The sequence below is a fragment of the Paenibacillus glycinis genome, assembly GCF_009909185.1.
Lineage (GTDB): Bacteria > Bacillota > Bacilli > Paenibacillales > Paenibacillaceae > Paenibacillus_Z > Paenibacillus_Z glycinis.
In genome coordinates, this window is record NZ_JAAAMV010000027.1 from 1 (window position 1) to 57,671 (window position 57,671).

The 57,671-nt window shown below is 58.0% G+C and carries 37 protein-coding genes (1 of these 37 running past the window's edge); 28 read left to right on the plus strand and 9 right to left on the minus strand.

Features of this window, described 5'->3' with window-relative positions:
* Positions 1–297 precede the first annotated feature (297 nt).
* From GT019_RS26065 to GT019_RS26085, 5 genes are all read left to right on the plus strand, one after another.
* Entirely contained in the window at positions 298–1,056 is a 759-nt protein-coding gene (locus GT019_RS26065) for an IclR family transcriptional regulator (protein WP_161746378.1), read from the plus strand.
* A gap of 96 nt (positions 1,057–1,152) precedes the next feature.
* Positions 1,153–2,058: a fumarylacetoacetate hydrolase family protein gene (locus GT019_RS26070; protein ID WP_161746379.1), complete on the plus strand. Its 906-nt coding sequence runs from the start codon at positions 1,153–1,155 to the stop codon at positions 2,056–2,058.
* A 21-nt stretch (positions 2,059–2,079) separates the two neighbouring features.
* The gene (gene gucD / locus GT019_RS26075; protein ID WP_235949415.1) at positions 2,080–3,561 is read left to right on the plus strand and encodes an alpha-ketoglutaric semialdehyde dehydrogenase GucD; all 1,482 of its coding nucleotides are present in this window, start codon (positions 2,080–2,082) and stop codon (positions 3,559–3,561) included.
* A gap of 17 nt (positions 3,562–3,578) precedes the next feature.
* Positions 3,579–5,561, plus strand: a complete 1,983-nt coding sequence (locus GT019_RS26080; RefSeq protein ID WP_161746380.1) for a YjhG/YagF family D-xylonate dehydratase — start codon at positions 3,579–3,581, stop codon at positions 5,559–5,561.
* A 56-nt stretch (positions 5,562–5,617) separates the two neighbouring features.
* A complete protein-coding gene (locus GT019_RS26085; RefSeq protein ID WP_161746381.1) occupies positions 5,618–6,598 on the plus strand; it encodes a glycoside hydrolase family 43 protein in 981 nt (326 codons plus the stop codon).
* A gap of 193 nt (positions 6,599–6,791) precedes the next feature.
* Here GT019_RS26085 and GT019_RS32550 read toward each other — a convergent pair whose 3' ends face one another.
* Positions 6,792–9,575 (minus strand): carbohydrate binding domain-containing protein, encoded by a 2,784-nt coding sequence (locus tag GT019_RS32550; RefSeq protein ID WP_161746382.1) that lies wholly within the window; start codon positions 9,573–9,575, stop codon positions 6,792–6,794.
* Between the two features lie 278 nt (positions 9,576–9,853).
* On the opposite strand from GT019_RS32550, the gene GT019_RS26095 reads away from it, so the two are divergent.
* The 9 genes from GT019_RS26095 to GT019_RS26135 all read left to right on the plus strand — a co-directional run bounded on the left by GT019_RS26095 (position 9,854) and on the right by GT019_RS26135 (position 25,692).
* Positions 9,854–11,644: a cache domain-containing sensor histidine kinase gene (locus GT019_RS26095; RefSeq protein WP_161746383.1), complete on the plus strand. Its 1,791-nt coding sequence runs from the start codon at positions 9,854–9,856 to the stop codon at positions 11,642–11,644.
* A 3-nt stretch (positions 11,645–11,647) separates the two neighbouring features.
* Complete coding sequence (locus GT019_RS26100; RefSeq protein WP_161746384.1) at positions 11,648–13,210, plus strand: response regulator; 1,563 nt, start codon at positions 11,648–11,650, stop codon at positions 13,208–13,210.
* 150 nt (positions 13,211–13,360) lie between these two features.
* Complete coding sequence (locus GT019_RS26105; RefSeq protein WP_161746385.1) at positions 13,361–14,731, plus strand: ABC transporter substrate-binding protein; 1,371 nt, start codon at positions 13,361–13,363, stop codon at positions 14,729–14,731.
* Between the two features lie 95 nt (positions 14,732–14,826).
* Positions 14,827–15,711 (plus strand): carbohydrate ABC transporter permease, encoded by an 885-nt coding sequence (locus GT019_RS26110; protein WP_161746386.1) that lies wholly within the window; start codon positions 14,827–14,829, stop codon positions 15,709–15,711.
* Positions 15,712–15,714: 3 nt separating this feature from the next.
* Positions 15,715–16,599 carry a carbohydrate ABC transporter permease gene (locus GT019_RS26115; protein WP_161746387.1) on the plus strand — a complete coding sequence of 295 codons (885 nt, stop codon included), beginning with the start codon at positions 15,715–15,717 and terminating at the stop codon, positions 16,597–16,599.
* A 34-nt stretch (positions 16,600–16,633) separates the two neighbouring features.
* Positions 16,634–22,336, plus strand: coding sequence for an S-layer homology domain-containing protein (locus GT019_RS26120; RefSeq protein ID WP_161746388.1), 5,703 nt, complete (start codon positions 16,634–16,636; stop codon positions 22,334–22,336).
* Positions 22,337–22,407: 71 nt separating this feature from the next.
* On the plus strand, positions 22,408–22,824 hold the full coding sequence (locus tag GT019_RS26125) for a VOC family protein (protein ID WP_161746389.1): 417 nt from the start codon (positions 22,408–22,410) through the stop codon (positions 22,822–22,824).
* Between the two features lie 664 nt (positions 22,825–23,488).
* On the plus strand, positions 23,489–24,115 hold the full coding sequence (locus GT019_RS26130; RefSeq protein ID WP_161746390.1) for a hypothetical protein: 627 nt from the start codon (positions 23,489–23,491) through the stop codon (positions 24,113–24,115).
* 368 nt (positions 24,116–24,483) lie between these two features.
* Positions 24,484–25,692 (plus strand): sensor histidine kinase, encoded by a 1,209-nt coding sequence (locus GT019_RS26135; protein WP_235949460.1) that lies wholly within the window; start codon positions 24,484–24,486, stop codon positions 25,690–25,692.
* Positions 25,693–25,840: 148 nt separating this feature from the next.
* Here GT019_RS26135 and GT019_RS26140 read toward each other — a convergent pair whose 3' ends face one another.
* Genes GT019_RS26140 through GT019_RS26150 form a run of 3 tightly spaced genes read right to left on the minus strand, consistent with a single transcriptional unit; the run spans position 25,841 to position 27,828 of the window.
* Complete coding sequence (locus GT019_RS26140) at positions 25,841–26,479, minus strand: methyl-accepting chemotaxis protein (RefSeq protein ID WP_161746392.1); 639 nt, start codon at positions 26,477–26,479, stop codon at positions 25,841–25,843.
* Positions 26,479–27,075 (minus strand): HAMP domain-containing protein, encoded by a 597-nt coding sequence (locus tag GT019_RS32555; RefSeq protein ID WP_161746393.1) that lies wholly within the window; start codon positions 27,073–27,075, stop codon positions 26,479–26,481. The genes GT019_RS26140 and GT019_RS32555 overlap by 1 nt, the downstream gene beginning before the upstream one ends.
* Before the next feature lie 42 nt (positions 27,076–27,117).
* On the minus strand, positions 27,118–27,828 hold the full coding sequence (locus GT019_RS26150) for a hypothetical protein (protein WP_161746394.1): 711 nt from the start codon (positions 27,826–27,828) through the stop codon (positions 27,118–27,120).
* Between the two features lie 787 nt (positions 27,829–28,615).
* Between GT019_RS26150 and GT019_RS26155 the strand changes: the two genes are divergently transcribed.
* Together GT019_RS26155 and GT019_RS26160 are read left to right on the plus strand one after the other, a co-directional pair.
* On the plus strand, positions 28,616–32,146 hold the full coding sequence (locus tag GT019_RS26155) for a glucuronyl esterase domain-containing protein (RefSeq protein WP_161746395.1): 3,531 nt from the start codon (positions 28,616–28,618) through the stop codon (positions 32,144–32,146).
* Positions 32,147–32,283: 137 nt separating this feature from the next.
* Positions 32,284–34,170, plus strand: coding sequence for an S-layer homology domain-containing protein (locus tag GT019_RS26160; RefSeq protein ID WP_161746396.1), 1,887 nt, complete (start codon positions 32,284–32,286; stop codon positions 34,168–34,170).
* Positions 34,171–34,318: 148 nt separating this feature from the next.
* Here GT019_RS26160 and GT019_RS26165 read toward each other — a convergent pair whose 3' ends face one another.
* Positions 34,319–36,487, minus strand: a complete 2,169-nt coding sequence (locus GT019_RS26165) for an MMPL family transporter (RefSeq protein WP_161746397.1) — start codon at positions 36,485–36,487, stop codon at positions 34,319–34,321.
* A 1,158-nt stretch (positions 36,488–37,645) separates the two neighbouring features.
* Between GT019_RS26165 and GT019_RS26170 the strand changes: the two genes are divergently transcribed.
* Positions 37,646–38,164: a GrpB family protein gene (locus GT019_RS26170; protein ID WP_161746398.1), complete on the plus strand. Its 519-nt coding sequence runs from the start codon at positions 37,646–37,648 to the stop codon at positions 38,162–38,164.
* A gap of 72 nt (positions 38,165–38,236) precedes the next feature.
* Here GT019_RS26170 and GT019_RS26175 read toward each other — a convergent pair whose 3' ends face one another.
* From GT019_RS26175 to GT019_RS26185, 3 genes are all read right to left on the minus strand, one after another.
* Entirely contained in the window at positions 38,237–39,181 is a 945-nt protein-coding gene (locus GT019_RS26175) for a DMT family transporter (RefSeq protein ID WP_161746399.1), read from the minus strand.
* A 21-nt stretch (positions 39,182–39,202) separates the two neighbouring features.
* Positions 39,203–39,622, minus strand: coding sequence for a VOC family protein (locus tag GT019_RS26180; protein WP_161746400.1), 420 nt, complete (start codon positions 39,620–39,622; stop codon positions 39,203–39,205).
* Positions 39,623–39,982: 360 nt separating this feature from the next.
* Entirely contained in the window at positions 39,983–40,570 is a 588-nt protein-coding gene (locus GT019_RS26185; protein ID WP_161746401.1) for a YjgB family protein, read from the minus strand.
* Positions 40,571–40,996: 426 nt separating this feature from the next.
* On the opposite strand from GT019_RS26185, the gene GT019_RS26190 reads away from it, so the two are divergent.
* The 10 genes from GT019_RS26190 (at position 40,997) to GT019_RS26235 (ending at position 54,770) form a co-directional block, all read left to right on the plus strand.
* Entirely contained in the window at positions 40,997–41,626 is a 630-nt protein-coding gene (locus tag GT019_RS26190; protein WP_161746402.1) for a class I SAM-dependent methyltransferase, read from the plus strand.
* Between the two features lie 84 nt (positions 41,627–41,710).
* The gene (locus tag GT019_RS26195) at positions 41,711–42,082 is read left to right on the plus strand and encodes an iron chaperone (RefSeq protein WP_161746403.1); all 372 of its coding nucleotides are present in this window, start codon (positions 41,711–41,713) and stop codon (positions 42,080–42,082) included.
* A gap of 188 nt (positions 42,083–42,270) precedes the next feature.
* On the plus strand, positions 42,271–43,305 hold the full coding sequence (locus tag GT019_RS26200; protein WP_328804035.1) for an enolase C-terminal domain-like protein: 1,035 nt from the start codon (positions 42,271–42,273) through the stop codon (positions 43,303–43,305).
* Positions 43,306–43,398: 93 nt separating this feature from the next.
* Positions 43,399–46,101 carry a UxaA family hydrolase gene (locus GT019_RS26205; protein ID WP_161746404.1) on the plus strand — a complete coding sequence of 901 codons (2,703 nt, stop codon included), beginning with the start codon at positions 43,399–43,401 and terminating at the stop codon, positions 46,099–46,101.
* Positions 46,102–46,377: 276 nt separating this feature from the next.
* The gene (locus tag GT019_RS26210; protein WP_161746405.1) at positions 46,378–47,349 is read left to right on the plus strand and encodes an ABC transporter permease; all 972 of its coding nucleotides are present in this window, start codon (positions 46,378–46,380) and stop codon (positions 47,347–47,349) included.
* Between the two features lie 20 nt (positions 47,350–47,369).
* A complete protein-coding gene (locus GT019_RS26215; RefSeq protein ID WP_161746406.1) occupies positions 47,370–48,257 on the plus strand; it encodes a carbohydrate ABC transporter permease in 888 nt (295 codons plus the stop codon).
* 69 nt (positions 48,258–48,326) lie between these two features.
* Entirely contained in the window at positions 48,327–50,051 is a 1,725-nt protein-coding gene (locus GT019_RS26220; RefSeq protein ID WP_235949418.1) for a type 2 periplasmic-binding domain-containing protein, read from the plus strand.
* Positions 50,052–50,314: 263 nt separating this feature from the next.
* Entirely contained in the window at positions 50,315–52,216 is a 1,902-nt protein-coding gene (locus tag GT019_RS26225) for a cache domain-containing sensor histidine kinase (protein ID WP_161746407.1), read from the plus strand.
* A gap of 6 nt (positions 52,217–52,222) precedes the next feature.
* Entirely contained in the window at positions 52,223–53,941 is a 1,719-nt protein-coding gene (locus GT019_RS26230) for a response regulator (protein ID WP_161746408.1), read from the plus strand.
* Positions 53,942–53,972: 31 nt separating this feature from the next.
* Positions 53,973–54,770: a class I SAM-dependent methyltransferase gene (locus GT019_RS26235; RefSeq protein WP_161746409.1), complete on the plus strand. Its 798-nt coding sequence runs from the start codon at positions 53,973–53,975 to the stop codon at positions 54,768–54,770.
* Positions 54,771–54,995: 225 nt separating this feature from the next.
* Here the strand turns inward: GT019_RS26235 and GT019_RS26240 are convergent, their stop codons facing one another.
* Positions 54,996–56,159, minus strand: a complete 1,164-nt coding sequence (locus GT019_RS26240) for a hypothetical protein (RefSeq protein ID WP_161746410.1) — start codon at positions 56,157–56,159, stop codon at positions 54,996–54,998.
* 456 nt (positions 56,160–56,615) lie between these two features.
* On the opposite strand from GT019_RS26240, the gene GT019_RS26245 reads away from it, so the two are divergent.
* A protein-coding gene (locus tag GT019_RS26245; RefSeq protein WP_161746411.1) for a sensor histidine kinase crosses the window boundary here: on the plus strand, positions 56,616–57,671 show its 5' portion. The gene runs 720 nt beyond the window's last position; the window shows 1,056 of its 1,776 coding nt (coding positions 1–1,056); it begins with the start codon at positions 56,616–56,618; its stop codon lies off the right edge, out of view.

The following is a 57,671-nucleotide window of genomic DNA, read 5'->3' on the forward strand; positions in this document are numbered from 1 at the left end:
ATGGAGGCGATCTCCTCAGGAGCCATCGACGTGAGCAGTTACGTGACCCATCGCGTACCGTTCGCGGACATGATCGAACATTTTGAGAGCTGGCTAAACCCCGAAACAAAAGTCATCAAAGCGATGCTGGAGCTGTAAGGCAAGCAGGTCGGGCAAGAGCCGCTGAATAGGGCAAGCTTGCTCCTTCCGATAGAGAGTCTGCACGGGATCAAAAGGCTTGGCATTCTTTGAAAGCGTGTTATAATAGTATAGAACAGTGTTTTATATTATAAAACAAAAGGACGTGCCAAGCCTTACATGCCAATCATCCAAGCCGTCGACCGCGCGCTGGCGATTCTGGATCTCTTCGACGAGAACGACCGGGAGCTTAAGATAACGGAGATCAGCGCGCGCGTCGGTCTGCACAAGAGTACCGTGCATTCCCTGTTGAAAACGCTTCAAAAGCACCGCTATATCGAGCAGGACGAGCAAGGATTGTATCGCCTCGGCATGCGACTGCTGGAGAAGGGACAGCTCCTGTTGCAAGGCTTCGATCTGCGCGGCATTGCCGCAGGACCGCTGCGGCAATTGTCCGGCGAGACCGGGCAGACCGTTCATCTTGTCATACGGGATGGGGCGGAGGGCGTATATATCGATAAGGTCGAGGGCAGCAAGGCCGCCATCCGGTACTCCCGCATCGGACGCCGCGTCCCGCTTCACAGCAGCGCGGTCGGGAAAGTGCTGGCGGCGTTTATACCGGCGTCCGAGGCGGAGCCGCTCTTGAAGGGGTACGCGTACTCCATTCACACGCCGCGTACGATCGCCGGCGAAGAAGCCTTCCGCCAAGAACTGAAGAACGTGCGGGAAACGGGCGTCGCCTTCGACCGCGAAGAGAACGAACCCGGTGTCCGGTGCGCGGCGGCTCCGGTATACGACCATGCGGGGCATCTCGCCGCCGCGATCAGCATATCGACGATGGCCGCGACGGTCGGCGACACGCAGTTGGCGGAATATGCCGATATGCTCGGCGCCACGGCGGCGCGCATATCGCAAGGGCTCGGGTACAGGCCGCGGTGATCGGATGAGATCCGCGGACCCGCTCTTCTCGGCATTTCCGTCCGTATGAATGAGAACGACGTTTTATAATATCAAACACGAGTGGAGGCGAATCGAATGCGCATTTTTCGTTACCGGGATCATTCGCGCACCTATTTGGGCGCTTTGACGGAGGACGGAACGGCTTACCGGTTGGAGGAGCCGGATCTTATGACGCTTGTCGGGAACGCGCGGAAGGCCGGCTCGTCGACCGCGGAGTATGTAGGCGGGTTGCTGCCAAGCCGGCCGTTGCTTGAATCGCCGCCGGAAACGCTTGACCTGGCGACGCCGCTGGAAGCGCCTGAGGTATGGGCGGCGGGCGTGACCTATCAACGCAGCCGGGAAGCGCGCAATTACGAAGCGACGGCGGGTCGGCAGGATGCCGATACGTTTTATGACAAGGTGTACGATGCCGAGCGGCCGGAGCTGTTCATGAAATCGACCGCTGCGCGTACGGTCGGGCCCGGCGAGTTCGTCTGCATACGCAGCGATTCGTCGTGGCAGGTGCCGGAAGCGGAGCTGGGGCTAGTGCTGGACCGGAGCGGCGCGATCGTCGGCTACACGGCGGGCAACGACATGAGCTGCCGCGACATCGAGGGCGAGAATCCGCTCTACCTGCCTCAAGCGAAGATCTGGAAGCGTTCTTGCGCGATCGGTCCCTTCGTCCGGTTGGCGGAGACGGTGAAGGATCCGTATGCGCTCGCCATCGCGTGCCGTATCTATCGCGGCGGCGAGAAGGTCGTCGACGAAACGGCCAATACCGGGCAATTGAAACGCAGGCTGGAGGAGCTCGTCGGGTTCTTGAAGCGGGACAACGAGCTGTACGACGGCACCGTGCTGCTGACCGGCACATGCCTTGTACCGCCGAACCAGTTCACGCTTGCGTCCGGCGATCGGATCGAGATCGAAATCGAAGGCATCGGCACGCTTATCAATACGGCGATATATACCCACGAGCTGGACGCTGCGCTCATTGAGGGATAATACGTAAGGAGGAAGAGACAGATGGCAGTTCGCGACGAAATGACGATTCGAGGCACGGTCACCATCGACAATTACGTGGGCGGCGAATGGAAGAAGCCGGCCGCCGGGCAGCGGATCCCGAGTATCAACCCTGCCCATAGAAACGAGATCGTCGGGGAGGTTCCCGCTTCGGACTTGAACGATCTGAACGAAGCGGTAGCTTCGGCCGAAGCGGCCAGGAAAGCTTGGCGCAAGCTGAGCGGCGCCCAGCGCGGCGCGCTGCTGTACAAGGCGGCGGACCTGCTGGAAAGCCGCGTGGACGAAATCGGGCGGACGATGACCCGCGAGATGGGCAAGACGCTCCCCGAGGCGAAGGGCGAGACGGCACGGGGAGCGGCTATCCTGCGCTATTACGCGGGAGAAGGCATGCGGCCGGTCGGCGACGTCATTCCGTCCACGGACGCGGAAGCGCTGATGTTCACGACGCGCGTGCCGCTCGGCGTCGTCGGCGTCATCTCGCCTTGGAATTTCCCGGTGGCGATCCCGGTGTGGAAGATGGCCCCGGCGCTGATCTACGGCAACGCCGTGGTCTGGAAGCCGGCGGCCGAGACGGCCGTAACCGCGGCGCTGATCATGGCATGCTTCCACGACGCGGGCTTCCCGGCGGGCGTCGTCAACATGGTGATCGGCGACGGTGCCGTCATCGGGCAGGGCATCGCCGAGCATCCGGGCATTCATGGCATCACGTTCACCGGCTCCAATGCCGTCGGCAAGCGCGTCGGTCAAATCGCGCTGGCGCGAGGCGCGAAATACCAGCTTGAGATGGGCGGCAAGAATCCGATCCTCGTAGCCGCAGACGCCGACCTCGACCTCGCCGTCGACGCCACGATCAGCGGCGGGCTGCGTTCCACGGGGCAGAAGTGCACGGCGACAAGCCGCGTCATCGTCGTGCGCGACGTCTACGAGACGTTCAGGGCGAAGCTGCTCGAGAAAGTCGAGGGGCTGCGCGTGGGCGACGGCCTGGCGGCGGATACGTGGCTCGGTCCCTGCGCGAGCGAGAAACAGTACGAGACCGTCAAGCGGTATATCCGCACGGGGATCGACGAAGGCGCCGTGCTGCTGACCGGCGGGGAGACGCCGGCTAGTCCGGAGCTGGCGAACGGTTTCTACGTGACGCCTGCCGTATTCGACCGGGTGACGCCATCGATGACGATCGCGCGGGAGGAGATTTTCGGCCCCGTGCTGGCCTTGATCGAAGCAAAGGACATGAATGAGGCGATCGAACTCGCGAACGACACGGAATACGGGCTCAGCGCTTCGCTGTACACCCGCGATCTCGGCAGCGTGTTGACGTTCGTGCAGGAGATGGAAGCGGGACTGGTCCGCGTCAACGCCGAGACGGCGGGCGTGGAACTGCAGGCGCCGTTCGGCGGGATGAAGGGCTCGAGCTCGCATTCGCGGGAGCAAGGGCAGGCGGCCATCGAGTTCTATACCGCCGTCAAAACCGTGTTCGTGAAGTCTTGACCGGGAGGAAGCGCGCGATGAACGAACAGCTGCTTACGATTATGGGACCGGAAGACGACACGTATTTCGAGGTGGCGACTCACGCGGCGGGACCGGCCGGTTCGCTGCCGTTGACGCCGGAGCTGCTGCTGAACGCGCCGAGCGGCGACTTGTTCGGCTGGAGCCAGAACGTAGGCATGGGCTGGCAGGCGGAACGCCTGCGGGGCCGGGAGGTGCTGATTCTCGGTACGATGGGCGGGATCCGCAACGAGGACGGCACGCCGGCGGCGCTCGGCTACCACACCGGCCATTGGGAGATCGGCTTGCTGATGAAGGCCGCGGCAGATGAAGTTGCGGGGGCAGGCGGCATTCCGTTCGCCGGTTACGTCAGCGACCCGTGCGACGGGCGCTCGCAGGGAACGACCGGCATGTTCGATTCGCTCCCGTACCGCAACGACGCGGCCATGGTGATGCGGCGGCTCGTCCGCTCGCTGCCGACGCGCTCGGCGGTGATCGGCGTCGCTACGTGCGACAAAGGGCTGCCCGCCATGATGGTGGCGCTTGCCGGCATGAAGAAGCTGCCCGGCGTCATCGTGCCCGGGGGAGTGACGCTGCCTCCGACGCGCGGCGAGGATGCCGGCAAAATACAAACGATCGGAGCCCGGTATGCGACCGGCGAGTTGTCGTTGGAGGAAGCCGCCGATCTCGGCTGCCGCGCCTGCGCGACGCCTGGAGGGGGATGCCAGTTTCTCGGCACGGCCGGCACCGCCCAAGTCGTGGCGGAAGCAATAGGGCTCACGGTGCCGCATGCCGCGCTTGCTCCCTCGGGGCAGCCGGTCTGGACCGCGATGGCCCGGCAGTCCGCCCGCGCGGCCATGTCGCTTGCGGCGCAGGGACTCACCATGGAGAAGGTGTTGACGGACGCCTCCATTCGCAACGCCATGGCGGTACATGCCGCTTTCGGGGGCTCGACCAACCTGCTCCTGCATATACCGGCGATCGCGCATGCAGCGGGACTAGCCGTTCCGGATGCAAGCGATTGGGCGGAAGTGAACCGCGCTGTCCCGAGAATCGTCAGCGTTCTCCCGAACGGGCCGGCTCCGCATCCGACCGTACGGGTGTTCCTCGCGGGAGGGGTCCCGGAGGTTATGCTCCATCTGCAGCGGCTCGGCGCGTTGGACGACACGGTGCTTACGGCTGCCGGCGTTACGCTCGGCGAGACCCTCGATTGGTGGGAGACATCCGAGCGCCGGCGGCGCATGCGCGCCTACCTTGCGGAGCGCGAGGGGATCGACCCCGACACGGTCATATACAGTCCGGAGTCCGCGCAAGCGGCCGGACTCGCGCCGACCGTTACGTTCCCGAAGGGCAATCTGGCGCCCGAAGGCTCCGTCATCAAGTCCACGGCGATCGACCCTTCCGTTCTGGATGAAAACGGCGTGTTCCGGCATACCGGCCGCGTGAAGGTGTTCGTCACGGAACGGGACGCGATCCGGGCGATCAAGACGGGCGGCATCGCCGCCGGCGACATTCTTGCGCTTATCGGACGCGGACCGTCCGGGACCGGCATGGAGGAGACGTACCAGCTGACGTCGGCGCTGAAGTATTTGCCCTTCGGGCGTCAAGTATCGCTCCTGACCGATGCCCGGTTCTCCGGCGTATCGACAGGCGCGTGCATCGGGCACATCGGGCCCGAAGCGCTCGCCGGCGGGCCGGTCGGACGGCTTCGGGACGGCGACTGGGTCGACATCCGAATCGATACGCGCGGACTGGAAGGCAGCATCCACATGGTGGGCTGCGGAGCGCAGCCTGAATCGCCGGAAGCCGGCACGGCCATCCTGGCCGCCAGAACGCCTCATCCGGGTCTGGCGGAGGACCCGTCGCTGCCGGACGATACCCGGTTATGGGCAGCCCTGCAGGCTGCAAGCGGCGGCACGTGGAAGGGCTGCGTCTACGACACGGACCGCATCATCCGGACGCTGAAGGCCGGCATGGAAGCGCTTGCGGGAGAGGGCGTTTAATCGGGCGTGCCGCCGCGTTGGCGGCAATGGAAAAACAAACGAAGGAGATTGCGATCATGCGCAAAGCGCCAGAACCGAATCAGCCCCTCGTGACGCATATTTACACGGCGGACCCGTCCGCCCATGTGTTTGAAGGGAAAATCTACATCTATCCGTCGCATGATCTGGATCACGACGGACCCAGCAACGACAACGGCGACCAATACGCCATGGAAGATTACCGCGTGCTGTCGCTGGACGGCTTCGATTCGCCCGTCGTCGATCACGGCGAAGCGCTGCACCTGAAGGACATCCCGTGGGCTTCGAAGCAGCTGTGGGCGCCGGATGCGGCATACAAGAACCGCACGTACTATTTGTTTTTCCCGGCAAGGGACCTGGAGGGGAATTTCCGCATCGGCGCAGCGACGTCGCAATCGCCGGCAGGCCCGTTTGCTCCGCAGGAACGCTATATCGAAGGCAGCTTCAGCATCGACCCTGCCGTGCTGGTAGACGACGACGAGCAAGCGTACATCTATTTCGGCGGCTTGTGGGGAGGCCAGCTGGAGAAGTGGCAGACCGGCGAGTTCGACCCCGCAGCGACGGGACCCGCGCCGGACGAGCCTGCCCTGGGGCCGCGCGCGGCGCTGCTGAGCGACGACATGCTGAGCTTCAAGGACAAGGCGCAGGAGATCTCGATCGTGGACGAAACGGGCCATCCGATCCTGGCGGGAGACGAGGAGCGGCGATTCTTCGAGGGTCCGTGGGTACACAAGTACAATGGCTTGTACTACTTGAGCTACTCGACCGGCACGACTCACAAGCTGGTCTACGCGGTCAGCCCCGATCCGATGGGCCCGTATACGTTCAAGGGGACGATCCTTACGCCCGTTATCGGCTGGACGACGCACCACTCCATCGTGCGATTCGAAGACAAATGGTACCTCTTCTACCACGACTGTTCGCTGTCGGACGGCGTGAACCACAAGCGCTGCGTCAAGTATACGGAGCTGCTGTATGACGAGGACGGTACGATTCGGACGATCGATCCTTATCGATAGCAAGTCGTGTAAGCGTGACGATAGTAGGCCGACGTAACTCCATGAGCGCGTCGATCCTGACAGACACGGCATGCCTGCGGTATAGGTAGGCCCACCGGAACATTGTTTTAACGCCTTATTCGCCAACACGGGGAAAATGCCCCCTCAAGCCGGCAGAGCCGAGACTTGAGGGGGCATTTTCATATCGCGAACCTCAGTACGTCTTCACCGCGTCGATATTGATCGTGCTGCTTCCGGTGCTGCCGGCGCCTTGATTGACGTAGAAGTTCATTTCGGCAATGGAGCCAAGATCTCGCGTTCCGTTACCGCCGCTGTACCAGCTTGGGCGGGAAAAGCTGCTGAATGGAACCTGAATCGCCGTCGCCGTCGTCCCGGAGAGCGCATACGCGGTCTCCCACGGCTCGCCGCCGGTTTCTTTGAACTGCACGGTAAGCGTGCGATTCGAGCCGTCCGGCTTCACCCATAGCGTAATCCCGGTCTTGCCGGTCCAGTTGGCGGCAATAGAATGAACGACGCCGGAGTAATTGGCGGCCGCCGTTATGCTATAGCTTAGCTTCATGCTGGTCGTTCCGTCGCTTTTAACGGACGTATCGAGCGTCGGGGTGATGGCGCTGCCGGAAGAATTCATCGTGTAGGCAGCCTGCAGCGCGCCGTTCGAAGCGTACCCGTCGAAGCTGTCGATCGCATCGCTTGGAGGCTGCGAACCGCCGCCAACCTGCCCGGCCGTTATAGCGTCCACATAGATGCTGCTGCTGCCGGTCGTTCCGGAGCCTTGATTGACGTAAATGCTGTATTCCTTCACCGTATTCAAGTCCTTCACGCCATTGCCGCCGCTGTACCAGCCCGGATGGTTGAAGGAGCTGAACGGCAAATTAATGACGCCCGAGGTTGTGCCGGACAACGTGTAGTACGTTTCCCAAAGCTCGCCGCCGTTCTCCTTAAACTGAATCGTCAAGGTCCGGTTCGACCCGTCCGGCTTGAGCCAGAGCGACAATCCGGTCGCGCCGGACCAGTCCGCCGTGCCCACCTGTTTGGTTGCGCCTGCAAAGTTGGCGGGAGAGGCCGCGATGGTATAAGCAAACTTCATGCCGTAGGCGCCGTCGTACTTATTCGCGGTGTCCCTGGTGACCGTCAAGGCGCCGCCGTCCGTGTTGCGGACATAGGCGCTTTGCAGCGCGCTGTCCGAGCCGTACGCGTCGAACGAATCAACCGTGGTCGACGTCGCTTGCGCGGCCGTCGTAAAGGTTAGGCCGGCATTCGATGCAACGGTGGATCCGGTACCGTTCACGGCGGTTACTTTCCAGTAGTACGTTTTGTTGTAGGCGAGCGCGGAACTCGGCGTATAAGAAACCGAGGTGAGTCCGCCGGCGTTAATGACCGGGCTCGTATAAGCGCTGTTGTCCGCTACGACAAGCGTATATGTTGCGACGTTGCCGGAAGCATTCCAGCTCAGCGTCGGCAGAACGCTTTGGCCGGTTGCGCCGCTTGCCGGGGAGGTCTGCGCGAAAGCGCCGGGAGCAGGCAGAGCCGTTCCGCCGGTCGCATACACAGGCGAATAGCTGCCGGCGACCCCCGCCAGGTTATGGGCCTTTACTCGGTACCAATAAGCCGTGCCCGACACGGAGGTCGGGTCGGTCCATGGCGTGCCGGTATCCGTCGCGCATTGGTTGCACGTCACGGTCCAAGGCCCGCTTGCGCCGGCCGTTGCCCGTTCGACGGTATATTTGTCCGCTGCGGCCGCGCCGCGCCATTTCAACTGGACCTTGCCGCCGCTTGCCTGGTGGCCCGTAATGAGCGGCGCGTCCGGAACGCCCGCGGCCGGGACGGCTATTCCGCGCATGGCGTAAGCGTGGTTGCGCAGCTGCTGGGCTTTCGTGCGCATGTCCGTCGTCGTGCCCGGATAGTAAATGGTGAATCCGTCGTTATGCACCTTATAGCCGTAGTCGTCGTTCTGTCCGAATAACGCCCAATAGTTGCTGCCGGCAATCGCCGGATGGGCTTCGATGGCGGCGAGGAAGCTCGCGAGCGTGCCGTAGGTTTCCAGGTTCCACGCGAATTCGCCGACCACCATCGCTTTGCCCGCGGCTTGAACCTTGTTGGCCTGCGTATTCAGCTCGGTCACCGACAAGCCTTTGCAGCAGGCGCCGACGGCCGGCCATTGGTAGAAATGATCGCTGTAGATATCGACGCTCGAGATCGAGAGATGCGCATCCTTGACGCCATAGGTTCCGTCCATGACCAGATGGTTGCCGTCGATGCTTTTCAGATCATCGGCGATGTCCTGCGTCCAGTTCTTCATCGCCGTCGGATTGTCGTACCAGCCCAGCTCGTTGCCGGTTTCCCATGCCATGATGGTGGGATCGTCTTTGTATTTGATGCCCGTGTAGGTATTCGTGCGGTTGAGCAGCACGCTTAGATGCTGCTTGAAGGCGCTGATGATTTCCGGCTTGTTGTAGAACTCGTACCCGGTGTAGCTGATGCCGTCGTCGGGATAGCCGAACCAGCGCGTCCAAGATTTTTTGCCGCCGTGGTAGTAATCGTATTGGTCGATGAGAGGGAGAACAAGGCGAAGTCCGGCATCGCCGGCCGCTTTGATCGCGTAGTCGAGCTTCTGGAAGGCGGTCTCGTTGTAGGTGCCGAGCGAGGGCATGATGCACTTGGAACAGCCGAAAGAAATGGCGGCATGGGAACGCACGACGGTCGCGCCCATTTCTTTCGCCGTCTGCAGGGCGTTGTTCACGCGGAACTCGGTCGGATACTCGACGGGATTCTCGTCAAGCGCAAGCCAGTAGAGGTTCGGACCGCTGTAACGGAACGGCTGGCCGTTCAGCATCAGCTGGCTGCCGGAGCGGGTGACGAAGCCGGACACGGCGGCGGAGGCTTTGTTCGCGGGAGCGCCTGCGAGAGCCGACAAAGACAGGAAACCAAGAAGCAGGGCGAGCGCGCGGGAGAGCATACGGAATCTGGTGGTGATCACACGATAACCTCCTCGAAGGATAGGGTGGATTGCAAGAGAATGGCACGCGGGGCCCGGGACAAATTAAACGATTGACCTCCTCTCCGCATCGATTACGCAGGCCGCGTGCTATTAATCTAACGCCATCGGCGGCCCCCTGACTATTGGCTAATTTTTAGGTTTATTGGACTGGGTTTAGGCAATCCCGGTTTGCGCGAAGAAAAGGTTGCCTGTTCTTCGGCCCGTGTGTCAGAATCACAGTAAACGCTTACATAATCGAGTGACGGGAGCCGGCGCGAATGAACATCGGACGTGGCTTTTTCCATTTTAACGAATTTAGCAGCATGACCATGCAGAAGAAGCTGATAATCGTATTCGTGGTGCTGATCATCATTCCGATCTCGGCTACGGGGTTTATATCCTACCAGAATTACATTCAATCGATCAATAAGAATACGAAAAACTACGTCACCGAGCTGATCGGCAACATGCAAGCGAATCTGGACAGCCATCTGGAAGATATGATGACCGTCAGCAAAATCCCGCTCTACTCGGTTGACATGCAGCAATATATGAGCCATCGGGAGTTGACGCTCGAGAAGCAGCGCCAAATGGACTTCTATATCGGCCTGCTCGACAGCATGAGGAAAAATCTCTATTCCGCATACCTCTACGATAATTACGGCAACGTGTTCTACCGGGTCAAGACGGATGCGATCCGCGGAGATATGATGAGCCATTACGAGGAATGGAAGCGGCTTGCCGTCCAAGGCAACGGCGATCCGGTCATTATTCCGACCCAGCGGGTGATGTCCGCGAACGGCACGCCGCAATATCTGTTCACGGTGCTGCGAAGCATTCGGGATATCGGCACGCTGGAGACCATCGGCTACGTAGCCGTGGATGCCGATATTCGCGTCATCGAGGATGTCGTGCAGGAGCTGAACGCGGTGACGAACGGGAAGACGCTGATCATCGACGGCCGGAACAATGTCGCTTATGACAGCGATCATGTGCTGACGGCGACCAATATCACGGGCAACGAGGTCATTCGGAGAGCCGTCGGCGATCAAGGCAGCTTTAACGTGGCGGTCGACGGCATCTCCTACATCTGCAGCTACTCCGTGTCCAAAGATACCGGGTGGAAAATATTCGCGTTCGTTCCGGTTCGCTATCTCCATCACGATGCCCAGGTGACGCGGAACGTCACGCTTACGACCACCATCGCGATTATCGGCTTCGCGCTGCTTGTCTCGGTCATATTGGCCTTTATGATGACCCGATCCCTCCGCCGGATGACGGACCTGATGCGCACGGTGCGCGGCGGCAACCTGGACGTCAGCTTCAACGTGAAGCAGAAGGACGAAGTGGGCATACTCGGCACGGAATTCAACCGCATGCTCAGGCGGATGAAGGAATTGATCTCCGAAATTTACGTCATTCAGTCCCGCAAAAAAGAGGCCGATCTGGAGGCGCTGCAAAGCCAGATCAATCCGCATTTTATCTACAACACCTTAGAAACGATCCGGATGACCGCCGAAATTAACGATGACGAAGAAGTCGCGGAGATGACCTTTACGCTCGGGAAGCTGCTCAGGTACAGCATTAACCGGGGGCGGGAGACGGTTGAGCTAAGAGAGGAGCTGCAGCATCTGGAGCGGTATCTTCAGCTGCTTCGCTATCGGTTCAGCAACCGTTTCGTCGTTGACTTCGACATCCCGCAGGAGCTGATGAGCTTCCCCGTGATGAAGCTGACCTTCCAGCCGATCGTCGAGAATGCCGTTCTTCATGGCATGGAGGGCAAGCCCAACGAGGTCACCATCCGCTTATCGGCGGAGCTGAAGGAGCAGCTGCTTATCTTTTCGATTCGGGACGAAGGCGCGGGCATGGACGGCATGACGCTGGATCTGCTTCGCCAATCGATGAACGGCACCCGCGCGTCGGGAAGCTCCAAGACCGGGGTAGGCTTGCGCAATGTCAATGAACGGATCAAGCTGCACTACGGCGAGACGTACGGACTCGAGATCGAGAGCAAATGGGGAGACGGAACAACCGTGTATCTAAAACTTCCGAGAAAGCATGGTGAATAGCAAATGCTGAGCATTATGATCATCGACGACGAGGATCCGATCCGCCGCGGGCTGGAGAAGATTATTTCCAAGCTCGATGAGGAGTATCTGGTCGTCGGCAGCTTTTCGAACGGCTTCGAGGCTTCTCAGGAGCTGGACCGATTGACGCCGGACCTGGTCATTACCGATATCAAAATGCCCTATATGGACGGGCTGAAATTTATCGAGGAATTAAGGCGCCGCCTTCCGAGCGCGCGATGTCTGATTCTGAGCGGCTATAACGACTTCGACTATGCGCGAACCGCCATGCAATATGGCGTAAAGGATTATCTGATCAAGCCGGTCGATAAGGAGGAGCTGGTGGTCAACCTGTCCCATATCCATATCGAATTGAAGGCGGCGAAGCAGGAAAAAGAAAAGGAGCAGCTGCTAAGCAAAAAAGCGCAAATGAGCGACCTGTTGCTGCGGGAGCAGCAGCTGCGCCGGCTGCTGGGAGGCGATAGGGTTACTCCCGTATCCGCAGCCGTCGAGGAGATTTCCATTCCTGTCTTATTGGAGCGGCCCTACGCGCTGCTTGCCGTGCGGGCATCGAATCAAGGCATGAAGGAGCAGCTGCTGGAATGGGGAAGATCGATGGCCGCCGAAGGCATAGAGAGCGTAGCCATGGAGGCACAGCTTGTTGCCCTGTTGGTTCCTGTCCCGAATGAGGAAGAGACGGACAGGCCAGCGCATCGAACGGCGCTTCGTCTCGTGAACGACCTGCAGTTTGCCGCCAAAGGCAAGTTCGTCATCGGCATCAGCGGCGGATGCCAAGGCAGCGATGCAGCGGCGGCTGCTTATCGGGAGGCGCTCGCGCTGTCCTGCGCCGGCATATACAAGCGCGAGGCGTTTGCCGTTGTAACGGGCAGGGAGGGCCCCAATGCTCCTGCGGAGCCTGCCTTTTTCACGGCGCTGCTGACAGGCGGGTTTACGCGGGCGCTGGAGCGCCTGGATGCCGAAGGCATCGGGGAGGCCGTGCAGCGGATGTTCGCGGAGATCGAGCGGGTACGGCCGCCTTATGAGGATCTTGTGCAGTTTGTGGCCAACCTGCTCTACACCGCCGTGCAGAAGGTCGACGGTCTGCTTGACGAGCTTGTGAAGCTGACGCCGCCGGGCGTGGGCGTTTATCAATCGGTTGCGGATTTCTTTAATCTGACCGAGCTGAAGGAACGGATCCTGCATCTGCTGGAGCTGTCGTTGTACCGACTTGCTTCGCTGCGCAAGGAAGGCGGCAACCGGATTATCGAGACGGTCAAGCAGATGATCCAGCAGGACTATGATAAGGATCTTGAACTGTCGGAGCTTTCGGAGAAAGTGTTCCTTAATCCAAGCTATCTCAGCACGCTATTCAAGCAGGAGACGGGGCTGACCATCACCCAATACGTGCTGCAGCTGCGAATGATGAAAGCGAAGGAGCTGCTGAAGAAACGGCTCGACCTGAAGGTCTACGAGGTCGGCGAGCAGGTAGGTTACCCGGACTGCATTTATTTCAATAAGGTGTTTAAAAAAATGGTCGGCATTACGCCGAGGGAGTATCGGAATTTATAGAAGCCCATGCTTTCCGAAGCATAGGAAAGCGCGAAGACCCAAAAAGAAGACCATAAACAAAAAACCGCGACATTAAATTGCGAAGGCGCTTACTCTATAATCGGTTTTGTGAGTAAGCGCATTCACCACATATTCGAGGGGGAGTCGGGTTTGAATAAGAAGCAGTTGATTTCCGCGATGGCCGTGCTAGGCCTCGCAATGACAATGGCAGCGGGATGCGGCTCGAATAACGGGAGCAACGAAGGGACAGCGGCTACCAGCGGCAATACGCCGGATAACGGCGCTGCTACAGCCGCGGCTGATAACGCGGCAACAACAAACGCGGCAACAACGAACGCGGCGGCAAGCGAAGAGCCCGCTGCCCCCAAGATTGCGGGCAAAATCGTATTCACGACGAACCGGACGGACCTGGTGGACACGGAGCTCAAGAGCTACGCGGCCAAGTTCCACGAGAAATACCCGGACGCAACGGTCGAGATCGAGGCGATCAAGGATTACGACCAAACGACCAAGATCCGCATGGCTTCCAACGAACTCGCCGACATCAGCCTTATTCCGGGCACGGTGAAGAACTCGGACCTCCCGACCTTCTACCAGCCTCTCGACGATCTGGGCCTGAACGACCGCATTTACTTCAAGGACAACCGGAGCCAGGACGGCAAGCTGTACGGGATCTCCTCCGGCAGCGCCGCGATGGGCGTCACGTTTAACAAAAAAGCTTTTGCGCAGGCCGGCATCGCCGAGGCGCCGAAGACGCTCGACGAATTTTACGCGGATGCGGAAAAGCTGAAAGCGGCGGGCATCATTCCGCTCGCCACGAACTTCAAGGACAAATGGCCGCTGTACGGCTGGGACCAGGAGGCGTTTATTTTCGCCGACGACCCGACCCTGCATAACACGATGGCGACGCAGGACGAGCCGTTCGCGGTAGACGGTCCTCACTGGCAGGCATTCTCCATCCTGAAGAAAATGGTGGATGGCGGTTATGTCGAGAAGGACCTGATGTCGACGAACTGGGAAGGCTCCAAGAAGGATGTCGCTTCCGGCAAAATCGCGATGTTCCTGCTCGGCAACTGGGTTGTCCCGCAAGTCGTGGATAACGGCGCGGCAGCCGAGGACGTAGGCTTCTTCCCGCTGCCGCTGGATAACAGCGGGGAAGCGAAGGTCGTGCTCGCCTCCGACTACTACTACGGCATCGACAAGAACAGCGAGAATCCGGAGACGGCCAAAGCGTTCCTCAAATTCCTGATCGAAGAATCCGGCTATGACGATTACGCGGGCTTCATCCCCGTCCTGAAGGACAAGAAGCCTAAGCTCGCCCAGCTGAACGAATTTATGGCGACGAATCCGAAGGTGATCGAAATGTCCGCCGAGAACGACGATTACTTGGCCATCGCGAACAAAATGCAGTTCGATACGAGCGCCTTCGCCCAGGACGCGATCACGGGCAAAGACATGAAGACCGTCTTCGAGACCTACAACAAGAAGTGGAAAGATGCGAAGGCATCCCTAGGCAAATAAGGTTCATAGCAAGTTAACGGGAAGAGAAGATGCTTATCGGCGGAATCGATAACGTTTTCTCTTCCTCCTTATCCAGAAGCAAAGAAGGGTTGCCGATGTTCGCAATGAGTTACAAGATACAGCGCTATGTCATATTGATCGCCTTCCTTGCGCTTCCGCTGCTGCTGCTTGCGGTATTCTCCTTTTATCCGGCGCTTTATCTGGCGTGGCTGAGCTTGACCTCATGGGACGGCTACAGTCCGAAGAAGGCTTGGATAGGCTTCGGCAACTATAAGGAGATCTTCACGAACGCGGATATGTTCAAGGTCCTCTCCCATAACTTCGTCTATTTCATGGGGGGAATCGTTCAGAATCTTGCGGCCCTGTCCTTCGCCGTGCTGCTCAATTCGCGCCTAAGAGGGCGCAACGCGTTCCGGGTGCTGCTCTTCCTGCCTTACATTATGAACAGCGTGGCGATCGCCTATATGTTCACGTATGTCTACGACGCCCAGAACGGCTCGCTGAATGCCCTTCTGACTTCCGTCGGTCTGCAATCCTGGATCAGAAGCTGGCTGGGCGATGCCGCTATCGTCAACTATTCGCTTGCCTTTATCTCGGCGTGGAAGTTCATGGGCTTCAATATGGTGATTTATTTAGGCGCGTTGCAATCGATTCCCGGCGACCTGTACGAGGCGGCCAAAATCGACGGGGCGGGACCGTTCAAATCCTTCCTCTGCATTACCTGGCCGAGCGTGATTAAAATCGTGGAGCTCAGCATGCTGCTTACGGTCAGCGGCGCGCTTGAAGTATTCGATCTGCCGTTCGTGATGACGAAGGGCGGACCGGCGGGTTCCAGCCAGACGTTCGTGACCCAGACCGTGGAGACGGCCTTTAACTTCAGCAATTACGGGCTCGCCTCGGCCATGGGGATGGTGCTGCTGCTTATCGTCGTGCTGGTTATTTTTGTCCAGCGGAAACTGCTCTTGCGAGGGGAGGATTAGGTCATGGAAGCGCCATTGAATAACCGCGCCGACCGCGAAACGGCGCGCCGGGCCGCGGTCTCATCCTCACGCGCATTAACCGCCGTTCTAAAATACGCCGTGCTGCTGGCAGCCGTATTCGTTATTTTGTTCCCGCCGTACGTCGTGCTATTGAATGCGTTCAAAGGCAACGAGGAGTATGCCGCCTCCGGCGTGTTTGATGTCCCGAATTCGTTCTTTAACTTCGATAACTTCTCCATGGTGTTCCACCGCGGGGATATGCTGAACGCTTTTCTGAATACGGGCAAGATTCTCGTGCTGTCGGTCGCGGGCAACGTGCTGATGGGGACGATGGTGGCGTTCGCGCTCGGCCGGTTTGATTTCAAGCTGAAATCCTGGATTCTCGGCGCCTATGTGGCGGCCACGCTTATTCCGTCCGTCACCACGCAGGTCGCGGTCTTCGGCATTATCAAAGAGCTCGGCCTGTTCAACTCCCTGTACGGTCCGGTGCTGCTGTACATCGGGACGGACGTGGTCCAGATTTACCTGTACCTGCAGTTTATCCGCCACATTCCCTACGATCTCGACGAAAATGCCATGATCGAAGGCGCGTCGCTCTTCCGGATCTACCGCTCGATTATTTTCCCATTGCTAGCGCCGGCGACGGCAACGGCGGTTATTCTGAAGAGCATCTCGATCTACAACGACATGTATATTCCTTATCTGTACATGCCGTCGCAGAAGCTGCGGGTCGTCTCGACGGGACTGATGAACTTCGTGGGCGTCAACAGCGCGCAGTGGAACGTGGTATGCGCGGCGCTGCTTATCATTCTTCTGCCGACGACGATTCTCTATCTCTTCATGCAGCGGTTCATCTTCTCCGGGATCGTCAGCGGTTCGGTCAAATAACGAACGTCTCAATTACCTTTGAAGGAGTGGGCTTATGTTAATTCGCAAGAAGATGCTGTCGCTCGGTCTCGCGGTGCTCGTAGCGGCTTCCGTCGCGATGCCCGGCATGCGAAGCTCGAGCGTGCACGCGGAGGAATCGGGCGAGCCGATCGCCGCGGAATCCGCGTCCCCGTTCATCACGCGCAGCGGCGATAAGCTGATGGACGGCGATCGGGAGTTCCGGTTTATCTCGGCCAACGTGCCGACCCTGTCGATGGTGGAGGATGTTTACTGGCGGACGCCAACCGCGTGGGAGCAGGAGGACGCGTTCAAGACGCTTGTTCAAATGGGCGGCACGGTGACCCGGCCGTACGTGCTGTCCGTGCGCAAAGCGGACGATCCCGCCGACATGGTCCGCCACGTTATGGGCATCGGCTCCGACGACAAGCCGATGTTCAACGAAGAGGCGTTCGTGGCCTACGATAAGATGATTCAACTGGCCGGGCAGTACGGCATTCGCCTCGTTCTCCCGTTCGTGGACCAGTATCAATGGCAGGGCGGAATTTCCGAATACGCGGGTTTCCGCGGCAAAAGCAAGGATGCGTTCTGGACCGATCCGCAGCTGATCGCGGACTTTAAGTCGGTCATCGCGTATACGCTGAACCGGGTGAATACGTTCACCGGCGTTGCCTACAAGGACGATCCGACGATTCTCGCGTGGGAGACGGGCAACGAGCTGGTACCGCAGTCTTCGACCTGGACGCATGATATCGCGGCGTATATCAAAAGCCTCGACGGCCACCATCTCGTGCTGGACGGCAAATACGGCATCGACGACGCTTCCCTGACGGACGACGCGATCGATATCGTCTCCAACCACTACTATCCGGATCATTACCCGAGCTACGCCTCCCAGGTGAACGTCGACAAAAATAAGGCGGCGGGCAAAAAGCCGTTTATCGTCGGCGAATTCGGCTTCAAGCCGACGAACGAACTTGGCGCGTTCCTCGATAACGCGATCGAAAACGGCACCTCCGGCGCGATGATCTGGAGCCTCCGTTACCATAGCCGGGACGGCGGCTTCTACCCGCACACCGAATCGACGTTCAACGGCGTATTCTACGGGGCGTACCGCTGGCCGGGCTTCCCATCGGGCGACGGCTTCGACGAGACCAATATGCTGCATACGCTGCGGGACAAAGCGTTCGCGATCCGCGGCATCGGCGAACCGCCGGCGCTGCAGCAGCCGGAGGCTCCCGTTATGCGGCCGGTCGATTCCGTATCCACGATCAGCTGGCTGGGCTCGGTCGGCGCCTCCGCTTACCGGGTCGAACGTTCGGAGCAGCCGGACGGCGGCTGGACGGTCGTTGACGAGAACGCGTACGACGCGGTACCGACGGAGTCCCAGTTGCTAGACGATACGACGGCGGTGACCGGCCGGTCCTATTACTACCGGGTAACCGCGAAGAACAGCGCCGGCGAATCCGTACCGTCGGCAGTCGTTGGCCCGGTCGTGGCGAAGCATGTCATTCAGGATGAGATGCGGAACTTCGGCAAGCTGTACAGCCATACCTCGGATCTGGAATTCGAAAGCCGCGATCCAGGTTCCTATGGCGGGGATGTATCGCGTATCAAAGCGCTGGCAAGCGACAATCCGCAAAGCGTGCAATATGCGATTCCGCTTCATGAAGACGGTACGCCGGCGAAGGTGCTGTCCGTGAGAGCGGAAGGCTATGTCGCATCGGGAAGCCGCGATCAAGATTTTAGCCTGTCCGCCTCGGCGGATGGGTCGGCGTTCGAGCCGGTCGATGCGGAAGTCTCAGAGTCGGGCAGCTCGTGGATACGGCGGGCGTATACGACCGGCGGGCTGGCAGAAGGCGCGAAGGTGCTGAAGATCGACTATCCGGCGGCATCCGCCGCGGGGCAGCTGGGCAAGGTCGTCATTGAATACGAGCATGACGGCTCGGCGCTTACGTTCCCGGATTCCGTGCAGCAGGGCGGGATTACGGACGGGATACTGTCCGATGACTTGAACAGCTTCCTCAAGATGGATTCGCATTCGGCCAATCTCGGCTTCTCGTCGGATACGCCGGACTACTTCGGCGGCGACGCGAAACGTCTGTCCCGTACGTCCAATGAGCACGAATGGTTTACGTACAAGGCGGACGGCGATATGAACTACTTCAAGTTCTACGAGTACGCCAGGCAGAATCCGGCCGATTACGTCCTGCCGGACTTCAAGTTCTACACGTCGGCAAACGGCACCGACTATACCGAATTCACCAAGGCGGTGAAGACGAGCAAGCTTGGCGAGGGTTACTGGGCCAAAACGGACTACATCGCCTATCGGCTGCCGGCAGGCACGCGGTACGTGAAGTTCGAATTCCCGGTCGTGCCGGACAGCCATGGGGACCAGCGCTGGAATCCGCAAGTCGGAAGCCTGCAGATCGGCGTAGGCGGCGCAAAGCTGGATCCGCCGGCAGATGTCGCGAAATCGGCGGTTATCGATGATTTTGAAGGCTACACGGGCTCGAGCAATGCGCTGCGCGCGGCTTACAAAGCGAATCCGGACGGCTCTCCGGTGACCTTGACGCTGGATACGGAAGGCAAGGTGAACGGTGCCTATGCCATGAAGCTGGTCACCGATCTCGGCAAAGGCTGGGGCGGCATGGAGAAGGAGCTGGCCGGCGCCGATTGGTCCGGTAACAGCGGCATTCAGCTGTGGGTCAACCCGGGCGGCAAGGAGGTTGGACTCACGCTGCAGCTGACCGAAGGCATGGCGACGCAAAGCGAGGTGTGGAAATCGGATACCCGCATCGGCGGCAATGAGCCGGTGCTCGTCCAGCTGCCGTTCCGCGATTTCTATATCCCGGACTGGTGGAAGAGCAGCCATGCCGGACAGGGCAACGGAACAGTCGATCTCGGCGGACCTGCTTCGTTCGGTCTGTATTTTGACGGTCCGGCCGGCGATACGACCTTAGTCGTGGATGATATTAAGCTTTATCGTTCGCCGACCATCGATACGTTCGAAGGCTACTACGGCGATAATGCGAAGCTGGCTGCGGGTTACGCGGTCAATTCGGGCGGCGGTCCGATCACGCTGTCCTTGGATGCCGAGCATAAGAGCGAAGGCGAACATGGGATGAAGCTGGCCTACGATCTGACGAGCAAAGGATTCGGCGGCGCGACGAAGACGCTTGGCGGCATCGATTGGACCGGCAATAACGGCATTCAGCTGTGGATGGAGCCGGACGGGCAGCAGAGAGGCTTGACGGTGCAAGTGAAGGAGACCAGCGGCGAGTATTGGGAGGCGAAGGTCGCGACTTCCGGCTCGGCTGCGCAGACCGTCGGCGTTCCGTTCCATGTGTTCGCGATGCCAAGCTGGAGCGGCAAGGATAACGGGAAGCTCGATATCGGCTCGATCGCGGAATTTTCCGTTTATGTGGACCGCGGAGCGGGAGAAGCCGGCACGGGCGCGATTTATCTGGACGATATCAAGGCCGCGAAGCTGAAGGATATCGATACGTTCGAATATTATCAAGGCAGCTCCGCGCTTGCCGGGGCGGCTTACGCGCGCAATACGAGCGGCGACATGATCGCGGCTTCCCTGGACTCGGCGTGGAAGAAGAACGGGCGCTATGCCTTGAAGCTGGACTATACCTTAACCGATGCCGTCGGGTATGCGGGCGTAAACAAAGCGCTTGGCGCGATGAATTGGTCGGAAGGCGGCAATGCCGTTCGATTTTGGATGCTTCCTGACGGAGCAAGCCACGGGTTGACCTTCCAATTCAAAGAGACCGACGGCGATATTTGGGAAGCGCAGGTAAGCATGGCAGGTACGGAAGAACAGCTCGTGACCATTCCGCTGGCCGGATTAACCCGTACGGCATGGTCTGCGGGGGATGGCGCCATGGACGTATCGAGCGTGGCGGAATATTCGATTTATGTGAATAAAGGCGGCGGCGCTGCCGGATCGTATTCGGTCAGCCTGGACGACGTCGGACTGACGACCATTCCGGTGATCGACAACTTCGATTATTATGACGGCCGGGAGTTAGTTGCCTTGCAGGCGTATACGCGCAATCCGTGGGGCGGCAGCCTGACGATGACGCCGGATGCCGAGCATAAGGAAAGCGGGCGGTTCGGCCTGAAGTATGAATACGCGTATCCGGATACCGCAACCAACTTTGCGGGCGCCACTAAGCTGCTCGGCCGGTCCGACTGGAGCGGGGAGGACGGCATCCGGTTCTGGTATGCGCCGGACGGTTCCGGCCGCAAGCTCGTCGTGCAATTCAAGGAGTCGGACGGCGAGACTTGGGAGTATTACTCGACGCTGTCCGGCACGGAGGCGAAAGTGCTGAAGATGCCGTTTGATCAATTCGTGCATGCGCCATGGAATACGGCAGGCAACGGCACGATGGATCTGAACGCGATATCGGAATTCTCGCTTTACGTGAATCAAGGCGACGGTACCGTCGGCAGCGGTATCCTTTACTTTGACTCCATTGGTCTCTATCAGGGAGATACCGATCCTACGGACCCGACAGACCCGACAGACCCGACAGACCCGACAGACCCGACAGATCCGACCGGTCCAAGCGGACCGTCTAATCCGGGAACGCCCCAAGATAAGACGGTCTGGGAAGTGACGGCCGACCAGCTCAAGCCTGCGGGGCAAGGTCCGGTTCTGTTGAACGCTCCGTCCGGCGTAACCACGCTGAAGCTGCCGCTGCAGGCTGGCGAGTTGCTTGAGAAAAATAATCTGCGGATTAAGATTGGCGATGCCGTTCTTACGGTTGGAAGCGATGCGCTGCGCGCCGCTTCTCGATTGTCCGCCGGGAGCGGGCAGGGATCGGGAGGATACCTGTATATCTCCTTGATTGCAAGCGGCCCGGCACCGACTCCTTCGACAACGAACGAGGAGTGGAAGACGGCTGGAACGGTTTACGATATCCAGCTTGGCGTATGGACGGCAGCGGGCAGCAAACAGCCTTTGGCGAAGTGGGCATACCCTGTTCTGCTGGAGCTCCCATTACGTGAAGATTTGAACCCGAAACTGGCCGGCATTTATTTCGGCGGCGAGAATGGTGGTTGGACTTACGGCGGCGGCCGCACGGATAAGGAAGAAACGGTCATTCGGACGTTCATCACGCAACCCGGCAGCTATGCGGTGCTGACGAGAGAGCAGCATTTTGCCGATGTGCCGGCTGGTTCATGGGCAAGCGACGCCATTCGGCAGCTTGCAGCCAAGCAGATAATTAACGGTACGGATGCGGAGCATTTTGCGCCGAACCGATCGATTACGCGCGGAGAATTCGCTGTGATGTTGGTTAAGGCGCTGGAGCTTCCGACGACGGAGAATCGGCCATTCACGGATGTGCGGCCCAATGCTTATTATGCGGGGGCGGTCGCCGCAGCCGCGAAGGCCGGCTTGATTCATGGACGCGGCGCGGATACGTTTGCGCCAGCCGACAAGATCAGCCGGGAAGAGATGGCGGTTCTGCTCGTAAGGGCTTACGAGCTGAAGTTTGGGACAGTTGGCGGAGCCGGCGAACGCCGATATAATGACAACGCCGCGATTTCCGACTGGGCGCTGGAGGCGGTTAACCAAGCTTATGCCTCCGGACTCATGAACGGTACCGGCAACGGCAACTTCGCTCCGGATAAGGAAGTTACCCGGGCGGAAGCGGCAGCAGCCCTGGCTCGATTGCTTGATGGACTGCTGCAATGGAATATTCCTTTACAAGAATATTCCTGATGGGGTATATTTAGGTCATGCAGTTAAACAGCACGACTGCAAACATACATTCGGATGAGGTGACCTAAGCAATGGCTTACAGATCAACGCATACTTACGTAAACCTGCCAGTGAAAGATTTGAATCGTACGAAGGAATTTTTCGGCAGCATCGGCTTCGAGTTTAACGCCCAGTTCTCCGACGAAAAGGCAGCCTGTATGGTAATCAATGACAATACTTTCGTTATGCTGCTCACGGAATCGTATTTCGGATCTTTCATCAGCAAGCCGGTGGCTGATCCTTCCGTCAGCGCCGCCGGCATTATCGCACTTTCCGCCGATAGCAGGGATCATGTGAACGAACTGGCAGACAAGGCATTGGCCGCGGGAGGCAAACAGTACAAGGAAGCGCAGGATCACGGGTTCATGTATGTGAGAAGCTTCGAAGACTTGGATGGACATCTGTGGGAAATTGCTCATATGGACATGAGCGCCATGCCACAGGAGTAAGCTGTTTCAACCGAAATTCCAAGATAAAGCCATTCGTGGCGTTGCCCCAATCATTAAGTCGACAATCGAAAAAGCTAAGCTGCCAACGCGCGCCGATACGCAATCGGTGCGCGTTGGTTGTTTGGTTTGCCGTTTTGTTATGTAGGCGAGCCCAGCTAAGGATCTTCTAGCTCGCGAAAGTCCGTTCGCGGAGGGGCCTAGTCACGTTCGTCCTTTACTATAGCTCCATACAATTCCTGTATATATTTTACAAATTCACGATCAAGATTCCATGGTACGTTGCTCCCGGAGTAATGGCCACGTTTTCCATTTATACGGCGGCAGTATGGATTCTAGCGTCACTCATCGCCTTCTACAGAATGGCGACGGGCAAATGAGGCTGGATCAAAACGGAACGCGAGGCGATATCGGCCGGCGAGATTTCCGCGTAAGGAACCTCTGGCGATCGATTGCTGAACCGGAATTCGAAAAAACCAATAGGCCATACAAAAGCCGTCTCTCGCATGAAGCCAGTTTTTTGTATCGCTTCCCTCGGACTGGCCGATCGTCTGAAAGGTGACACTTGTCATGCCGTTTCAATGATAGATGATACTAATCCGGTAACAAGCGCTGCGGTATCCTGAGTACAGAGTCTAATCAAGAATCGCAGAGGAGGCTTTCATCCATGCCGCAAAAAAACACGCCCAGAGCGGCGGTCACTGGGGCGGCTGCAGGCATGCTCTTTATGGCGTTTTTCGGGATGTCGTGGGCGGGTATCGGAATCGGCGGACTGCAAGGATGGGGAGCCTCCTGGCTGTGGATCCCGTCTTTGTTGATCAGCTGCATGCTGTTGATAGGCGGGATCGCATTGATTACGCAATCCAGATCGTTGTCGAATGCCATGACGGAGGCGGATGCTCGCTACCGGAAGCGAACGGGGAAATGGTTCGGGATTATTTTCGGCCTCGAAGGCGCGATGATCGGGATTGCCAGCGGCATCTGCGGGGCAACCGATCATTTCGATGCCTTCTTTCCCGTCATGGCGCTTATCGTCGGCGCGCATTTCTTTCCGCTCGCGCGTCTTTTCCGGATCCGGATTCATTACTTGGCGGGAGCGCTCCTTTGTAGCCTTGCCGGAACGATCTTGCTTACGATGCCTGCGAGAGTCGCATGGGGGGAGCATGAAATCGTGACATGGTGGGTATTCGTCGGATTTGGTTCGGCGCTGATATTATGGGTTACCGGCGCGGCGGTTTGGCTTGCGGGACGCGGGATGCTTCGTCAAGCCCGGAAAGATGCTTCGCGCATCTAGCGGAATATTGACAAGCAGGACGATTGCCGCGAAGCTTCGCTGCCTATCATCGTTGCCGATTGCCGGCCGGCATCGGGCGACAAGCGCATAGTAACGCGCAAAGCCGCGCCATTTGCGGCTTTTTGCATGTTGTTGGCCGGAACGGATCATTGCGGGAAGTCGTATTTTGCGTCATCAAGGAATACGGCAACAGAAACCGACATTATTTTTAAAATGTCCATGCTAGAATTATGAACGGGCTCCGATTCGCCATCGTATGAAAACATAATTGATGCTTCCCTCAATAAAGCAACATATATTTTTCAAGGGTGGAGAATATATTGGCACAATGCTTACAGAGCATCATGGGGAATTTTGTGTTTATTTGCATGCCGTCGATTTTATATTTCGTTTTCTGGACGAAATACGCGGAGAAAGCGGGAAAGATCCAGAACGTCGTGTTGTTCCTGTTTTTAAGCACGGCCATTATTTTGTGCTTGTCGTTTCCATACCGTTATGAAGGCGGTTACTTGTTCGATTTCAGGCTTATTCCGCTTGTGTTGGGCATTTTATACGGCGGCCCGAGGGTGGGAGCGGCGCTTCTGCTTCTATTGATGGCCTATCGCTGCATGCTCGGCGGCGAAGGCGTTTATGTCGCTTTGCTGGTTGCGGCGGGGACATACTCGACGCTTGCGGCCATCTCGAGCAAAACCCGATTGAACACCCGCGCGAAACTGTTCCAAGCCCTTTTGCTTTCTACCGCTCTGGTACCGATTTCATTGAAGGTTTTCTGGTGTATCTTGACCCATGCGACCTATGGCAGCATAATGCTTCACGTGTCATTAAGGGTGATCGAGTTCATCGGGATCTGGATAACCGTGTACCTGGTGGAATTCGTCAGCAGTTATTTCAGAATGCAAAAGGAACTCCTGGAGATTGAAAAAATGAGGGTCATCAGTCAAATCGCCGCCAGCGTATCGCACGAGATCAGAAACCCGCTTACGACCGTAAAGGGGTTATTGCAGCTGTTCAACGAGAGGGAACTCTCGGCGGCGAAGCGGGAAAATTTAAGCGAGCTCGCCTTGAACGAACTGAATACAGCGATTAACATCATCTCGGATTATCTGACCTTCGCCAAACCTCAAATGAAGAAAATGGCCGTTCTTGATCTGTCGACGGAGCTTCAGCAAGTCGTTAGCGTGTTGACGCCGTATGCAAACATGCAGCAAGTAACGTTAACGGCGGTCATGGACACCGCTCATTCGATTCTCGGAGACAGCCAGCAGCTCCGGCAAAGTTTAATCAACCTGATCAAAAACGGCATTGAAGCTTCCTCGAACGGAAGGGTGGATATCGCCGTCAAGATCATGCGGGAAACGGTGCTGATTCGCATCCAGGATACGGGCTGCGGCATGACGGCAGAGCAGATCCAACGCCTCGGCACGCCTTACTATTCAACGAAAGAGAAGGGCACGGGCCTCGGTACGATGGTAGCCTTTAGCATTATCAGGGCCATGAACGGTTCCATTCATGTGGAGAGTCAGATCAATAAGGGGAGTTTATTCGAGATTTCGTTTCCGATCGCCGCGCGATTGTAGATACGCGGTCGATCCGTTCAAAACGATGATGGGCGATCGCGACAACATCCGCGGTAATCGCCCGAACGCCGATCGCCGCGTACCTGAACGGATTCCCCTCATCGTCAAGCCTTCTATTATCCGATCCCGCCGAAGGAAACTTCCGTCTCTAAATCGTAAACCGAGAGAGAGAAGCTTCCAGCCGCCTCGACACTTCCTCGAGCTGATTGGACAGTCCGACCAGCCGCTTGCTGACCTCCAGCTGTCCGCCGCTGATCGCGGAAACCTGCTGCGTCGCGGCCAACGCTTCCTCGGACACCGCGCCGACTTGGCCGATGGTCATCGCCAGCTGCTCCTGCGACTTGTCCAATACGCCGATCGACGCCGTCATCGATTCCACATGCGCGATGAAGGCCCCCATATGGTTTTGCACGGACTCTAAGATAAGCCCGGACTCCTTCACCGAACCGAGCTGCTCCTGAAATAGCGGATAAACGTCGTCCACCGCGCTGACCGTGTCGTCGATTTCGATCCGGATCGACTCCGTAATGCGCGTGATTTTGCCGATGGACTGCCGGGACTGCTCCGCGAGGTTCTTGATTTCTCCGGCCACGACCATGAACGCCCTTCCCGCGGCGCCGGCCCGCGCAGCTTCGATGGAGGCATTGAGCGATAAAATAGTGGTGGTTTGCGTCAATTTCGCAAGCAGGTCAAGGATGGTTTTGATCGCGCTCGTGTCGTCCTTGAGCCGGTAGATTTTGTCCGCCATATGACGGGTCAGCTGCTCGGTGACCGCCGTTTTTTCCATCAGCTTTTCTCGGCCTCCATCGTCAGGTTGGCCGCGCTGCCGGCAATATGCCCGGTCGCGGCCGATATTTCCATGACGGCGCCGGCCGTGTTTGTAGACGTTTCCGTCAGCGCTTCCGCCGTTCGAAGCACGTCGTTCGCCGATATTCGCATCTGCTCGACCAAGAAGGTGATCTGAGCCATCATCTTGTTGAAGCTCTGCGCCAATTGTCCGATTTCGTCTTTCGAGCGGATCGCGGCCCGCACGCTCAAATTGCCGGCTTCGCCTTCGTTCATCAAGGTGCGCAGCCGGCCAAGCGGCGTCGCGATGATCCTGACGACGAACAAGCCGATGCCGCACGCTAGCAGCGCCGCGACCGCGGCGACCACCCAGGTAACGGCCGAAATCTTGCCCACCCCGCTTACCAGGCTTCGAAGCGGAACCGTGCCGACGATGCGCCATCCGTTCACGGCGGACTGGTCGTAAAACGCGAGCGTCGCATCCCGGGATGCTTCGTCTCTGAGCGATCCGGTAGAATCGGCGCCAAGCTTGATCCCCGCGTCCTGTCCGATCCGCGAGGCGTCGGCCGAGTAGATGTAGCGGTTATTGGCGTCCACGATCGCCAGCTTGCTGCCGCTGCCAAGGTCGATGTCTTTGAACTACGCCGCAATGTCGCTCAGTCTGATCTCCAGCAGCAGGATGAAAACGTCCATCTGCTTGTCATTGCTGGCGAGCACGCGGGCAATGCCGACCGTCGGCCCGGCCTGCGAACTGTTGGACGCGCTTTCCGGCGTGGTGGGTTTCTCCGAAATCCAGAACGGCGCGCCCTTGGCGTCCAGCGTCGGTTGGTACCAGGGCGCGGCTTTCACGTCGCTCAGCAGGATGGAAGAGGTTCCGATGATGGAGGAAGAAGTGGCGGATATCGAATCCTCGGCGGTTGGGTTCACCGGAATCAAGAAGCTGTCCGTGATCATCGGGTTGTTCATGACGTACGTGTTCAATCTCTCGGTCAGAGTCGTGTAGACCTGCATGACCTTGTACGAGCTTTGACGGGGGATCAGCAGCGTATCCATTTGCTCCTGTAGCACTTGATAGGTCGAAAATTGATCGGTCATTTGCATGAAGGTTCCGTACAGAAGTTCCAGTTTGCCGGAAGTCTGTTGAATGGTCTGCAGGCCGGCTTGCGACACCTTGGTTTCGATGATCCCTTTGGAAATAACGGAGGAAAGCAAACCTCCGGCTACGCAGAGCAAAATGCTGCAAAAGATAATAATGAGAAACAGCTTCATGCCAACCGATCGGGACGGGTTCAATGCGCGGGTAGAGAACGACCTCGTTTTCGTTTCGGGCAATTTGAACGGACTAGCCATGCTGACACCACCTTGCGAAAAGAAGAGAAGGATTTGTCGAGTCGAATTGTAGTGCCGAAGACTTCCTGACCGAGACTATCTGACTATGTGCGGAGCGGCGAATATACCAAATCTTCTCGTAATTTGTAAACGGCAATCGATTGTATGATTTACCTTTTATTTAGTATTTCTTTGAAATGCTTATGAATGTATCGATATTATCTATATAAGTAGCAACAAGATAGGCCGGTCATCCGACGGCTCATATACGAGAAAAGTGATAGTGAATAGCCAAAGAAATTGAATTCAGCCCGCCGCGCCTTCCGCGTATGATGAAGCTACTACCAATCGAAGTTCGGCAGTCCATCCATTCCCGGGACGTAAAAGCCAGGCATTCTTGCTTTCGGCCGGGGCGTCTGCAGACTTTGGGCAAAGGAGGCGTCAATCGTTCGCGGCCGCTGCTTTCTTGCCGGACGCACAGCGTTCGGGAGAGAGGTTTTGGGGCATTTTGGAAGCGATTACATATGGTGTTGGCCGTATTTCCATGGCCCGCGACGTTCACGGCTGCAATGTTGATGTCGTCCAGGGTGAATCGTTTCCGAATCTCGAAAGGCATTGCAAAGGAGGGCGAGGGTTAGGATCCATCTTGACGTGGGGGGTCAGCCGTCGGAAGAGGGGATACCCGGAGCGCGGTCGAAGGGCCTATCCGTCCATAGATTGGGGAGTTCTCCGGAAAGTCGAAAGAGAAATCGTTATGCACAAGCACGAATTTGCGAGAAAACACGAATTGATAACGGGAGGATACACTATGCATCCGCGAATAAAAATGCGCAGCACCCTTACGGCGATGCTGGCCTTGGCGACGTCGTTCGGCCTCGTCGCGCCGGCAGCCTTTGCCGCGTCGGACGACCAATACGGATACGACCAGCGGGACGACAAGAACTTCGTGAGCAATACCTCCGTCTTGGAAAGGTATTCGCCCGAAGGCCTCAACAACATGAGCTACAAGATCACCACGCCCCGTGCGCAGGCGAACGCCCAATTCACGGCCGATCCGATCGTCGTGGACGGCGTCAAGGACGCAGCCTGGGACAAGGCTACGGCTTACCCGATCGGCAATAAGTTTAACCCGACCATGACGGCTAACGCGCCTGATGCCACGACAGAGGGGACTTTGCGGCTCATGTGGGACGGTCCGGTCCTCTACGCGTTGGTGGAAGTCACCGGCGACGCCGCGGAATCCGCCACCGGAACGCCGAACTGGAACACCGCCAGCTACACCCCGGCCACGGACGGCCTGTTCGTCTCCATGGACGTCTACAACGACAAGTGGGGCCTCGAGACCGATACCCAAGGCATCTTCTTCTTGGGCGCGGACCCGAACGCGGCCACGGTGGGCTCGTTCAACAACCCCACGATTCCATCGCTGGGCTCGTTCTTCAACCCGAACAATCAGGACTACTCGACGCGCCTCAAGGCGTTCAAATCATCCGGCTACAATGCCGCAACCAACAGTCCCGGCGTCAATTACACGTACGAGGTCGCGCTGCAGGTCGAGGGATGGGGCGACGACTGGGACCGCGAGCTGACCAATGGCACGCAGATCGGCTTGGACGTGGGCATTTACGACCAAGGCAAATCGTTTACGTATTGGAGCCGCTCCGACTTCAACGCGGGACGCGAAGGCAATTCCAATCTGCCGAACTCCGAACGCGTCAGAAACCGCGACTGGGGCGAAGTTACGCTGGCCGATTGGAACAAGCAGTCTCCGCTCGCTTACAGCGGATGGCGCGCCGACGAAGACATTCGCTTCTGGAATTCCAAGAACAACCCCGGCGGTTCGGGCAACGGCACGGACGCGGCCAACGACGGGGACGGCAGCAACGTATGGACTCCCGCGTCCAAGGATCGCATGGTGAAAGCCAAGGCGGCCTATATTGCGATCAAGGACGACGCCGCGGCGACGCGCGAAGAGAGAGAGGCCGCCGTGCTGGAGGTCGGTCAAGCGTTCGCTGGACTGCGATGGGCGGATACGAAGTACCCGGACCCGCATGACCTGCCCGCGGTCAATACACTGCCTAACGTCTGGGAGTTCTTCGACAAGACCAAGGGCACGAACGGCATGGTCACGAACGAAGCGGAGTGGGCCGACCGCAAACAGGAGATTCTGGACTTGGCCCAGTTCTATGAATATGGCTACAAGCCGAAATTGGGCGTGGACTACAACGTCTCCCTCGTCACGAACGCGTACGCCGGAACGGGCAACGCCGCCGTTACCGCGAAAGTGACGCCGACGAACGTCAACTTTACCGGCGGGATCGAACAAAACGTGACCATTAATATCACGATGCAGACCGCCGGCGTTCCTGACGGGCAAGCGGCGCCGATATCATTCGCCGGCAGTTGGACCGCGAACGGCATCGCCAATATCGCCTTCCCCAATTGGGCGGCGGACGGCATGCGCTCCGATAACGGCGCATGGCCCGCGCTTAACCGCGCAGGCACCTTCTACAATCTGTTTCCGTATTCGCGCAACAGCGCCACCGGCGACGTGAGCATCGAGATGGCGAACGCCACGGCCGTATCGGCTTACTTGGACATCTTGGAGCTGGCCGTCGCCGATAACCAGGCTTTGGCCGCCAAGATCGATCCGAATCGCGCGGTCACCAAAGGGTTCTCCATCAACGGCAAGCTCGCCTTCGTGGCCGGCGTCTTCGACGACCGGATCAAAGCGATCGTGGCCGGCGGCGCCGGAGCCACCGGCCCGGCCAACTGGCGCTATAACGCGCAGGGCCAGGAGTTTAATTTCAAAGACACGCCGTTCAGCAACGACAATCCCGGCGCCGAGAAAATCGTCGCCCATGGCACGGAAGGCGGAGGCAACAGCTACCGTCACAACCGTACCCGCGAGACCGAGATGTTCCGCCATTTCCTGCCGTACGGCCACATGTACAAGCATGAGGAAGGCTCGTACTCCTACGGCGAATACAGTCGTCTGCCGTTCGACCAAACCTCGCTGGTAGCGACGCTTGCGCCGGATCGCGCGATCATCATCGATACGAACCTGAACGATTATAACGACGGCTCCGCGACCGACAACATGAGCCTCAGCACCGCGAAGGCCGTCTACAAGGCGCTCGGCGTCAACGGCGACGATTTCGTCAAATTCAACACGGGCAATTACGTATCCAGCGGGGATCCGCATGGCGCGGCCAATCCAGCCGTGGAAGGCAAGTACCTGTCCGATCTGTTCTACGGCACCAAGACGCTGTCCGGCGAGGAAGCGGCGAGGCTGAACACGGACCCGTATTCGCTGCATGTCGCAAACGGTCAGACGCAAAGCCCTTACGATTACTATTGGGGCGGATTCAACACGATCACCGGCGGCAAGGACGGCATCGACGGCACCGACGGCTGGTACAGCTACAAGCTGCCCGAGGTGGTCGATCCCGCGGCGATCAACGCGTCGCTGTCTTCCGCGGACGGGTATGCCGGAAGCCAGGCAGAGATCGCGCTCAAATTCGCCAACGTCAAAGACCTGGGAGGCGCCAACCTCGTCCTGTCCTACGACAGCACCAAGCTGACGTTCCAATCGATCAGCTTCGCGGACGGCTTCACGCAGCATGAATACAATGCCGATACGCCGGGACAGCTGAAGATGGCGATGCTCAGTCCGGACGGCATCACGAAGGATGAGCTCGACGCCGCGACGATTACCTTCGCCGTCGATCCGTCCGTGGCCGCGGGCACCGAGATTCCCGTTACGCTGACCACGGCGGAGGCCGTCGACAACACGGTCGACAAAGCGGCTATTCCGGTCCATGTCGCGGGGGGCGGGGTTATCACCGTCAAGACGCTGCAGGTCCCGGTCGTCACGAACGTCGGATTCAGCGGGGAAGCCGTCGTCGGCAAAACGCTGACCGCGACGTACGCCTACAGCGATCCGCAAAGTTTGCCGGAGCAAGGTACCGCGTTCAAGTGGCTCATCTCGGATGACGGCACGAACTTCGCCCCGATCGCGGACGAAACCAATGCCAGCTTGACCGTGAAATCGGCGTATGCAGGCAAATACCTGCGCGTCGAAGTGACGGGCAAGAACAATTCGGGCGCGTCAAGCGCTCCTGTCGCCGGCGATAACGGCCGCAACAAAGTCGTCGCGCTTGGCGACGCGATGCAGGACGGCGACGTGAGCTACAAGGATGCGCTGCATGTCTTGCAATATACGGTGAGCAAGGTGCAGCTCGACGCGCAGCAATTGGCGGCTTCGGACATGAACGGCGACGGCGCCGTCGACGTGACGGATGTCGTCGCGATTCTCCGCCTGTCGCTTGTCGTATAGACATCTATTCTTGCATGCGAGAAACCTAGGTTCATAGATTGGTTGGCCTTTGCATGACAAGGGGAGCTTGATCTTTTCGATTGCAAAGGCCGTCCAATCGCAATGACGACAAGAAGTTCGGGACAGGAGGGACCGTTTTGAAATTATTCGGAAGGATTCATCCGCTTGCCATCCTGGCGCTGTGCATGCTGGTTGCGTGGACGGTGCTCCCGCTGCCGCAGGCTATGGGCGCCGGCGCAAGAACCGCATCGCTCACGAGCGGCGAGGGGCATAGGGGAGACACGGTGCGCGTAAGCCTCGGCATCAGCGACGTCAAGGATATCGCGGGGGTCGAAACCACGATCGCCTACGATGCGACCCGGCTGACGACGACGAGCGAGAGCATCAACCGCGCAGCGATTTTGAAGGACTTTCTCTCGGATCGAAACGTACTCGCGGATACGGGCTCATTGAAGTTTTCCGCCGCCAGCAGCGGGAAGATCGCGCAAGCGGGCGACGCGGTGCTGCTCACCGTGGATTTCGTCATCAAGGCCGACGCTCCGCCGGGCAAGGCATTCGTCAACCTGTCGCACCTCCTGGTGACCGACGGCGAAGGTAACCTGGAGACTGCCCCGATGGACGGCGGCATCACGGTGCTTGATTCCGGCGGCAGCGGGACGGGACCAGTCGGAGGCTCCGGCACGACGCCGGGCACGACGACCGAGGACATCGCCGCCGTCGTCGATACGGGCGACGGCATGAACGTGTCCGCGGTTACGATTCGCCGCACGACGAGCGCCGACGGCACCAAGAAGGATGCGGTCGCCTTTACGTTGGATCAAGCCCAAGAAACCGTGACCAAGGCCAAGGCTGCCGGGAAATCCGCCGCGCGGATCGTCATTCCGGACGCGAAGAATGAAGTGTCCCAGCTGGACCTGACCGTCCCGAAAGCGGCGGCGGACGAGCTGGCGCGCGGCGGGCTGAGCCTTGAGATCGATACGGTTAACGGCAAGCTCGTCATTCCGAGCGACGCGTTCAAGGATGTGACGGAGGATCTGTATTTCCGTTTCGTTCCGATCAAGAACGAAGCGCAGCGCGCCGAGATCGCGGAGCGGGCAGTTGGCGCCCAAATCGTCAAAGCAGCCGCGGGCGGCAACGCGATCAAGCTGATTGCCCGTCCGCTGACCATCGAGACGAATCTGGCGAATCGCGCCGTCAGCATCGTGCTGCCGCTGACGAATGCCGATCTACCGACCGACGCGCGGGCGCGCGACGATTACTTGGCGGACCTGACCGTATTCGTCGAGCACGGCGACGGCGACCTGGAGCTTGCGAAGCCCGAGGTTGCCGCGTACAAGGACGGTCAACCGGGACTGCGTTTCGGGATCGATAAATTCAGCACTTTCTCGATCCTGGATATCGGAGCGAGTGGAGCCGCACGCCGCCATGATGCTTATATGCAGGGCTATCCCGATGGCAATTTCAAGCCGGACAAGGCCATCAGCCGGGCGGAAATGGCCGTTATTCTCTCGCGCGTCGGAGCCGGCGCGCCGGTAGCGGGCGGCCAAGAGCTTGCTTTCGCGGACGTTGCATCCGGCCATTGGGCTTCGACGGCCATCGGTTCCGCCGGCGCGAAGGGGCTCATGACCGGGTTCCCGGACGGAACTTTCAAGCCCGACCGATTCATGACCCGCGCGGAGATGGCAACCGTCGTGAGCCACTGGCTGGACCTGCAGGGCGAGACGACCTCGACCTTCCCGGATACCGCCGGTCACTGGGCGCGGCAGGATATCGCGCTTGTACGGCAGGCGGGAATCATCAACGGCTTCCCCGACGGGAATTTCAAGCCGGAGCAAGCACTGACCCGCGCCGAGACGGTCGCCATAATTAACCGCATTCTGAACCGCGGCGCGCTAGGCTGGACAACCTCGAGCTGGAAGGACGTGCCGACGACGCACTGGGCGTTCCAGGATATCGAGGAAGCTTCCGTATCGCATGCGTTCGCGACGGACGCGAAAGGGTCCGAGGTCGTCACGCAACCTTGAACGGAATCGGAATCGAGGTGGGACGCTCGTAATATTCCATAAGCCATAGAAGCGATAGCTTGCCATGCATATACAGGCAAAAGACGCTTCCACCCCGCATAAGCAGCGAGGCCGGAAGCGTCTTTTTTGATTCCGCGAAGCCGGTATCCTATTTCTCCTTCAAGCCATCCAGCATCGATTGCCCTTCGATGTCAAGCTGCGGCAGCGCGCGGTCCAGCCATTTGGGCAGGTACCACGCGGACCTGCCGAGCAGCGCCATCGCGGCCGGCACGAGCGTCATGCGCACGACGAACGCGTCGACCACCACGCCGAAGGCCAGGGCAAGGCCCATCGCTTTGGTGATCGGGTCCTCCGTGAAGATGAAGCTCGCGAAGACGGCGGTCATGATCAGGCCTGCCGCGGTGATGACCCGTCCGCTGTGGCCGAGACCCGAGACGACGGACGCCTTGGCTTGTCCGGTGTGCATGTAATCCTCGCGGATCCGGCTGACGAGGAAGACCTCGTAGTCCATCGCCAGGCCGAACAATACCCCCGTCACGAGAACCGGCAGGAAGCTGAGAATCGGCGAAGCCTGCGATAAGCCGAGGAGATGCAGGAAATGTCCGTCCTGGAAAATAAAGACGACCACCCCGAGCGACGAGGCCAAGCTGAGCAGGAACCCGATGATCGATTTGAGCGGCACGAGCAAGGAACGGAAGACGACCGCGAGCAGGACGAGCGCCAAGCCCACGATGACCAGCGCGAAGATCGGCAGCGCGCCGTTGAGCTTGTCCGACACGTCGATATTCACCGCGGTGACGCCCGTTATCAGCAGTTTGACTTCTTCCTGCTTCTGCAGCTCGTCCGTGCCGTTGCGGATATAGTTGACCAGATCCTTCGTTTCCGCGGTATTCGGACCCGTCTTCGGAATCACGCTGACGAGTGCGATCTTTTTGGACGGGCTCCAGTTCGGCGGCGAGACGTACGCGACGTCCGGCGCGGCGGACAGCGCCTTGATGACGTTCTGCGCCGCCGCTCGAGGCTCTTGCTTGCCCACTTCGTCGATGACGACGAGCAGCGGTCCGTTGAACCCCGGGCCGAACCCTTTCGAGAGCAAATCATAGCCCTTATGCTCGGTGGATTCCTTGGCCTTCGCCCCGTTATCCGGCAGACCGAGCCGCATATGCAGGGCCGGCAGGCTGATGACCACCAGCGCGACGATGCCGACGAGGAGAATGATGACGGGATGGCGCGTCACGAACCGTCCCCAACGAAGCGAGAGGGTATGCTTGCTCGCCGCGGTCGGCGGCGTTCGAAAGGCGCTGGATTTCTTGGCGGGGCTAAGGCGATGGCCTGCCATGCCGATAAAAGCCGGGATCAAATTAATGGCGATCAGCACGGCGATCAGTACGGTAAACGAAGCCGCCAGACCCATGATCGTAAGGAACGGAACGCCGGTGACGGACAAGCCGGCCAGCGCGATGATGACCGTAAGCCCGGCGAATACGACCGCGCTTCCCGCCGTCGCGACGGAGCGCCCGATCGACTCCTCGAGCTCCATCCCGTCGGCAAGCTGCTGGCGATGCCGCGATACGATGAACAAGGCGTAGTCGATGCCGACCGCGAGTCCGAGCATGATCGCCAAAATGGTGGCGGTCGAGGTCATCGGCACGAATCGGGACACGAAAAAGACGCACATGATGCCGATTCCGACGCCGACGATGGCGGTCAGGATCGGCAGACCGGCCGCCAGCAGCGACGCGAACGTGAACGCGAGAATCGCGAACGCGACGAATACGCCGATCGCCTCTGGCACGGGGCTGGTCTCGAAGTCCGTCAGCTGCACGGAGCCTCCGAACTCGGTCTGAACGCCGGCATCGCGAGCCGCTTGCGCGCTCTCGACGACGTGCGCCTTGGATGCCTTACTGACTTTTTGCGCGTCGGCTTGATAGATCACGTCCGCATAGCCGATCATTCCGTCTTGACTGATCGTTTTCGCGGAGAAGGGATCGACGACGGCGATGACCGCTTTATCAGCGGCCGCTTCCTTAAGCGTTGCTTGAATCGCTTGCTGCACTTCGGGCGTCTGCAGGGTCTTCCCCTCCGGCGCGGCGAAGATCAACCGTACGCTGCCGCCGTTCGCGCTGGGAAATTCCTTGCTCAACAAATCGATGGCAACCTGCGCTTTCGTCCCCGGAATCGAGAATTCGCTGCTTGTTGCTCCTTTGAAGCTGAGACCGATGACAACGGCCGCGATCAAGATGACGAGCCATCCGATCACGACCCCGCGACGACTGCGATAAGACCACTTTCCTAAGCGATAAAGATACCTGGCCATGCGCTGCTCCTTTTGATTTCGAGAGTGTTAAGTGTGTACGCAAGGCTGGGAACCCTTGCCTGAACAATTATACGCTACTTGGAGGCGCAAACCGAATTTCGCTCGCGGCCGAGCCGGTACCCGTGCTTCATACCGTCGTTAAACTCGAGCGTCATTTCGGCGCCAGCGTCCCGGGAAACTTCGCGGATAAGTTAGAAGCACGGAAAGGGCCGATCGACGAATCGGCCGGGAGTAATGAATCGGAGCTGCGATCGCGGCTTTTATTGCGAGGAGATGTCTGTACGATTCGCTAGCTTGGCTTGGCAGCAGCGTTCGGGATGGACGGGGGAACACGGTGACTTTCAATTGTTTTCGTTTATCTTACGGGTAGTTGAGTGACATATATGGTAATATGAGGTTAATGGAGTGATGCGATTTTATCAAGGATTTAATATTTGTTTTCGTTTGCTATCTTAGTTATCTATTCATATTTTGTTTGAACAAATAAAAATGAAATCATTACAGGTGAGATGAATATGACGCGATTTGCGATTTTTGTAGGTTGGATTGTTATTTTATTTATTGAAGTTTTCTTTTTCTACATTAAAATTCATACCGTGCACGACTTTGAAGAAACTTTGTTCATCATGGTTCTTATTGTGATTACCTTGGTTGTAGGGGCAGTTGGTACGTCGGTAACTCGAAATGATTGGCATAAATAAGCTTGGAGCTTTTTAAACGGAGGTTACTATTTGCAGAAAATAAGTAGAAGTTTCTTGTTGATTTGCATAGTAATATTGATTGCCTTTACTTTAGTGGTTCTCAATGAGGTAAATGAGAAAGTCAGTGACGTCCTCCAGGATATCATGGTCATCCGGGATGTAAACTCAGGTATAAACATCATATCCGAACAGGACTTTAATGATTTGGACCGATTATATCAAAAGCTCAATGATTATCCGCATGATGATCGCTTTCAACCCGTAAACGAACTAAGTCAGACCGAAATTGAAAAAGTGATTCAATTGAGAGCAGCATTGCGAGAGGTCGAATGGGGGCTCGGATTTTCGAACTCCGGGAACTGGAATTCTTTTACTGCTAAATTGAGGAGGTTATTGCCTCACATTTAAAGGTTGGATTTCATTCATAGGATAGCTTAGCGACGGAGGTGAGGTTAGCGTGAGTTTAGATGAGGAGATAACAATTTGTAATCCTTGTTCGGAGTGGTCCGATTGGTATGCCGATGAAGCCTCTTCGTTGCGTTCGGTTTTCGGGCCCGATGTTGTAATCGAACACTTTGGCAGCACGTCTGTCCCTGGTTTGGCTGCAAAGCCGATCGTAGATATACTCGTTGGCATTTCTGCTTTCCCGCACATCCCCGCTTCACAATCCGAACAGCTTGCAAAATTGGGCTATGAGTGTCTCGGGACAGCAGGTGTTCCAGGTCGAATCCATCTCCGCAAGCGCGGCGTGCGCTCATTTAACTTAGCAATCACGCAATTTAAATCGGACTTGTGGAACGACAATCTGATTTTACGGGATTACTTGCGGGAAAATCCGATTGAAGCCAGTCATTATGCCGAGCACAAGTTACGCGCGTGCGAAAAAGGCTTTCGTACATTGCTGGCGTATTCGGATTACAAATCGGAATTCATTTTGAATCTTCTTCATCGTGCAAAGAACATGACCGGCAATTAAAGTCCCTCCTTAATCTGTTGCAGCAGCCCAGGAATTTCTTATCCCAGGCTGCTGCTCCACTTTAAGTTCAAGTCATGGCTTATTCTCCGAAGCGCGCTGCGACTCGATCAACCGCGCGGAACCCCTCCGTCCGGCGAAAGCTCCTGAAGCGGCGAGCACCCCCAATATGACGAAAGCCGCGCCTAGGATTTGAATGAAGGTTACGGGAGTTCCGGTAACGAATGAGACCAGCATGGTCACGACGGGCACGAGATTGAAAAACAGCGAGGTTTTGCCGGCCCCGATGTCGGTTATGCCTTTGTTCCACCACAGATAGCCGAATACGCTGGTGAATAAGCCCATAAATACGATCGCTCCCCATGCCCCGATCGGAATGCTCGGCAGAGCGACAGGGTTGTGCGCGAAAAGCGAGACGGCCGTTAATCCGATCGCGCCGACGCTCATCGTATATGCGGTGGTAGACAATGGACTTCCTTCCTGTATGAACCGTCGTCCGCATACCCCGTAAAAGGTCCAACACAGGTTGCCGCCAAAGATGATAACATCCCCGATGGAAAACGACGCCAGGGTACCGCTTGAACCGTGCATCACGACGATGATTACGCCGATCAAGGCCAATCCGATGCCGGCTGCTTGCGGTTTGGCGATCCGATCCTTCAAGATCATCCGAGCCATAAGCGTCGTCAGCAGAGGGTTTAGCGCCATAATTAACGCCCCGTTCACGGACGATGTAAATTGAAGGCCCGCGAAAAATAACGTACTGAACCCCAATATGCCTACCAGGCCGAGCGCGATATACCAGCTGGCGTTGCGCTTGATTCGATCGCGCCGGATCCCTTCCGTCACCGCTGCTATGATCAGCAAGACTGCCGCAGCCAGCCCAAAACGCCATGCCGCGGCAGCGAATGGAGAAAAGTAACCGACGGTATATTTCGCTAGATTAAAAGAAGCTCCCGTGAAGATCGAAAACCCGGTCAACCTCGCGTAAGTTTTTAGCTGATCCTTGCCTCTTCGCATCTTTTCTCCCTTTTTCCCGATTTACCGCTGAGTAAAGATTTGGAAGGTTACCCCGAATGGATCGGTAACCATGCCGTAGGCGGGACTGAAATGGACTTTTTGCAGCGGCATGTTGACTTGGCCGTCTTGCTTCAAGGCGTCGAAGATGCGAACGGAATGTTCAACCGTCGGCGTCGTGATGCAAATTTGAACGCGATTGCCGAGCTGATTGGCTTGACCGGGGAAACAATCGGCCACGAACAGATCCGCATCGCCGATCTTGAGGATGGCATGCGCCAAGCGCGCCTTTGCTTCTTCCGGCAGGGGATGTTCCGGGTTGTCCGGACCTTCGCCGAACGTTTGCCTGAAGACGACGTTTGCGTTCAATGCGTCTTCGTAAAATCGGATCGCCTCCTGCGCGTTTCCGTCGAGCATGATAAAGGGGGTCGCTTGCCAGGTCATATACAACATCTCCTTCATTAATGATTGATTGGCCGCTGGCCGGGTTCAGCCGGGCTCGATTCCATTATTCATCGCAATAGTGACAGGTATTGTCATAGATATATAAAAAAGACCGCAGCGGCTGCTCCCCGGTAGATTACCGAGCAGCAGCCGCTGCAGTCTTTCGGCACGCGAAAGTGCTTTCCCGATTCGGCGCCGGCAGAAAGGCGGAGCGGAATAAGCCGCTATCCTGACATGACTTGTGTCCGCGGATCGTGCCTTATTGCCGCCACGGTCAAAAGCCCGCCTCGGCCTTGCGGCGAGACGGGCTTTTGGGCGCCAGCGTTTAAATCACGGTAGCAGCCGGCTTGGCGAATGGAGTTACTTAACCGTCTTGTTCACGAGGTTAATGTGGTCAAGACCCGTTCCGCTCGTGCCGTTGAAGATGAATTCCAGTTGATATTTGCCGCGAGCGTAAGTGATTTTCTTTTGCACGGTTTTGCCCGATTTGATCAAGACCGACTCGTTCGGAGTGCCCCAGTGTTGAATCAGCATGCGGACGGAAATGCCGCCCAGGTTGGTCTGGCGCTCGACGTTCGTGCCGAAGTAGCGCATTTCGCGAATTTTATCCAGCTTGTAATTGATCGCGTAGCCGGGATGGCCCATTTCGGCATGATACACGTCGAAATCGTCGGCGTCCTTGGCCGGGGATTCCGCTTTGCCGATCGTCTTGATGACCGTCGCGTGCGAGGTCGAGCCGAGCGTGAAGCTATGAAAATTCGGGAATTGGCCTTGGAGCGCCGGCTTGTAGAAGCTCATCAGCGTTTCGAAAGCCTTCATATGCGCATCGACGGGAGCTGCGGTAGCGGTTGCGGCGTAAGACGGGACGGCGCCGAGAGCGGACAGGGCCAGCGTTCCGGCGGCCACTGCGGCAAAGGTCGTTTTTTTCATGGATGCGTAAAAGTTCATAATTATTATCCTCCTCATGTGTAAAACAATCTATTCATTCATCATCTTGGTATTCGACGTAGACACGGCGAAATTGGGTTGCCATAATATTCATTCACGGCGTCGACAAAAGGTTACGGCCTTGATCGCATGCATGCAATTATCGGTTCTTCGTCGTAACCGGGACAGAGGCTCTGTTGCTTACACGCTTATATTACCCGGGAAATGGACGGAGTTCGTTACAAATGAGTTACGAAAAAGTAACAACAAAGTAACGATGGCAAGGGAGATTCGTCGAGCGCTCCGCAGACGTCCGGCGTGAAACCGGCGGACGAAGCAACAGAATCGTTCAACGTTTCGCGATGAATGCGGTATAATCAAGGCAGGGTTGGGGCAACTTCAACGATTGCGGCATCAGCGGAAAGCACAGAAAAAGGAGATCGAGGCATGACGGAAATTTGGGAATCGAGCTTTCTCGAGAATCAAAGGATGTGGGGATTCGAGCCTGCGGATTCGGCAATTTTGGCGAAGGACTTTTTCCTCGAACAGGGACTCCACGATATCTTGATACCCGGCATCGGCTACGGCAGAAACGCAAAGGTCTTCATGGACAACGGCATTCATGTCACCGGTATCGAGATATCGCGAACGGCGATTGAGCTCGCAAGGCAAGAAGGACTGGATCTGACCGTGTATCATGGTTCGGTAACGGATATGCCTTTCGATGCCAAGCGCTATGACGGTATTTTTTGTTATGCGCTCATTCATTTATTGAATCATCGGGAGAGAGAGAAATTTATTCGCGATTGCTATAGTCAGCTAAAGCCGAACGGCTATATGGTTTTCACGACGATTTCCAAAAAAGCCCCGATGTTCGGAAAAGGAAAACAGTTGGATACCGATTATTTCGAGATCGCGGACGGCATGAAAATGTTCTTCTATGATGCCGACTCGATACGGCAAGAATTCGGGAATTATGGACTGATCGAATCTACGGAAGTCGTTGAGCCGCACAAGCATGCGGAAAACAAACCGCCGTTTACGTTTCACATGATCAAATGCCGTAAAGCCGAATAGGCAACGAGATTGCTATAAATCCGCGAAAGGAACCACATCAATAATATGGAAAATGATATATTATCATTGAAGGAGGTTAGCCGCATGGACGTATTCGATGAATATCTGGCGCGCTTGGAGCACCCGCGGCATCGGGCTCGAATGGAAGAGGTTTTGAGTTGGGTGCCCCGGCAATTTCCGGTTTTAGTGCCGAAAATCGCCTGGAATCAGCCGATGTATACCGATCATGGCACGTTTATCATCGGATTCAGCGCAGCGAAGGAGCATTTCGCGGTTTCACCCGAACGAGCGGGGATGATCCGCTTTTCCGACGAAATCGCGCAGGCCGGCCATGATTATACCAAGCAGTTGATTCGCATCCGGTGGGAGCAACCGGTGGATTACGCGTTGCTGGAGAAGATGATCGCGTTTAATATCGAGGACAAGGCGGACTGCGCTACCTTTTGGAGGAAATAGACAGCATAATGGAGAGGTTCAAATCGGACATGAAACCGCCGGGTCGGCGAAGGAGGATCCTATGAACATTTCAGGCATTCAACCGGATTGGAAAGTGGAAAAAAATCGAATTCGCCTCGTTAAAGGGCGAACGCGCCAGAAGCGCGGGAGCCAATGGCAGAATCGGCGTGCATGGCAAAAGCTGCAGGGTGGACATCGCCAGAATCACGATCGACGGGCAGACGGGTTACGGCAGCTCGATTCATATGACGCCGGAATGGGCCGAAGACCTCGTCGGCCGCCGCTTGCTCGACTTGTTCGACGAGCGGGGCAGACTTCTTGAACCATATCGCCTGCAATTGGAATACCCCGTGCTCGATTGGCTGGGACGGCGGCAGGGCAAGCCCGTATATGAATTGGTGGCGGGCGCGCACGCGGAGATAGGGGTTCCGCTGACGGTCCCCTGCTACGATACTTCGCTCTACTTCGACGATTTGCATCTGCAGGACGAGAGCGCCGCGGTCGCGCTGATGCAGGAAGAAGCAAGGCAGGGCTATGCCAACGGCCATCGGCATTTCAAGATCAAAGTCGGAAGAGGCGGGCGCCACATGCCGCTATGGGAGGGCACGAAACGCGATATCGCGATCGTGCGCGGGATCGCGGAAGTCGCCGGTCCGGCAGGCAAGATCATGATCGATGCGAACAATGCCTATAATTTGAATTTGACCAAAGAGGTTTTGGCGGCGCTGACGGACGTGAATCTGTATTGGCTGGAAGAAGCATTCCATGAGGATGAAGCGTTGTACGAGGACCTGAAGGCATGGCTCCGCGAGCGCGGGCAGCACGTGCTGATCGCGGACGGGGAGGGCCTGGCCGCGCCGCATCTGGTGGAGTGGGCGATCCGCGGCCGCGTCGACGTGCTGCAGTACGATATCATCTGGCCGGGCTTCACGCATTGGCTCGAGTTAGGCGAGAAGCTGGATGCGCACGGCTTGCGGTCCGCGCCGCATTGTTACGGCAATGCGTACGGCATCTATGCGTCGGGCCATTTGTCGACGGCGGTACGCAACTTCGAATTCGTGGAATGCGACGACATCGTCATCGAAGGCATGGACGTATCCGGATATCGCGTCGACGACGGGGCGATTCATGTTCCGGCCGCGCCGGGCTTCGGCATCGGTTTCGACGATGAACGCGTATCGAGCCTGGTCAAGCATGCAGGTTGGTCCCGGGGAAGCCGATAATTCGCCCGCGCCGAGCGTCGGCGATGAATACGCTTCAAGATGAAAACGCTTCAACGAGTATGCCGAACTTATCATAAAAGGAGCATGAACGCGATGAACGCAGAGTACGAATTGAACGAAGTTGCCAGACTCCCCTTGCCCGGGGATAATTGCGCCATTGCGATCCGCCTGCTGGGCGCCGGCACCGTCATACATCATGACGGCGGTACGTTTTCCTTGGATTATACGGTCCTGGAAGGTCATCGTTTTGCGGTAAAGGCGATCGCTGCCGGCGACAACCTGCTTTCTTGGGACATGCCATTCGGCGTGGCGCTGCAGGCGATCCCGCCCGGCCATTACGTGATCAACGCGTCCGTCTTGGACGCGCTGCGCGCCCGCCATGTGACCTTCGCGCTTCCGGCGGAGCCGAATTTCGCGGATCAAGTGCCGCCGTACGTACTGGACGAGGCCAACTTCCAGCCTGCTCCTGCAGCACCCGCATACGCGGAGACGCGTACGTTCATGGGCTATCGCCGAAGCGAATCGCGCGGGGTGGGCACCCGCAACGACGTGGTGCTGCTCGGCGCCACCTCTCGCACCGGCAGCTACGTGAAGCAGTTGGCCGGCCGTCTGCAGGATGATCTGAAGCGCTATCCGAATATCGACGGGATCGTGCCTGCCGCCCATACGGAGGGGGGCGCCGAAACGCCCAATAACCTGGAGCTGCTCCTGCGCACGCTCGCCGGATTCATGGTGAATCCCAACGTCGGCGCAATCCTGGTCGTGGATGACGGCCTTGAACCGGTAACCAACGGGATGGTGGAGGCGTACGCGCGCGACAACGGTTATCCGATCGATGACGTGCCGCACAAATTCGTCACGCTCCAAAGCGGATTCGAAGAGAATCTGGTCCAAGGGGAAGCGATCGTCCGGGGGTGGCTGCCAGCGGTCGACGCGATGCGGCGGACGCCGGAATCCATTCGCCACCTGAAGATCGGATTGCAGTGCGGCGGCTCCGACGCGTTCTCCGGCATTTCCGCGAACCCGCTGCTCGGCTGGATCTCGGAAGAGCTGGTGCGGCACGGCGGCGCTGCCAGCATCGCCGAAACCGACGAGTTAATCGGCGCGGAGCCCTATGTGCTGTCCAAGGTGCGCAACGTCGAGACCGCCCGCAAATTCCTGGCGCTCGTGAATCGCTTCAAGGAGCGCACCTCCTGGCACGGGGCGAGCGCGGAAGGCAATCCGTCCGGCGGCAACATGTATCGCGGCCTCTATAACATTTATCTCAAATCCATCGGCGCCGCCCGCAAGAAGGATCCCGTCACGCGTCTCGATCACGCCACCGAATACGGGGAACGCATGATCGATGGCGGCTATTACTTCATGGATAGCCCGGGCAACGACCTCGAGAGCATCGCCGGACAGGTCGCCGCGGGCTGCAACTTGATTTTCTTCACGACGGGCAACGGCTCGATCACCAATTTCCCGTATGTGCCGACGGTCAAGGTCGTGACGACGACGAACCGGTTCCGATTGCTGTCCAACGACATGGATGTCAATGCAGGTCAATATTTGGAGGGCACGTCCATGGACGAGCTCGGCAAAGAAGTCTTCGACCTGACCGTCGCGATTGCCTCCGGACAGCGCAGCGTCGGCGAGAAAGCGGGCCATGCCCAGGTGCAGATCTGGCGCAACTGGAAGCAGAACGACGCGAGCCGACTGGAGTCCCTGCTGCATGCGCCGGCGCCGACGGGAGAGCCGATCGGCATCCAAGAGGACGCAGGAGCGTCGGCCTACCCGATCCGATTCAACATGATCCGCCACCGGGACCAACGGGCCAGCGACAGCATCGGCTTGATCCTGCCGACGAGCCTTTGCGCCGGACAGGTCGCCCATATGATTACGAAGCGGTTGAACGAGCATGCGCCCGGATATCCCGATACCTCGCGTTTCGTGGCGTTGGCGCATACGGAAGGCTGCGGGAATTCGGGGGGCCAGGCAGAACAGCTGTATGCCCGGACGATGATCGGTTATGTCACCCACCCGATGGTGTCCCATTGCCTGCTGCTCGAGCACGGCTGCGAGAAGACCCACAACGATTACATGCGGAATCGGATGGAGGAGATGGGCGTGGACGCGAGCCGGCTTGGTTTCGCCAGCATTCAGCTTGACGGCGGGATCGCGAAGGTGTCGCACAAGGTGGAAGCCTGGTTCGCCGAGCAAGCGGCGGCAGCCAGCGCGCCCGAGACGGAGACGGTCGGCTTGGAAGGACTGCGAATCGGCATCCTGACCGACGGCCCCTTATCGGCCGAAGCCGCGGAACAGCTGGCGAAGCTGACCATATTGATTGCCGGGGCGGGCGGAACGGTGGTCGTGCCGCAGAACAGCGAGCTGCTGTCCGCGGCGGCGTACCGCGATCATACCTTCACGGCATCCGACGTGCGGCCGTCGATCGCCTACGGCGAGCATGTTCGGCGCAGCGGCTTCCATGTCATGGAAACCCCGACCGAGCACTGGGTGGAGACGGTGACGGGCCTTGCCGCCACGGGGATCGAATTGATGATCGCGCTCGTCGGGAACCGTCCGATGCAAGTGCATCCGTTCGTGCCGATGCTGCAGATCGCTTCGGAGCCGGCGATGCTGCACAACGATGCCAAAGACCTGGATCTGCTGCTCGCGGATGATCCGGCAGCATGGACGGATCGGATTCTGGAGCTGTGCAAGCAAACGATCGAGCATGATTATTCGCCGCGTCTCTATCGGCAGGGCAATATCGATTTCCAGTTCACGCGCGGCTTCTTGGGCGTATCGTTGTGAGTTGAGAGACCGCTTCGCTGTCGCCGCCGCAGGGCAGGCGCGAACGCCTCAAGCGTTCGCGGCCTGCCTTTTTGCCGTGCTAGCGTTCGCGGTCCTTCACGCGAAAGCTGAACGCAGCCCCGCAAGGCGACGATTCCGTATCCATGCGCCTCGCACCTGAAATTTTGCGCCTCCAGGCAAAAAATGAGACCTTATGCGCGCGGCTCCCCGCGGTTTACAATACATGCATAGAAATAAAAGCGCTTACAATCAAGCTGCTTCAGGAGGTTTATCCGCATGAGCGTCAATCCGGGCTACGAGCTGTCCGTCCGCGGGCAGCCGGCAAGCCGCAAAGCCAAATTCGCGAAGACGGTCCGGAAATTAATCGGACAAAGGTATCTGCAGGTCATGGCGCTGCTCGGCGTGGCGTGGATGGCGATCTTCAACTACATTCCGATGTACAGCGTCATCATCGCCTTCAAGGAGTTCGACATCGTCCATTCCGTCGGCGAGGCGCCGTGGGTCGGGCTCGCGCATTTCCGCGAGTTTCTGGACGACGACGAGCTGCCGGGGGTCATCTGGAACACGGTCGGGATGAGCCTCATCAAGCTGGCGATCGGGTTTCCGCTGCCGATTATCTTCGCGCTCTTCCTGAACGAGCTTCGCTCGCTGCGGCTGAAGAAGGCCGTGCAAACGATCTCGTACCTGCCGCATTTCCTCTCGTGGGTCATCCTCGGAGGGATCTTGACCACCTGGCTCGCCGACATCGGCATCGTCAACAAGCTGCTGATGGCCCTCGGCTTCATTCACGAGCCGATCAGCTACCTGGCGGAGCCGAGCTACTTCTGGTCCATCGTGATCAGCTCGGATATCTGGAAGGAGCTCGGCTGGTCCGCGATCATCTACCTCGCCGCCATCGCGGGGGTATCGCCGGAGATGTACGAGGCCGCCACGATCGACGGGGCCGGACGGTTTCAGAAGATGCGGTTCGTCACGCTTCCCAGCATCCGGGGCACGATCACCATCCTGTTCATTCTCGCGGTCAGCGGCCTGCTCAATTCGAACTTCGATCAAATTCTCGTGCTCCGCAACTCGCTCAATGAAAGCGCCAGCAACGTCATCGACGTGTACGTCTACCAGACGGGCATCATCAGCAGCCGCTATTCGTATTCGGCCGCGGTCGGCCTCATCAAGTCGATCATCGCGCTGCTCCTGCTCCTGATGGCGAATTCGGTATCGAAGAAGCTGAACGATACGTCGTTATTTTAACCTTAAAGGTGGGAAGCCCGATGTTCACACTCCGAAGGAAAACCGCCGGCGAGGCGATATTCGACGCGGCCAACGTCGCCGGCATGCTCCTGATCTGCTTCGTCACGATCTATCCCATCTGGTACGTGCTCGTGAATGCGTTCAACGAAGGACAGGACGCGATGCGCGGCGGCATCTACTGGTGGCCGCGCGTGCCGAGCCTGGACAGCTTCCAAGCCGTCTTCGCCAATCCCGGCATCATGACGGCGATGGGCATCACCGTCTCGAAGACGCTCGCCGGCACCGCCGCGCACGTCTTCTTCACGGCCATGGTCGCCTACGCGTTCTCCAGGCGCGATCTCATCGGCCGGAAGGGTTACATGCTGATCGGCACGGTGACGATGTTCTTCAGCGGCGGGCTCATCCCGTCCTATCTGCTCGTCCGCGATCTGCATTTGCTGGATAACTTCCTGGTATATATCATTCCGGCGATGTTCAATTTCTTCGATCTCATCATCTTCCTGGCGTTCTTTCGCGAGATTCCCGCAGGGCTGGAGGAAGCCGCGAAGATCGACGGTGCCAACGATTTCTCGATCTTCGTCCGCGTCGTCATTCCGGTCTCGATGCCGGTCATCGCGACGATCGCCCTGTTCCACGGGGTGTATCAATGGAACGATTACTTTACCGGGATGATCTACATCAACGACATGGATTTGCAGCCGATCCAGACGTTCCTGTACCGCGTCATCGCGCAGTCGAGCTCCAATCTGATGATGGCGGCGATGCCCGGCGGCATCACGAAGAGCGTAACTTCGCAGTCCATCAAGCTGGCGACGATGGTCGTCACGACGCTGCCGATCGTGCTCGCCTATCCGTTCCTGCAGAAGTATTTCGTTAAAGGTCTAATGATCGGCTCCATTAAAGGTTAGGCGGTTCGTCCTTGCCCGGCGTCCTTGCCGGAGAGGACTTATAATAAGCGAAGCAAAGGGGTAGAAGACATGGGACAAGGCAAGATTGGGCGCGTGCTGTCGCTTGCGACGGCGGCGGCGCTGGCATTCACGCTGACGGCTTGCGCCGGCAACGACGACGGGAGCAACGGCGGCACGGCAAGCAATACGGGCAACGCCAAGAACGATGCGGCAGGCAACACGGGCGGCGACAAAGGCGGGAACAAAGAGACGCCGGAAGCCAAGCCCGTATCCGCGGACGAACCCGGCTGGAAAGCCGATACGTCGCCGATCACGTTCGACTGGTACCTCAACTTCTCCTGGTTCCCGAACAAATGGGGCGTGGATGCCACTTCGCAGTACATCACGAAGAAGACGGGCGTGAACATTAACTTCATCGTGCCGGCCGGCAACGAGAACGAGAAGCTGAACACGATGATCGCATCCGGCTCGCTGCCCGATTTCATCACGCTCGGCTGGAGCGAGGACGGCGTGAAGAAGATGATCGAAGGCGGCATGGTCGAGCCGCTCAACACGCTGGCGGACCAATACGATCCGTATTTCTTCAAGGTCGCGGATCCGGCCAAGACGTCCTGGTACACGCAGGCGGACGGCAACGTGTACGGGTACCCGAACGCGTCGTCCTCGCCGAAGGACTTCGAGAAATACTCCCGCGAATATACGTCGAACCAGACGTTCGTCGTGCGCAAGGACATGTACGAAGCGCTCGGCAAGCCGGATATGCGCACCAAGGAAGGTTTCTTGAACGCGCTCAAGCTGGCGAAGGAGAAATTCCCGGACGTGAACGGCCAGCCGCTCATTCCGCTCGGCCTGCACGAATTCACGGAGACCGGCAACTACTCCCTGGAAGGCTACCTGCAGAACTTCCTGGCCGTCCCGTACGAGAAAGACGGCAAGCTGTATGACCGCGCGACGGATCCGGAGTACGTGAGCTGGCTCAAAACGTTCCGCAAAGCGAATGAAATGGGCTTGCTCGCGAAGGATATCTTCATCGACAAGCGCCCGCAGATGGAAGAGAAGATCGCGCAGGGCCGCTACTTCGCGATGCTCTATCAGCGCAGCGATTTCGCGGCGCCGCAGAACGCGCTCTTCGCCAAGGATCCGAATTCGGTGTACATCGCCGTGGACGGACCGGGCAACGAAGCGCTGGATCCGCCGACGTTGTCGGGTCCCGGCATCTCCGGCTGGACGGTCACGCTCATCTCCAAGAACGTGAAGGACAAAGCCAGGGCGATCCGATTCCTCAGCTACCTGATCAGCGAGGAAGGCAACAAGGATCTGTTCATGGGCGAGCCCGGCGTGACGTACGATACGACGGACGGCAAGGACGTCTTCAAGCCGGAGGTGCTGGAGCTGCTGAACAAAGACCGCTCCTCCTTCGACAAGAAATACGGAGCCTCGTATACGTTCTGGATGCTGATGGACACGAACATGAACTTGAAATGGGCGCCGCCGAGCGTCGAGCCCGCCAAGCAAATGGAGGATTGGACGAAGGGCAAGACGACCAGCTTCTCGCAATTCGACCAGATCAATCCGACGGGCAACTCCGCGGAAGGCATCGCCAACACGAAGATCGGCCAGACCTGGGGCAAGACGCTGCCGAAGCTGCTGCTCAGCAAGTCGGACGACGAATTCGACAAGCTGTTCAATGACTTCCTCGACAAGCGCAAGAGCGCCGGTCTCGACAAGGTGCAGGCTTACCAGCAGCAGAAATACGAAGAGAACGTGAAGAAGCTCGCGGAGTTTCTGAAATAATCGGCAAGCGCTCCCGGACGAATCATCGTACGTTCGAGCATAACGGGCAGCCGGCGGTCTTCCGCCTTCGGCCAAGCGACGCGGCACTGCCGCGGGGCTTGGTTACGGGGGAGACCGACGGCTGTTCCTGCCCGTTTCGGGGATTATTTCGCGAGAGCCAATTCAATCGGGATGAATTATAATAGAGGTTCCGGCGAATTCGGAACGAACGGCTGCGGCCGCGGCTTCCTGCGCTTATCCCAACATGGCGGACGGTGATTCCAATGGCCCGTTGGCTTCGCATGCTGGCTCGCGAATGCCTCTTCAAGCTCGAGCGGCTGTCCCTGCAGAAACGGCTGATCATCGCGTATATCCTCATTCTGCTGCTGCCGAGCCTCTTGATTTCGTTCTATATTTTCAACGAGCTGAACGACAATTACATGAAAGACATCGTGAAGAAGAACGAGAATCAGCTGGAGATCGAGCGGATCAACCTGAACAATAACATCGAGACGATGGAACGGGCCGCGCAGCTGTCCCTCTCCGACAAAGAGGTGCTCTATTATTTGGAACGGACGAGCGAGCCGGACGCGGCGGAGCTGATCGCATTCGACACGACCGTCGTCTCGAACATCCTGCGTCTGCAGTTCAACAATCCGAATATCGAGCATATCCGGCTCTTCTCCAATAACAAGCGGATCAACGAGATTTGGCCGGTGATTCTGCTGGAGAAGCGCATGCAAGCCGAGCCTTGGTACAAGAAGGTCAACGAGCTGAACGGCACCGAATGGTGGTATTTCGACCGCATGGACCGCGAACCCATTCGCCCCGTCGTGGCGGACGCGAAGGAATACAGGCCGAAGCTCTCGCTGCTGCGCGAGATCGAGTACCCGACCGGCCGGCATGTCGGCATCATGCAGGTGGATATGCTGCTGACGAACGCCTTTCCCAACGTATACCGGGGCGCGAACGACGAGGGAGGATCGCAGATGGTCATTTTCGACCGGGAAGGGAAAATGTTCAGCGGTCCGAACGAGACGCTGCTGGCGGATAACGGACTGACGGAGGCCGACGTCCGCGGCGAACTGAACGCGCATCTGAGCGGGGCGCAGGGCCATTATTTGTTCACGCGGAACAAAACGCCGTTTCTGAGCAATTACATCTATGCCGAGAAGATCGACGCTTACGTGCTGAACGTCGTGTCGCTCAAGCATGTATTCGCGGATATTAACCGGACGCGCAACAAGATCATCTACGCGAATATCGGCTTGCTGGTCATCCTGTCGATCGCCACGTATTTTCTGAACGCGCTTATTCTGAAGAAGCTCCATATGCTGGCTCATTTCATGAAGAAGGTGCGCCAGGGCGACTTCGATTTCGACTTCACGATTCGGGGCGGGGGCGAGGTAGGCGAGCTTGCCCATCATTTTCGGAAGATGCTCAAGAAGATCAACGAGCTGATCGCGGACGCCGTCACGAAGCAGGCCGCCTCCAAAGAAACGGAGCTGCGCTCGCTGCGCAATCAGATCGATTCGCATTTCCTGTACAATACGCTCGAGAATATCAAAATGCTGGCGGAAATCGAGAATCAGCCGGTCATTTCGGATGCGCTTACATCGCTGGGCGGCATGATGCGCTACAACCTTCGGTGGACGAGCGAATACGTGCGCCTGAAGGATGAGCTGGGCCATATCGCCAACTATATCGCCGTGATGAATCTTCGGTTCGATCATGCGATCACCCTGAATATCGACGTGCCGGCCGAATATCTGAATCAGGAGCTGCTGAAGATGTCGCTGCAGCCGGTCGTGGAGAACGCCGTCAAGCACGGCATGAAATTCAAGTCCTCCGAGGCGCGCGGCATGGTCGTCTGCATCTCGGCAGCGCGGGACGTTCACGCCATCGCGATCGACATTGCCGACAACGGCGTCGGCATGACGGCCGAAGCGGCGGGGAGGCTCAACCGCAAAATCGCCGGCGACGAATCGGCGTTCGCCGCGTCCGGCGACCGCTTGGCGCTGCCGCACGAGAAGCAGAGCGAGGGAAGCGGCATCGGGCTGCGCAACGTCCATCAGCGGATTCAGCTGTTTTACGGCAAGGATTACGGCTTGTTCGTCGAAAGCCGAGAGGGGGAATGCACGCGCGTCCGATTGCGCATTCCCTACTATATCGTGAGCGGAGGGTAATCCGGTATGCGGACATTGCTCATCGTCGATGACGAGAGGAACATCAGGCTGGGTCTGAAAGCGATCATCGAGCGCGGATATCCGGGCCGATACGAGCTGCTGTTCGCCGCCGACGGCGAGGAAGCGCTCGGCTTGATTCGGGAACGCGCGGTCGAGATCGTCATTACCGATATCCGGATGCCGGGCATGGACGGGTTGGCGCTGATCGGCGAGCTCGCGCGATGCGAGACGAGGCCGATCGTGATGATCCTGAGCGGCCATGACGATTTCCGCTATGCGCGGGAAGCGATGCAGCATGAAGTGAAAGAATACCTGCTCAAGCCGATCGTGCGCGACGAGCTGTTCGCCGCGCTGCAGCGGGCGGAGCGGGACCTGGCGCGCAAGACGGCGCTGTCCGAGCGGCTCGGGGAGATGCGCCTCTACCGCGAGGAGCTGCTCGCGAGCCAGCTGAACTATATCTTTCTCCATCCGACGATGGAGGAAGCGGAGATCGCGGAGCGCTGCGGGAAGGCGGGCTGGGAGCAGCTGTTTGCCGCGCGCGGCGCGAACGGCGATCCGGAGCCGGCGATTGACGCATCCGGCGAGGCGATTGCGGGTTCGGGCGCGCCGGTCGGCGATCCGGGCGCGGCAAGTGCGGGTTCCGGCGATCCGGCCGGCGATCCGGGCAGGGCGAATGGCAGCCATCGCGCATCCTCTCCGGCGGAGGAGACGTATTATGTGGCGCTGCTGCAAGCGCAGTTGACGAGCGGAAAAGCGGAAACGCTGATCGCCCGATTGGCAGCCGAGCCGGGCGGGGAGCGGTTTTATTTTAAGGATAAGGACGACCGGCTCGTCATCCTGTGCCGCAGGCTCGAGCCGTTGCATCGGCTGTTGGCCTTCATGAACGAGCGCGGCCTCGCGGGCGCGATCGGCCTCAGCGAACGGATGACGGGCTCCCGTCAGGTCAAGCACGCGTACGCGCAGGCACGGGAAGCGCTCCAATACGGATTTTTGCAGCCGAGCGGAGAGCCCGCCCTGCTGGTCTTCGACGGCAAGAAGGCGCGCCTGAAGGAGACGCCCGTTCCCTTGGAGGACATCCGCAAGCTGGCGAACATGCTCGGCACGGGCCGCGACAAGGAAATGAAGCAGCTCTTGGCCGAGCTGCTGGATCCGAAGCGGCTGGCCGCCTTCGACATCGCGTACATGGAGGAGATTAGCAGACAGCTGAACGAGCTCGTCTTCGACGCCGTGTTCCATCAGTACGGGGAAGAGTCGGTGGAGATTCTGCGGATCTACAAGAAGGTCGGCTGCATCTACGGCTTCGAGTCGATTCACGACTATTACCATGCCGCGGAAGAATTGCTGGTTCGGCTCAGCGAGTACGTGAGAAGCCTGCGCTCCGTGCATGCCGAGCATAGGGAGATGAAGAAGGCGGTCAGCTACATTCACGAGAACTATCATCGCGACCTCAACATGGCGACCGTATCGAACCATGTATCGCTGAATTATTCGTACTTCAGCCAGACGTTCAAGGAGTTCACCGGCGAAAGCTTCGTCGTGTACCTGAAGCGGGTGCGAATCCGGCAAGCGAAGGCGCTGCTGGAGGAAACGGATGTCCGCATCTACGAGATCAGCGAGCGGGTCGGCTTCGAGAACGCAAAGCAGTTCAACCGCGTCTTCCGCGAGCTGGAAGGGATCTCCGCGATGGAATACCGCATGAAGCATGCGGCGGCGGTTCGCCGATAACCGCATGGCCAAAGGAGCGATGATGGAAGCGATGAACGAGAACGAAAGATTGCGCGCGTCATTCGAGCAAGCCGCCTCGATCTATCAGCAGGCGCGTCCGGATTATCCGGAAGCCTTGTTCGATCGTCTGATCCGGACGACGCAGTTAAAGCCTGGAGCCCGTCTGTTGGAAGTAGGGTGCGCGACGGGGAAGGCCACGCTCCCGCTGGCGAAACGCGGATTTGCGATCACCTGCGTCGAGCTTGGCGCGGAGCTCGCCGCGGCAGCCCGGCAAAACCTGATCGGAACGGAAGTTGACGTCATCAACGCGAACTTCGAGGACTGGCAGCCGGCGGCGGGAGCGGGGTTCGATCTGGTCTACGCCGCGACCGCTTGGAATTGGGTGGATCCCAAGATGCGGTATCGGAAGGCGTGGCAGGTCCTCCGTCCAGACGGACACCTGGCATTTTGGAATGCCGCGCATGTATTTCCGGACGGCGGAGATCCGTTCTTCCGCGATATTCAAACCGTATACCATGAGATCGGAGAAGGCCGCCCGGTCGCCGACAACGATTGGCCGCGTCCCGGCGAGCTGCTCGAACAGAAAGCGGAGATCGAGGAAAGCGGACTGTTCGAGGTTGCCGAGATCCGGCATTTCGATTGGGAGCGCGTTTATCGCGCCGAGGCGTACATTCGACTCCTTGAGACCTTCTCCGGGCACATCTTGATGGAGCAAGGGAAGCGCGACAAGCTCTTCGACGAGATCCGGTCGCGCCTGAGTCGGCGTCCGGATCAATCGGTTCGTCGCCACTGGGGCGCCGTTCTCCATATCGCCCGCCGGAGGAGCTGACCCGCCGACCCGTCGCGAGCCTGCCCGCGTACCGGAGAAATCAGGCGGCAGCAGGGGTGCGATGGGAACGATGCCGCGGGGCGCTGCGGTTTATTGCGAAGGGGATCGCGCGCTTGCGTAATGACAAGCACGCGATCCCCCTGCCGCGTTTACCGGGAACGTTTGACGGGAGCATGATTTCATGCCCGAACGCGGACTTGCACGATAACCGTGTTTCGCCGCCCGTTAGATGCGAACGGCGTACAACGAACCGTTGGACAACATGTACCACGCGCCCATTCGGATTTGCGAAGCGCCGGGCGCGCCGAATACTTGCTCCCGGTACTGGAACTTCGCCGGACTTCGATTAATGCTTACCGGCTTGTCCTCTTTCATGTACTGGAGATACGTTTTGTCGTTGAACGTGAACGCTACCGTGCCGTCCGGCCCCAGATCGTCGATCGTAAGCGGTGCGCTTGTCCAGGACCACCAATGCGGGCTAACGAAAACCCGTTTGACGATGCCTTCCGGCGACCGGACGTTGACGACTTTGCTGCTTATGGCCCGATCGTATTCGATATAGGCAATCCATCCGTTGTTGATGCGGTAAGAAACGCCGGGTTGATAGCTGACGAACGGGTTCACCGACAAGGTGGCGACCGTATGATCTTCGTTGCGCAAGCGTAGCGCCCATACATGCTTGGCGTAATTATTGCTCTCGACGAGTTCCCGGTAGAGGATGCGTTTGCCATCCGTCAGCGGTCCGTAATAACCATAGGACCATCCGTGCGCAAGCGGTACCACTTTGTTGGAAGGCTCGGCCAGCTGCGTGATCGTGCCGTCGGGACGCGCCTGATAGAGCGCAAACGCGTTCACGGGCGGAACCGGAGCCGAATAAATCATGGTGCCGTCGGCCGAGAACTCGATTCTATCAAAGCCCAGATCGCGGACTTGTCCCGTCGAGAGGTCGACGTTATGGCGGCTCAGCAGCGCGTACTTGCCGTCTCCCCGGATCGCGAACAGCTCCTCGCCGGTCGCAATTTGCGTCGCCTGTCCGTTTTTCCAATTGTATACCGAGCTTACCCGCGGCCAGACGTCGATTTTCGGGTCGCTGTTCAGGTTGTACACGACGCCTTGCGCCGACAGCTTCGCTTCATGAACGATGTCCGTCGTACCGGTACCGTCGTAGACTTTGACCTGCGTGCCGTTCGCGCGGTTATACAGCCAAAGCACTTTATCGTTCGACGTCCATACGATGCGGCTGGCGTCGAAATCGAGAATGATGCCGTCGAACGCGTTCAGGAGCGCTTTCGTTGCTTTGTCATTCACATCGGCGAACGTCTTCAACGGGAGCATAACGAGCATCGGCAGCATGAATGCCAATACGAATGGTAACAATCGTCGCTTCATCGGATTACCCCTAACCGTAAGTTTTTTATGAACCGGCAATCTCTCCATACATAAAAGAAAACGGCTTGCATATCCTCCTATGCATTTATCCAGAATCATCCATAGTATAGCTAAACGTATATTCGCATTTCTTGCTTCGAACATCCTAATTATGGGATATTTTCCTGAGTTAGAGGACCTAAAAAATGGGTATTCGTTTTGTAAGATAAATGTAATGAGAATGAAATTCAATCTTTAACTTGTCTTAAGGCTGCAAGGCTATACTAGAACTCGACCCCCCTTTTAGTATATATACCTTAGACTCGCGGCCCGTTGCTGCGAGTCTCTTTTTTTTGCCGCGGGCGGCTTGATGCGGCTGCGATCGACGTTATACTAGAAGAGTCTCCTGAATATAGGAAATGGGGTCTTCGGCTGTGCTATATCGGGCGCCTGTCGTCGCGCGAAGGGAGAACGTGCATGATTGCCGGTTACTGGAACAGGATTCGCCTGCTGCAAAAGTTAATCCTGATCGTGATATTATTTCTGATCTTTCCTGTCCTCGTCATCGGTTACGTTTTGTTTTCCGCCAGCCTCTCGCTCGCGCAAAAGGAAGGCCGCGATATGCTGGAGAAAGTGGCCTATCAGCTGAACGAGAACATCGAGTACCGGATAATCGGCTATCAAAATACATTGATGCAGCTATCGCTCGATTCCGGAATTACGACAACGCTTACACAGTCCTATCAATCCCTTGGCGAAGAAGTCATGGGCCTGCAGCAGATCAATTCCGCGGTCAGTCGCATCCGATCTTACTTTCCCATGAAATCCGTTCGGTTCTATAAAAGCAATCCCACCTTGCATGAGGACGGCGGCACGGTCCTCAATATGGAGCGGGCCGATAAGCAAGCGTGGTACGCGGATATGAAGGACGAGAACCGCTCCTTTTATTGGTATTTCAATTGGAAGAAGGACCATTCCGAGCCTTCGCTATTTCTAAGCAAATGGCTCGTGGATTATTTGTCGAACGAGAAATACGGGATCATCCACGTCGAAGTAACGAACCGGGCCTTGTTTGACCAGATTACCAACCCGCTGGCGCAGAAGAAGGGCGGGTTCGTCGTGCTGGATAATCAGGGCAAGGTGCTTGCCAATGAAATCGATTCGGCGGGAGTGGGCGAAGGGGGCGGCGATGTCGCGCAATATCCCTATTTGAAGAAGGTATACGAGGCCAAGCAAGGCTGGTACTCGACCAAAATCAACGGTTTGCAGAGCTTGGTCGTCTACGAGACGAACCGGCTCGATTGGAAGGTAGTGACGATCGTCAGCCAGGAGGAATTGTGGCAGAAGCTGCAGCTCGTCAAAAAAGCGGCCATAGCGGTCAGCATGCTGTTCGTGGTGCTGACGGTGACCGTGCTCGCCGGCTTCGGATTACGCACGACCAAGCGCCTCAATTTCCTCGTTCGAAGCATGCGCAGGGTGCGCAGCGGCGACATGGGACTTACCATCAAGGTGCACAGCAAGGATGAGCTCGCC

Excerpts from the sequence above, each read along its gene's own strand:
- GT019_RS26065 (WP_161746378.1), top strand. The coding sequence starts at position 298 with ATGCCAATCATCCAAGCCGTCGACCGCGCGCTGGCGATTCTGGATCTC.
- GT019_RS26070 (WP_161746379.1), top strand. The coding sequence starts at position 1,153 with ATGCGCATTTTTCGTTACCGGGATCATTCGCGCACCTATTTGGGCGCT.
- gucD (WP_235949415.1), top strand. The coding sequence starts at position 2,080 with ATGGCAGTTCGCGACGAAATGACGATTCGAGGCACGGTCACCATCGAC.
- GT019_RS26080 (WP_161746380.1), top strand. The coding sequence starts at position 3,579 with ATGAACGAACAGCTGCTTACGATTATGGGACCGGAAGACGACACGTAT.
- GT019_RS26085 (WP_161746381.1), top strand. The coding sequence starts at position 5,618 with ATGCGCAAAGCGCCAGAACCGAATCAGCCCCTCGTGACGCATATTTAC.
- GT019_RS26095 (WP_161746383.1), top strand. The coding sequence starts at position 9,854 with ATGAACATCGGACGTGGCTTTTTCCATTTTAACGAATTTAGCAGCATG.
- GT019_RS26100 (WP_161746384.1), top strand. The coding sequence starts at position 11,648 with ATGCTGAGCATTATGATCATCGACGACGAGGATCCGATCCGCCGCGGG.
- GT019_RS26110 (WP_161746386.1), top strand. The coding sequence starts at position 14,827 with ATGTTCGCAATGAGTTACAAGATACAGCGCTATGTCATATTGATCGCC.
- GT019_RS26115 (WP_161746387.1), top strand. The coding sequence starts at position 15,715 with ATGGAAGCGCCATTGAATAACCGCGCCGACCGCGAAACGGCGCGCCGG.
- GT019_RS26120 (WP_161746388.1), top strand. The coding sequence starts at position 16,634 with ATGTTAATTCGCAAGAAGATGCTGTCGCTCGGTCTCGCGGTGCTCGTA.
- GT019_RS26125 (WP_161746389.1), top strand. The coding sequence starts at position 22,408 with ATGGCTTACAGATCAACGCATACTTACGTAAACCTGCCAGTGAAAGAT.
- GT019_RS26130 (WP_161746390.1), top strand. The coding sequence starts at position 23,489 with ATGCCGCAAAAAAACACGCCCAGAGCGGCGGTCACTGGGGCGGCTGCA.
- GT019_RS26135 (WP_235949460.1), top strand. The coding sequence starts at position 24,484 with ATGCCGTCGATTTTATATTTCGTTTTCTGGACGAAATACGCGGAGAAA.
- GT019_RS26140 (WP_161746392.1), bottom strand. The coding sequence starts at position 26,479 with ATGGAAAAAACGGCGGTCACCGAGCAGCTGACCCGTCATATGGCGGAC.
- GT019_RS26150 (WP_161746394.1), bottom strand. The coding sequence starts at position 27,828 with ATGGCTAGTCCGTTCAAATTGCCCGAAACGAAAACGAGGTCGTTCTCT.
- GT019_RS26155 (WP_161746395.1), top strand. The coding sequence starts at position 28,616 with ATGCATCCGCGAATAAAAATGCGCAGCACCCTTACGGCGATGCTGGCC.
- GT019_RS26165 (WP_161746397.1), bottom strand. The coding sequence starts at position 36,487 with ATGGCCAGGTATCTTTATCGCTTAGGAAAGTGGTCTTATCGCAGTCGT.
- GT019_RS26175 (WP_161746399.1), bottom strand. The coding sequence starts at position 39,181 with ATGCGAAGAGGCAAGGATCAGCTAAAAACTTACGCGAGGTTGACCGGG.
- GT019_RS26180 (WP_161746400.1), bottom strand. The coding sequence starts at position 39,622 with ATGACCTGGCAAGCGACCCCCTTTATCATGCTCGACGGAAACGCGCAG.
- GT019_RS26185 (WP_161746401.1), bottom strand. The coding sequence starts at position 40,570 with ATGAACTTTTACGCATCCATGAAAAAAACGACCTTTGCCGCAGTGGCC.
- GT019_RS26190 (WP_161746402.1), top strand. The coding sequence starts at position 40,997 with ATGACGGAAATTTGGGAATCGAGCTTTCTCGAGAATCAAAGGATGTGG.
- GT019_RS26195 (WP_161746403.1), top strand. The coding sequence starts at position 41,711 with ATGGACGTATTCGATGAATATCTGGCGCGCTTGGAGCACCCGCGGCAT.
- GT019_RS26205 (WP_161746404.1), top strand. The coding sequence starts at position 43,399 with ATGAACGCAGAGTACGAATTGAACGAAGTTGCCAGACTCCCCTTGCCC.
- GT019_RS26210 (WP_161746405.1), top strand. The coding sequence starts at position 46,378 with ATGAGCGTCAATCCGGGCTACGAGCTGTCCGTCCGCGGGCAGCCGGCA.
- GT019_RS26215 (WP_161746406.1), top strand. The coding sequence starts at position 47,370 with ATGTTCACACTCCGAAGGAAAACCGCCGGCGAGGCGATATTCGACGCG.
- GT019_RS26220 (WP_235949418.1), top strand. The coding sequence starts at position 48,327 with ATGGGACAAGGCAAGATTGGGCGCGTGCTGTCGCTTGCGACGGCGGCG.
- GT019_RS26225 (WP_161746407.1), top strand. The coding sequence starts at position 50,315 with ATGGCCCGTTGGCTTCGCATGCTGGCTCGCGAATGCCTCTTCAAGCTC.
- GT019_RS26230 (WP_161746408.1), top strand. The coding sequence starts at position 52,223 with ATGCGGACATTGCTCATCGTCGATGACGAGAGGAACATCAGGCTGGGT.
- GT019_RS26235 (WP_161746409.1), top strand. The coding sequence starts at position 53,973 with ATGAACGAGAACGAAAGATTGCGCGCGTCATTCGAGCAAGCCGCCTCG.
- GT019_RS26240 (WP_161746410.1), bottom strand. The coding sequence starts at position 56,159 with ATGAAGCGACGATTGTTACCATTCGTATTGGCATTCATGCTGCCGATG.